This is a genomic window from Rhodanobacter sp. A1T4 (assembly GCF_014207185.1).
In the GTDB taxonomy this organism is placed as follows: Bacteria; Pseudomonadota; Gammaproteobacteria; order Xanthomonadales; family Rhodanobacteraceae; genus Rhodanobacter.
In genome coordinates this window covers 229,796-285,853 of sequence record NZ_JACHCP010000007.1, presented here as the reverse complement: position 1 = coordinate 285,853, position 56,058 = coordinate 229,796, and the positions used below count along the sequence as shown (strand labels likewise).

The 56,058-nt window shown below is 60.9% G+C and carries 57 protein-coding genes and 1 tRNA gene (2 of these 58 only partly in view); 35 read left to right on the top strand and 23 right to left on the bottom strand.

The window, feature by feature from the left end:
- The 8 genes from ampE to HDE80_RS16145 form a co-directional block, all read right to left on the bottom strand.
- Positions 1-577, bottom strand: the 5' portion of a protein-coding gene (gene ampE, locus HDE80_RS16180; RefSeq protein ID WP_184672581.1) for a regulatory signaling modulator protein AmpE. The gene continues 293 nt to the left of window position 1, outside the view; 577 of the gene's 870 nt are visible here — the first part of the coding sequence; the start codon lies at positions 575-577; its stop codon lies off the left edge, out of view.
- A 229-nt stretch (positions 578-806) separates the two neighbouring features.
- Complete coding sequence (nudC, locus tag HDE80_RS16175) at positions 807-1,781, bottom strand: NAD(+) diphosphatase (RefSeq protein ID WP_184672579.1); 975 nt, start codon at positions 1,779-1,781, stop codon at positions 807-809.
- A gap of 13 nt (positions 1,782-1,794) precedes the next feature.
- Complete coding sequence (erpA, locus tag HDE80_RS16170; protein WP_179480793.1) at positions 1,795-2,163, bottom strand: iron-sulfur cluster insertion protein ErpA; 369 nt, start codon at positions 2,161-2,163, stop codon at positions 1,795-1,797.
- A 312-nt stretch (positions 2,164-2,475) separates the two neighbouring features.
- On the bottom strand, positions 2,476-2,895 hold the full coding sequence (locus HDE80_RS16165; protein ID WP_184672577.1) for a polymer-forming cytoskeletal protein: 420 nt from the start codon (positions 2,893-2,895) through the stop codon (positions 2,476-2,478).
- Positions 2,882-3,634 (bottom strand): DUF6776 family protein, encoded by a 753-nt coding sequence (locus HDE80_RS16160; protein ID WP_184672575.1) that lies wholly within the window; start codon positions 3,632-3,634, stop codon positions 2,882-2,884. The genes HDE80_RS16165 and HDE80_RS16160 overlap by 14 nt, the downstream gene beginning before the upstream one ends.
- A gap of 117 nt (positions 3,635-3,751) precedes the next feature.
- Positions 3,752-4,222: a bacterioferritin gene (gene bfr / locus HDE80_RS16155; protein WP_184603000.1), complete on the bottom strand. Its 471-nt coding sequence runs from the start codon at positions 4,220-4,222 to the stop codon at positions 3,752-3,754.
- 167 nt (positions 4,223-4,389) lie between these two features.
- On the bottom strand, positions 4,390-4,590 hold the full coding sequence (locus HDE80_RS16150) for a (2Fe-2S)-binding protein (RefSeq protein WP_184603085.1): 201 nt from the start codon (positions 4,588-4,590) through the stop codon (positions 4,390-4,392).
- Between the two features lie 57 nt (positions 4,591-4,647).
- Complete coding sequence (locus HDE80_RS16145) at positions 4,648-5,208, bottom strand: RNA pyrophosphohydrolase (RefSeq protein ID WP_184672573.1); 561 nt, start codon at positions 5,206-5,208, stop codon at positions 4,648-4,650.
- Positions 5,209-5,387: 179 nt separating this feature from the next.
- Between HDE80_RS16145 and HDE80_RS16140 the strand changes: the two genes are divergently transcribed.
- Both HDE80_RS16140 and HDE80_RS16135 read left to right on the top strand, forming a co-directional pair.
- Positions 5,388-5,464 (top strand) — tRNA-Met (locus HDE80_RS16140).
- A 276-nt stretch (positions 5,465-5,740) separates the two neighbouring features.
- Positions 5,741-7,108 (top strand): site-specific integrase, encoded by a 1,368-nt coding sequence (locus tag HDE80_RS16135; protein ID WP_184672570.1) that lies wholly within the window; start codon positions 5,741-5,743, stop codon positions 7,106-7,108.
- A gap of 30 nt (positions 7,109-7,138) precedes the next feature.
- On the opposite strand, the gene HDE80_RS16130 is transcribed toward HDE80_RS16135, so the two are convergent.
- Entirely contained in the window at positions 7,139-7,822 is a 684-nt protein-coding gene (locus HDE80_RS16130; RefSeq protein WP_184672568.1) for a hypothetical protein, read from the bottom strand.
- Positions 7,822-9,276 (bottom strand): hypothetical protein, encoded by a 1,455-nt coding sequence (locus HDE80_RS16125; RefSeq protein WP_184672566.1) that lies wholly within the window; start codon positions 9,274-9,276, stop codon positions 7,822-7,824. Before HDE80_RS16125 ends, HDE80_RS16130 begins: the two co-directional genes overlap by 1 nt.
- An 818-nt stretch (positions 9,277-10,094) precedes the next feature.
- Between HDE80_RS16125 and HDE80_RS16120 the strand changes: the two genes are divergently transcribed.
- Both HDE80_RS16120 and HDE80_RS16115 read left to right on the top strand, forming a co-directional pair.
- Positions 10,095-14,360: an RHS repeat-associated core domain-containing protein gene (locus HDE80_RS16120; protein WP_184672563.1), complete on the top strand. Its 4,266-nt coding sequence runs from the start codon at positions 10,095-10,097 to the stop codon at positions 14,358-14,360.
- A gap of 17 nt (positions 14,361-14,377) precedes the next feature.
- A complete protein-coding gene (locus tag HDE80_RS16115; protein WP_184672555.1) occupies positions 14,378-14,875 on the top strand; it encodes a hypothetical protein in 498 nt (165 codons plus the stop codon).
- Between the two features lie 104 nt (positions 14,876-14,979).
- On the opposite strand, the gene HDE80_RS16110 is transcribed toward HDE80_RS16115, so the two are convergent.
- Complete coding sequence (locus tag HDE80_RS16110; protein WP_184672552.1) at positions 14,980-15,669, bottom strand: recombinase family protein; 690 nt, start codon at positions 15,667-15,669, stop codon at positions 14,980-14,982.
- A 273-nt stretch (positions 15,670-15,942) separates the two neighbouring features.
- Between HDE80_RS16110 and HDE80_RS16105 the strand changes: the two genes are divergently transcribed.
- The 15 genes from HDE80_RS16105 (at position 15,943) to HDE80_RS16035 (ending at position 29,085) form a co-directional block, all read left to right on the top strand.
- A complete protein-coding gene (locus HDE80_RS16105; RefSeq protein WP_255483844.1) occupies positions 15,943-16,368 on the top strand; it encodes an antitoxin Xre/MbcA/ParS toxin-binding domain-containing protein in 426 nt (141 codons plus the stop codon).
- 45 nt (positions 16,369-16,413) lie between these two features.
- Entirely contained in the window at positions 16,414-17,361 is a 948-nt protein-coding gene (locus tag HDE80_RS16100; RefSeq protein ID WP_184672550.1) for an RES family NAD+ phosphorylase, read from the top strand.
- Between the two features lie 329 nt (positions 17,362-17,690).
- Positions 17,691-18,053: a 6-carboxytetrahydropterin synthase QueD gene (gene queD / locus HDE80_RS16095; protein ID WP_184672548.1), complete on the top strand. Its 363-nt coding sequence runs from the start codon at positions 17,691-17,693 to the stop codon at positions 18,051-18,053.
- A 259-nt stretch (positions 18,054-18,312) separates the two neighbouring features.
- Positions 18,313-18,642, top strand: a complete 330-nt coding sequence (locus HDE80_RS16090) for a hypothetical protein (RefSeq protein WP_255483843.1) — start codon at positions 18,313-18,315, stop codon at positions 18,640-18,642.
- A 3-nt stretch (positions 18,643-18,645) separates the two neighbouring features.
- Positions 18,646-19,455: a F0F1 ATP synthase subunit A gene (gene atpB / locus HDE80_RS16085; RefSeq protein ID WP_184602911.1), complete on the top strand. Its 810-nt coding sequence runs from the start codon at positions 18,646-18,648 to the stop codon at positions 19,453-19,455.
- 65 nt (positions 19,456-19,520) lie between these two features.
- On the top strand, positions 19,521-19,814 hold the full coding sequence (atpE, locus tag HDE80_RS16080) for a F0F1 ATP synthase subunit C (protein WP_007807016.1): 294 nt from the start codon (positions 19,521-19,523) through the stop codon (positions 19,812-19,814).
- Positions 19,815-19,918: 104 nt separating this feature from the next.
- A complete protein-coding gene (locus HDE80_RS16075) occupies positions 19,919-20,389 on the top strand; it encodes a F0F1 ATP synthase subunit B (protein WP_184672544.1) in 471 nt (156 codons plus the stop codon).
- 3 nt (positions 20,390-20,392) lie between these two features.
- Positions 20,393-20,926, top strand: a complete 534-nt coding sequence (locus tag HDE80_RS16070) for a F0F1 ATP synthase subunit delta (protein WP_184672542.1) — start codon at positions 20,393-20,395, stop codon at positions 20,924-20,926.
- Positions 20,927-21,014: 88 nt separating this feature from the next.
- A complete protein-coding gene (gene atpA / locus HDE80_RS16065) occupies positions 21,015-22,565 on the top strand; it encodes a F0F1 ATP synthase subunit alpha (protein WP_184602905.1) in 1,551 nt (516 codons plus the stop codon).
- A gap of 74 nt (positions 22,566-22,639) precedes the next feature.
- Complete coding sequence (gene atpG / locus HDE80_RS16060; RefSeq protein WP_184602903.1) at positions 22,640-23,533, top strand: F0F1 ATP synthase subunit gamma; 894 nt, start codon at positions 22,640-22,642, stop codon at positions 23,531-23,533.
- Between the two features lie 82 nt (positions 23,534-23,615).
- Positions 23,616-25,028 carry a F0F1 ATP synthase subunit beta gene (gene atpD / locus HDE80_RS16055; protein ID WP_184602901.1) on the top strand — a complete coding sequence of 471 codons (1,413 nt, stop codon included), beginning with the start codon at positions 23,616-23,618 and terminating at the stop codon, positions 25,026-25,028.
- A gap of 53 nt (positions 25,029-25,081) precedes the next feature.
- Positions 25,082-25,507: a F0F1 ATP synthase subunit epsilon gene (locus tag HDE80_RS16050; protein WP_184602899.1), complete on the top strand. Its 426-nt coding sequence runs from the start codon at positions 25,082-25,084 to the stop codon at positions 25,505-25,507.
- Positions 25,508-25,651: 144 nt separating this feature from the next.
- Positions 25,652-26,734: a DUF748 domain-containing protein gene (locus HDE80_RS16045; RefSeq protein ID WP_184672540.1), complete on the top strand. Its 1,083-nt coding sequence runs from the start codon at positions 25,652-25,654 to the stop codon at positions 26,732-26,734.
- Between the two features lie 128 nt (positions 26,735-26,862).
- Positions 26,863-28,236 (top strand): bifunctional UDP-N-acetylglucosamine diphosphorylase/glucosamine-1-phosphate N-acetyltransferase GlmU, encoded by a 1,374-nt coding sequence (gene glmU, locus HDE80_RS16040; RefSeq protein ID WP_184672538.1) that lies wholly within the window; start codon positions 26,863-26,865, stop codon positions 28,234-28,236.
- 24 nt (positions 28,237-28,260) lie between these two features.
- On the top strand, positions 28,261-29,085 hold the full coding sequence (locus HDE80_RS16035) for a DUF4850 domain-containing protein (protein WP_184672536.1): 825 nt from the start codon (positions 28,261-28,263) through the stop codon (positions 29,083-29,085).
- On the opposite strand, the gene HDE80_RS16030 is transcribed toward HDE80_RS16035, so the two are convergent.
- Complete coding sequence (locus tag HDE80_RS16030; protein WP_184672535.1) at positions 29,076-30,068, bottom strand: pteridine-dependent deoxygenase; 993 nt, start codon at positions 30,066-30,068, stop codon at positions 29,076-29,078. The two genes, HDE80_RS16035 and HDE80_RS16030, sit on opposite strands and share 10 nt — an antisense overlap.
- Before the next feature lie 92 nt (positions 30,069-30,160).
- Between HDE80_RS16030 and HDE80_RS16025 the strand changes: the two genes are divergently transcribed.
- The 8 genes from HDE80_RS16025 to fabG are packed head-to-tail and all read left to right on the top strand — an operon-like array spanning position 30,161 to position 36,646.
- Positions 30,161-30,433 carry a phosphopantetheine-binding protein gene (locus HDE80_RS16025; RefSeq protein ID WP_184672533.1) on the top strand — a complete coding sequence of 91 codons (273 nt, stop codon included), beginning with the start codon at positions 30,161-30,163 and terminating at the stop codon, positions 30,431-30,433.
- 50 nt (positions 30,434-30,483) lie between these two features.
- Entirely contained in the window at positions 30,484-31,215 is a 732-nt protein-coding gene (locus HDE80_RS16020; RefSeq protein ID WP_255483840.1) for a xanthomonadin biosynthesis protein, read from the top strand.
- On the top strand, positions 31,215-31,586 hold the full coding sequence (locus tag HDE80_RS16015; protein ID WP_184672531.1) for a hydroxymyristoyl-ACP dehydratase: 372 nt from the start codon (positions 31,215-31,217) through the stop codon (positions 31,584-31,586). The genes HDE80_RS16020 and HDE80_RS16015 overlap by 1 nt, the downstream gene beginning before the upstream one ends.
- The gene (locus HDE80_RS16010) at positions 31,583-32,542 is read left to right on the top strand and encodes an acyltransferase (protein WP_184672529.1); all 960 of its coding nucleotides are present in this window, start codon (positions 31,583-31,585) and stop codon (positions 32,540-32,542) included. Before HDE80_RS16015 ends, HDE80_RS16010 begins: the two co-directional genes overlap by 4 nt.
- Positions 32,484-33,137 carry a LolA-related protein gene (locus HDE80_RS16005; protein ID WP_255483839.1) on the top strand — a complete coding sequence of 218 codons (654 nt, stop codon included), beginning with the start codon at positions 32,484-32,486 and terminating at the stop codon, positions 33,135-33,137. The genes HDE80_RS16010 and HDE80_RS16005 overlap by 59 nt, the downstream gene beginning before the upstream one ends.
- Before the next feature lie 2 nt (positions 33,138-33,139).
- Positions 33,140-35,479, top strand: a complete 2,340-nt coding sequence (locus HDE80_RS16000; protein WP_184672525.1) for an MMPL family transporter — start codon at positions 33,140-33,142, stop codon at positions 35,477-35,479.
- Positions 35,463-35,912 (top strand): phosphotransferase, encoded by a 450-nt coding sequence (locus tag HDE80_RS15995; protein ID WP_184672523.1) that lies wholly within the window; start codon positions 35,463-35,465, stop codon positions 35,910-35,912. Before HDE80_RS16000 ends, HDE80_RS15995 begins: the two co-directional genes overlap by 17 nt.
- On the top strand, positions 35,909-36,646 hold the full coding sequence (fabG, locus tag HDE80_RS15990) for a 3-oxoacyl-ACP reductase FabG (RefSeq protein ID WP_184672521.1): 738 nt from the start codon (positions 35,909-35,911) through the stop codon (positions 36,644-36,646). The genes HDE80_RS15995 and fabG overlap by 4 nt, the downstream gene beginning before the upstream one ends.
- Positions 36,647-36,664: 18 nt before the next feature.
- Here the strand turns inward: fabG and HDE80_RS15985 are convergent, their stop codons facing one another.
- The 4 genes from HDE80_RS15985 to HDE80_RS15970 all read right to left on the bottom strand — a co-directional run bounded on the left by HDE80_RS15985 (position 36,665) and on the right by HDE80_RS15970 (position 41,201).
- Positions 36,665-38,260 (bottom strand): tryptophan 7-halogenase, encoded by a 1,596-nt coding sequence (locus HDE80_RS15985; protein WP_184672520.1) that lies wholly within the window; start codon positions 38,258-38,260, stop codon positions 36,665-36,667.
- 147 nt (positions 38,261-38,407) lie between these two features.
- Positions 38,408-39,166, bottom strand: coding sequence for a glycosyltransferase family 2 protein (locus HDE80_RS15980; protein WP_184672518.1), 759 nt, complete (start codon positions 39,164-39,166; stop codon positions 38,408-38,410).
- Positions 39,163-39,999: a beta-ketoacyl synthase chain length factor gene (locus HDE80_RS15975; protein WP_184672516.1), complete on the bottom strand. Its 837-nt coding sequence runs from the start codon at positions 39,997-39,999 to the stop codon at positions 39,163-39,165. The genes HDE80_RS15980 and HDE80_RS15975 overlap by 4 nt, the downstream gene beginning before the upstream one ends.
- Positions 39,996-41,201 (bottom strand): beta-ketoacyl-[acyl-carrier-protein] synthase family protein, encoded by a 1,206-nt coding sequence (locus HDE80_RS15970; protein WP_184672514.1) that lies wholly within the window; start codon positions 41,199-41,201, stop codon positions 39,996-39,998. The genes HDE80_RS15975 and HDE80_RS15970 overlap by 4 nt, the downstream gene beginning before the upstream one ends.
- A gap of 236 nt (positions 41,202-41,437) precedes the next feature.
- On the opposite strand from HDE80_RS15970, the gene hemF reads away from it, so the two are divergent.
- Positions 41,438-42,340 carry an oxygen-dependent coproporphyrinogen oxidase gene (gene hemF / locus HDE80_RS15965; protein ID WP_184672512.1) on the top strand — a complete coding sequence of 301 codons (903 nt, stop codon included), beginning with the start codon at positions 41,438-41,440 and terminating at the stop codon, positions 42,338-42,340.
- Positions 42,341-42,465: 125 nt separating this feature from the next.
- On the opposite strand, the gene HDE80_RS15960 is transcribed toward hemF, so the two are convergent.
- On the bottom strand, positions 42,466-43,146 hold the full coding sequence (locus HDE80_RS15960) for a hypothetical protein (RefSeq protein ID WP_184672510.1): 681 nt from the start codon (positions 43,144-43,146) through the stop codon (positions 42,466-42,468).
- A 143-nt stretch (positions 43,147-43,289) separates the two neighbouring features.
- On the opposite strand from HDE80_RS15960, the gene gpmA reads away from it, so the two are divergent.
- The 4 genes from gpmA (at position 43,290) to HDE80_RS15940 (ending at position 45,712) form a co-directional block, all read left to right on the top strand.
- Positions 43,290-44,033: a 2,3-diphosphoglycerate-dependent phosphoglycerate mutase gene (gene gpmA, locus HDE80_RS15955; RefSeq protein ID WP_184602867.1), complete on the top strand. Its 744-nt coding sequence runs from the start codon at positions 43,290-43,292 to the stop codon at positions 44,031-44,033.
- Between the two features lie 9 nt (positions 44,034-44,042).
- Positions 44,043-44,417 carry a cupin domain-containing protein gene (locus HDE80_RS15950; protein WP_184602865.1) on the top strand — a complete coding sequence of 125 codons (375 nt, stop codon included), beginning with the start codon at positions 44,043-44,045 and terminating at the stop codon, positions 44,415-44,417.
- Positions 44,418-44,544: 127 nt separating this feature from the next.
- A complete protein-coding gene (locus tag HDE80_RS15945) occupies positions 44,545-45,108 on the top strand; it encodes a DUF1453 domain-containing protein (protein WP_184672635.1) in 564 nt (187 codons plus the stop codon).
- Positions 45,109-45,226: 118 nt separating this feature from the next.
- Entirely contained in the window at positions 45,227-45,712 is a 486-nt protein-coding gene (locus HDE80_RS15940; protein WP_345776467.1) for a transposase, read from the top strand.
- Positions 45,713-45,740: 28 nt separating this feature from the next.
- Here HDE80_RS15940 and HDE80_RS15935 read toward each other — a convergent pair whose 3' ends face one another.
- The 5 genes from HDE80_RS15935 to HDE80_RS15915 all read right to left on the bottom strand — a co-directional run bounded on the left by HDE80_RS15935 (position 45,741) and on the right by HDE80_RS15915 (position 51,754).
- Positions 45,741-46,607 carry a type 1 glutamine amidotransferase domain-containing protein gene (locus tag HDE80_RS15935; protein ID WP_184672506.1) on the bottom strand — a complete coding sequence of 289 codons (867 nt, stop codon included), beginning with the start codon at positions 46,605-46,607 and terminating at the stop codon, positions 45,741-45,743.
- Between the two features lie 16 nt (positions 46,608-46,623).
- Positions 46,624-47,925, bottom strand: coding sequence for an amidohydrolase (locus HDE80_RS15930; protein ID WP_184672504.1), 1,302 nt, complete (start codon positions 47,923-47,925; stop codon positions 46,624-46,626).
- Between the two features lie 160 nt (positions 47,926-48,085).
- A complete protein-coding gene (locus HDE80_RS15925) occupies positions 48,086-49,060 on the bottom strand; it encodes a hypothetical protein (protein ID WP_184672502.1) in 975 nt (324 codons plus the stop codon).
- A gap of 94 nt (positions 49,061-49,154) precedes the next feature.
- On the bottom strand, positions 49,155-50,468 hold the full coding sequence (locus tag HDE80_RS15920; protein WP_184672500.1) for an SGNH/GDSL hydrolase family protein: 1,314 nt from the start codon (positions 50,466-50,468) through the stop codon (positions 49,155-49,157).
- Between the two features lie 56 nt (positions 50,469-50,524).
- On the bottom strand, positions 50,525-51,754 hold the full coding sequence (locus HDE80_RS15915) for an MFS transporter (RefSeq protein WP_184672498.1): 1,230 nt from the start codon (positions 51,752-51,754) through the stop codon (positions 50,525-50,527).
- A gap of 99 nt (positions 51,755-51,853) precedes the next feature.
- On the opposite strand from HDE80_RS15915, the gene HDE80_RS15910 reads away from it, so the two are divergent.
- Positions 51,854-52,795 carry a LysR family transcriptional regulator gene (locus HDE80_RS15910; RefSeq protein WP_184672496.1) on the top strand — a complete coding sequence of 314 codons (942 nt, stop codon included), beginning with the start codon at positions 51,854-51,856 and terminating at the stop codon, positions 52,793-52,795.
- Between the two features lie 100 nt (positions 52,796-52,895).
- On the opposite strand, the gene HDE80_RS15905 is transcribed toward HDE80_RS15910, so the two are convergent.
- Positions 52,896-53,705 (bottom strand): hypothetical protein, encoded by an 810-nt coding sequence (locus HDE80_RS15905; RefSeq protein WP_184672494.1) that lies wholly within the window; start codon positions 53,703-53,705, stop codon positions 52,896-52,898.
- Positions 53,706-53,866: 161 nt separating this feature from the next.
- Between HDE80_RS15905 and HDE80_RS15900 the strand changes: the two genes are divergently transcribed.
- Together HDE80_RS15900 and HDE80_RS15895 are read left to right on the top strand one after the other, a co-directional pair.
- Entirely contained in the window at positions 53,867-55,525 is a 1,659-nt protein-coding gene (locus HDE80_RS15900) for an FAD-binding dehydrogenase (protein WP_184672492.1), read from the top strand.
- Positions 55,522-56,058, top strand: partial view of a 2-dehydropantoate 2-reductase gene (locus HDE80_RS15895; protein WP_184672490.1) — the 5' portion only. The gene runs 480 nt beyond the window's last position; only the first 537 of its 1,017 coding nucleotides appear in the window; it begins with the start codon at positions 55,522-55,524; its stop codon lies beyond the right edge, outside the window. Before HDE80_RS15900 ends, HDE80_RS15895 begins: the two co-directional genes overlap by 4 nt.

Sequence of the window (56,058 nt, the reverse complement as noted above, 5' to 3'; positions counted from 1 at the left end):
GCGCTGGCAGCCAGTCCAGCGCGTTGGCGAAATAACGGGCCGCGTTGCGGCTGCTCGCATCGAGTGCCAGCGATTCGTCGCGAGCCAGCGTCTGCGCCAATCGATAAAGCAGGGCGCCGAACGGGCCGAGCAAGAAAAACCACAGTAGCACGGCAAACCGGCGGCGCAGCGCAGCGTACGCTACAGCCTCGCCCAGTGCGGGCGCGGTCCATGCCACGCTGCCGCCGTCGTCGATGAGTTGCTGCGCTGCGGCCTCGCGACTGGCGCCATCGGGCGCGTTCAGAATCGCCTCCAGATCGCTTTCGAATTCGCGTGGGCCGAAGCAGTACAGCAGCACGATCAGCGAAAACAGCAGCCCCAGCAATTCGCCGAGCGGCGGATGATCAAACAGCCACGACAGCAGCAGGCACACGGCCAGCGGCGGTAGCAAGGCCAGTACCACGCGCCCGCTGCCGCTGGTATCGGCCAACTGCGCTAGCCAGCGTTGGAACAGGCCATCACGACGCCAGCGCGCCAGTTGCGGCATGACGTGCAGCAGGCCGAGGGCAATAAGAGCAGTGAGCAGGCGGATAGCCATAGATGCGGACTCGTGGAGAGTGTGCGCATTGTATGCGAGTGTTCGATTCCACCGCAGATGGACGGTGATGCGCGTGCCGTACGCTGTCGATGAGATGGCGCGCGTCAGTTGCTGAAGATCGCGTGATGGGCGATCGCGTCTTCCGTGGCATCGTTTGATGATGTGGTACTACGACCGACCGATAGGGCTCAGGTTCAGCACAGCTTGGCGACGGTGAGTTCGGTCGACGTCAACGTGGGTGGCTGTCAGCGACCAGCGCATCCAGATCCAGTCCTGCACGCAGCTGCAGCCAGCCGGCAAGCAGCTGGTACGAGACCGACAGCGCCATCGACGGAAGGAAGCTGCCGTCGGCAAGGCCGTCGATGATCTGCTGAGGCGTGAACCAGCGCGCTTCTTCAAGTTCACGGTCGCACAAGGTTATCTCGGGCGATGAGGCGGTGGCGATGAATCCCACCATCAGCGAGGCGGGCATCGGCCACGGTTGAGAAGAGTGATAGCGCACCTCATCGACGATCACACCGGCTTCCTCGGCTACTTCGCGTCGCACGGCGTCTTCCAGCGATTCGCCGGGCTCCACGAAACCGGCCAGCGTGGAATAGCGCCCCGGCGGCCAGCCGGCTTGGCGGCCCAGCAAGCAGGCACCCTTGTATTCCACCAGCATGATGACGGCAGCATCGGTACGCGGAAAATGCAGATGGGCGCCGTCTGGATTAGTGCAACGAGCACGATGGCCGGCGGCGATCAGTTCGAGCGAGGCGCCGCAGCGATTGCAGTAGCGCATTTCGCGCTGCCAGTGCGACAGGCCCTTGGCATAGGCGAATAGACCGGCTTCCTCGGCGGCTAGTTGCAAGCCGGCGGAGCGAAGACTCATGCGTCGAGCGTCGAGCGCTTGTTCCAGCGAGCCGATGGGGGCGGATTCGTCCAGCACCAGCATGAAATGGGGGGTCGCATTGATCAGGCCGAGAAAACTGGCCGGCGCTTCGCGGATCAGCTGTTCGCGTTCGCGGATATCCAGCCAGCGCAACGCTTCGCGATCGCGAAGCATGAACGCTTCACCGGCGGCATCCAGCAGCAGATAGCGCGCATTGGGCGCGCTTGCCTGTTCGTTGATCCACGTCGTTTCGTCACGCCGCTCAGCTGCCCGGTTGAGTATCAGGCTGAGTCCGGCAAACGTGTTTTGACGCGGAAGCATGGCCCGATCCATCAAAGCATTCCGCTCAAGTCGAAAACGAAGAGCCGCACCCGCAGGTGGTCTTGGCGTTCGGGTTGCTGATCACGAACTGCGAGCCGCTCAGGTTCTCGGCGTAATCGATCTGCGCGCCGGTAAGATATTGCAGCGACAGCGGGTCGCACAGCAGCGTCACGCCTTCGCGCTCGAGCGCAAAATCGTCTTCGGCCTGTGCCTCGTCAAAGGTAAAGCCGTACTGGAAACCCGAGCAACCGCCGCCGGTGATGTAGACACGCAGCTTCAGCGCCGGATTGCCTTCTTCGGCAATCAGCTCGTGCACCTTGTGCGCAGCGGCCGCGGTGAACAACAGCGGTTCGCCGCTGCTGCGATAGTCGGGAATGGTGAGCAGGGTTTCCATGGTCTAAGAGTCTGTCTTCATAATCTAAATACGTCGCGTTGTCCTGCAGCGGCTGGCAGGTGATAGACCGTGGCGCAGCCCATGCTTGTTGCATGAGTAAGCCGCGGGCTGCCGCATGACGGCCGCTGCAGGACAATCCGCAGGGCCGGGTCTGTTTGCCCACTGGGCGGCGTCATCACTCGGTCATGTATCGACATACATTCCCTCTTTCTTCCTTGCCCCGCGGGCAAACAGCTCCCGGCGCGGCGCATTTGGATTATGAAGACAGACTCTAATATGGGGCCGTGTCGGACACGGTACAAGCATAGCGCCTTAGGCCATCACACCCTCATCCAGCGCATTTGGCGACGGCAGCTCGCGCGGTGTGTCGTCGGCTTGACGGGCAATACGTCCGTTCACCTGGGCACCGGCGGCCATTTCCATCGTGTGATAGCGCAGGTCGCCGTCGATACGCGCGTGAGCGGCCAGCTCCAGTCGAACGCTGACATGTACATCACCGGTCACATGACCATTGATGATGGCCTGCGGCACGCGGATTTCGCCCTGCACCTGGCCGTGCTCGCTGAGGGTGAAGATCGCATCGTCTCCCTCGCCCAGCACGGCTCCTTCAATACGTCCGTCTAAGTGCAGCGCGCCGCTGAAGCGCAGATCGCCGCGTATCACCGTTCCATGTGCGATCAGGCTGGTGTCCTGACTGACCTGACTGCGTTCGTTGCGTTTACGGTTGAGCATCGTGATCCCCCTGAGCTGTGATGATATTGCCACTGAGCGCGTCTTCCCACGCAACCGTGCGCGTTATTGGAGCGTCGCCCGCGGACTGGATGCCGATATGCAGTCGCATCGGACGAAAATTGGCAGGTAGCACGATGGTGCCGTGCAACTGCTGGAAATACATCAGGCGAAACGGCAGGCCGTCTTTCTGTGTGGCGTCACCCAGCGCGGCCCAGTCCAGTTGCACCACCTTGTCGCCACGCAGACCTTCCACGCTGACGGTCACGTTGCCGGTGATTTCATCGCTACGCTTGGCATTCTGGGTGAGACTGAGCATGAGGTTCCAGCCGTGCGAGCCGGAGATGGGCTCCAGCTTCACTTCCTGCAACTTCAATCCCTGATGCTGGGTATCGCCACCGACCAGGCGGGCGTAGAAGCCTAGATTGGCGCGCAAGCCACTTATTTCTTCCTCACGCTGGGTCAGCGTGACGCGCAGTGATTTGGTGGCTACCTCGTTGACCTGCGCATCGCGCTGGACATTGGCAACCTGCTGCTTCAAATCTTCGATTTGCGCGCTCATCGCGCGCTGTTGCCGGTGATCGATCGCCGCCGGGTTCGCATGCCGGCTCAGCAAGCCGACCACCAGTCCGGTCAGTAGCAGGCTACCCAGCCAGATCAGGCCAAGCCACAGCTGACGCCGCCTGAGACCGGCGTCGTCGTGCTTCCGCACCACAAAACGCGGCGGTGGTCGTGAAGCCATGCAGGTGGTTCCGGGGAAAACTCAAGGTATAGCCCCGGTGTGATGAAAGCGTCAAGGAACGAATGCACGCTTTGACGCTTCAGGCGCGCAAGGTAAATCCCTGCGCGCGATGCGGGCTCAGCTCTTGGCTTTGTTCTGCAGATAGCGTTCCGCGCCAATGTCCTTGATCAGGCTGAACTGGGTCTCCAGCCAGTCGATGTGTTCTTCCTCGTCGTGCAGGATTTCCTTGAACATATCGCGGCTCACATAATCGGCAACACCTTCGCTGTAGCCGATTGCATCGCGCAGATCTTTCACCGCATCGATCTCCAGATCGAGATCACCCTGAATACATTCCAGCACGTTCTCGCCGATCCGCAGCTTGCCCAGATGTTGCAGATTAGGCAGCCCATCGAGGAAAAGAATGCGTTCGATCATGTGATCAGCGTGCTTCATTTCCTCGATCGATTCCTTGTACTCGTGTTCGGCCAGCTCCGTGTAGCCCCAGTCCTTGAACATGCGGTAATGCAGAAAATACTGGTTGATTGCGGTCAACTCGTTGTAGAGCACCTTGTTGAGGTACTCGATAACCTTGGCATCACCTTTCATGGGCGTCTCCGACTGGCCGTTCAAACATGCCGACACTATACAAACGCCGATCGCCAGGTGGTTGAATGGGAATGGCTATGGTTTGCTTGTGCGTTGGACGCAGGAAAGTGAGCTTTCAGGGATGCGACTGAGTTCGATCCAGAGCCGGGGTAACCGAAAAGCGCCGATCAGGCCGCGACGGCAGGCCACTGAACGAGAGTCTGATGTTCGACAGCTTTGGCAAGCGTGGCGCGAGCCATTTGCTCGCAGCATCCGCAACAGTCAGAGCAACCCGTACGCGCCTGCAATTCGCTGAAAGACTGCACGCCATCGGCCGCCTCGCGGCGGATGTCATGGTCGGTAACGGCGTTGCACAGGCAGATATACATGAGCCTATGAGAACGCGAATGCGAACGATTGTCAACAATCAGTCACTGCGGGATGCCCTATGCGGCTTCGCACCCCTTGCGCGGGCCACCAGACGATGGGTCGTCATTGTTTCGTGGCGGCAGCGTACCGAGTTGCAGGCTGCACAGGCCTTCAACCAATGGCGCAAATTGCCGCAATGCGCGCTCGTAGACTTCCCGCTTGAAATTGACCACATGCGCCGCGGGGTACCAAAAGTCGACCCATCGCCAGAGATCGAACTCCGGCTTGTCGCAGGCATCCAGTTTGAGTGCGTCCTCACCACCCACCAGCTTCAGCAGAAACCAGACCTGTTTCTGGCCAATGCAGGTAGGGCGCTGATGGTGTCGTACATAGCGATTGGGCAACCGATAACGAAGCCAGCCATGGGTGGCCGCCACCACCTCGACATGCTGCGGTGCCAACCCGGTTTCTTCTTCCAGCTCGCGGTACATCGCTTCCAGCGGTGTCTCGTCCGTCCGCATGCCACCCTGCGGGAACTGCCAGCCGTCGCGGTTGATTCGGCGCGCCCAAAACAGCTGACCATCCGCATTCAGCAGAACGATGCCTACGTTGGGGCGATAGCCATCAGTGTCGATCATCGGGCCTCCTGGTGCCGTGCCGTGCAATGTGCGCAGGCACAACCTCTCCGGTTCTGTGACTGATTCAACCACAGCGCATCAAGATGCAGCAAGCGCCGCACTTGTACCGACCGGCAGACGCCATTACACTTCCGCGCCCTGCCGAGGTCATGCTGATCCGGTATAGTGGGCAATCCCATGGCTATGTAGCTCAGCCGGTTAGAGCACAGCACTCATAATGCTGGGGTCGGTGGTTCGAGTCCACCTATAGCCACCACCGTTCCGCCAAGCGTTCATACGCCTAGCGCTCCGAGCATCTCCGCACCGTTTAGCCGAAGTGCTACAGCGAGTGCTACAGGACATGCTACAGAGACGAGGGAATTTCTTTACCTCCCGCATCGTTGTCCCTCGTGATCTTCAGGGCCTATTGGGCCGCGTGGAGATCACTAGAAGTCTGCGGACGACCGACCTGCGCGAGGCTAATCGCAAGAACTTGCTTTGGGAGCCGCATATCGGCACCCTTCTCAGCCGTTTACGAAAGCACGGCAGCTCCATGAAGCAAGGCGAACTAGAACAGTTGACGCAGCGTTACCTCGCCGCGTCCTTCGATGAGATTGAGGATCGTTTGGCGCTCGATTGGACGCCAGCTGGCCTTGAGGAGTACTCGTCGCAGCTCAATGAACTCTGCCATGACATATCCGGCGCCCTTGCGCATGCCGATACGTCATCCACGATAAGTCTTGCTCGTGAGATGGCGCCTGATGATGATGACCTCTCTCACAGGAAGCTCGCTCGAAGGCTCATTGAGGTCCGTCTAACTGCTGCTATGGCAGAGTTGCGTGCCGTTGCCGGTGAGCCGCTGAGGCGTCCAGAGGCAGCACAGAGGGCACCCGAAAGTCCTGTGGCGACCGAGACAAGTCCGAAGGTTTCGGAGATGGCGGCAATGTATGCGGAGGAGCGAATCTCTCAAGGTCGCTGGTCGCCCAAGACCGCCAAGCAGAGCGCAACCATCTTCCAGTTGATCGCTGATCTATTGGGAGACCCACCCATCGGTGAAGTCACCAAGGGGCACATTCGTCAGCTCGGTCTAGACATCACCAAGCTGCCAAGCAATATGGTCAAGAGGTATCCGGGTCTGACCGTCGCGGATGTTCTCGCCAAGACCGAAGGTGATGCCTCCGTAGTGCGGCTTGAGCCTCGCAGCGTCAACAAGAATTACCATCACGTGCGGACGCTGTTCGCCTGGGCTGCCGAGCACGATCACATCGCCCAGAGTCCCGCTGCGATCTTGCGAGAGGTGGAAGAAGGTCGCCCGCAGGACGCCAGAAAGGCCTTTGTAGATGCCGATATCACCGCACTGTTCAGCGAGATCGCCAAGAAGGCCAAGGAGCCGTATGGACTTTGGGTTCCCCGAATCATGGCGTTCACAGGATGCCGCATGGGTGAGGCTGCTCAGCTGCGCAGAGGCGACGTCCGCATCGAGCAGGGAGTGCCCATCTTCGATTTCAATGAAGAAGCGGATGAGAAGAACTTGAAGACAGATGGGAGCATGCGGCAAGTCCCAATCCATCCGCGTCTCCTTGGGCTTGGCATCATGGCGTTCGTCGCGGGCTGCCCGGATGGATTCCTCTTCCCTAAACGTGTTCGCCATACGAAGAACCCGGAGCGGTCTAATACCGACCTTTTGTCCAAACAGCTCAATCGGTGGCTCCGCGCTGCTGGTGTGACCGATCCTCGGAAGAAGGTGCAAAGCTTTCGGGGGACGTTCACGACGCGGATGAAGGAACTCGGTGTGCCGGAATACCATATCGCCGAGATCGTCGGTCACGAGAACGACAACATAACAACGGGACGTTACGGCAAGCGGAGCAACCTAGCGACGTTGCGGGAGGTTGTGGCTCGGCTTGTCCTACCGATCTGATGCCGCTCAACAGACGTGCGTCGTTCGCCTCTAATCAATACGCAGGTGTTCGCAAGCGAATGCGGTGTCCTCGCCAACGATCCGCAACACCCGTCCGCGGCTCACGGGATGCTTGTGCAGCTCAGTGACCTCGGTGCGCCCATCAACGCGATCACGCTCCCACCGTTTGTGCGTGCCACCGGCCATTCGATGGATCAGCTTGGCCACCTGCACACGCCGGTATTCGTCATGACGATCCGGCTGCGGGTCATCGCGTAGCCGTAGGTCAACCACGAGCCACGCGGCCAGCACTTCCAGCGGATCGACCTCTCGCTTCCGCAGCTGTGCCCAGATCGCTCTCGCTCGTTCCCCAGGAGACTTGCCGGGCAACCTAAAGGCCTCCACGGGCGCCCCTGCGGCGCCATATAGACGACGCACACCCGCGATAGCCAAGCGCACGCTCTGGTCGTCGCCATGCGCCCTGAGCCAAGCCAGCGCCCCCGCGCGATACGGTCGCAACTCGCCCGCACCGTAGCTGCGCTTCACGTAGCTCCCGTGGCGTCGATAAAACTCGATGTGCTTGCGGCAGTAGAGCCGATTCAGCCCCTCGCCACGGTCGGCCGTGGTGCCGTTGGTACACGGATAGACTCGGCAGCGCTCGTAGGCGTCTTGGGGATTCGTGAGGCGGTGACGCAGATCGGCCAGTCGTTGTTGGCGGCTATGTGCACTGGGCATTAGTCCGATATTCCAGCGATGGGGACTTCATGGCCCCCACTGAAGGGGAACACAAGGTGATTCATGGGTAGAGCAGGAGAAGAGTGGTTATCTCCCTCCTCTTCCTTCCCCCTAGTCCCTTGGGTATCACCTTCCTCCCTCTCCTTCATCTCACTCCTCCAGTCTCTCCCTTCGACCTCCACCACACCGATGACACCAAGCACTTCATGGAAGCTTTCCTCCATCACCCGCTTGGCCGTCTCCCGGTGAGACCATCCGACCAGCACACAGTCATGGATGGGTAAGGCCACGATGCCTAGTGACTGGAGCCTCCGCAGGGTGCGGATAAGAATCTCGCTCTCATCTCTCATGAAGCGAAGACCGCTCGCGGAGCCGAACAAGGAGACGATGGGTGCGTGATAGCGCTGGATGGCGTCGAGCACTCGCTCGAACTTCCAGCTCCTGGGCATCTCCCCGCGTGTCCCCTTCGGAAACCGACGGGGCATCGTGTCGGCGCTGAGCAGTGCGTTGACGATCTTCTTGGTTTCGCTGCGGTAGCCCTCCAGGCCCCATATGGCATAGAGGTCGCCCCGTGGCGGCTCGACGCCGATTTGGGCATATGCCATGCGTAGAGCGGATTGGGCGAAGTCCAGTGAGGCCACCGCCTGATCATCAATGATGATGCTGTCGATCCGTAGCGTGCTCTTGGCGTACTGCCAGAAGCCACCGTAAAGTCGCCCGCCAGCGTCCAGTGAGCCGTTGTTGAAGATGCGTTTGAGGGCGCGTTGCCCGACGTCGATCTTGTCGGCTTTGAAGTCGCCCAGCCACCACAGGGAGGCCCCTGCGATCCACGCATTGATCGCGGTCATCTCGTCACGCATGTGAGTGACGCGGTCGCTGTCAGGCAAAGGGAGTTTGTCGGCGATGAAGGCAACCTTGCCATTCACGAGCCGCTTGGTCTTCACCGAGCGCAGCTCCAGGGGATCACCAAGAAGCTTGGGGTCACGACTGAAGTGTTCGATGTCCAAGCCCAGCTCATCCGCACGAGCCTGAAAGGCCTCACTGGCCCGGATGGTGGACCGCACGCCCGTGTAGGGATGTGGGTCGCCCACACGTAGCTCCAGGACATCGACCGCGGGCTGCGCCAGCGACTTCACGAGGACGGCGAATTGCTCGGTCATGAAGGGGGCGCGTCGCTTGCCGTTGGACAGCGCGGCCTTCGACAGTTCCACCGTGAGCCACCCCGTGGGTTCGAGTGAGCACCGGTGAACCAGGTCGCAGATGAGGGCCGATAGGGCGCTCTCGTGGAGGGCTTGGTCGGTGGCTTTGCGCTTCTTGCGGCGGTTCTCCGCGGCGCTCAGCTTCTGCATGACCTCGGCGATGAACTGGTGCGCCTCCTCGGTGACAGGTGTGCGCGAGGGATCAAATCGCCGGTCCTTCGGCAGTACGGTTTCGGTCGTGGTCGTACGGGTCATGTCAAAACTCGACACCCCTCACAGCCTTGCGGAAGGACGGGCTAACAGGTGCGTAAGGATCACTGCCCGGACGGGCTATGGGGTGCGCACAGTAACCGTAATAACTTACGAATGCTAGGCGGTCACGCCTTCGTGCGGCTAGGGTGGTTCGTGCACGCGTCTGGACTGGCTTCATGTGTCGCGGCGCCCACGTCACATGCCGCCGCGCTGCGGATCGACTCGCTCAAAAGCGAGGGAGAAGGTCTAGGAAATACCTGAAGACTTCGTCGCCGCACGATGGCACTATCAACAGTCAACGAAGGGGGCAGCGCAGCGCAGAGGGATCGTGGGTCGGAGAGGGTTGAGCGAGCCGTCATCACACACGCGACCGGCTATAAAATCGTCTGCAAATGTCGCTCTCGCACCCTTGGCATGCGGTGCGCGAATCTTACCAACCAGTTTGCGGTACATGGGGAACCCAATGGACTTTGTTCGAAGCCTGCGGCTGGTGCTTCGTATCAGCAGCCGTAAGTGAACCTGCTCCCGTTTGGTTTAGTCACTGGTAAGAACATTTGGTTTGCATAGGGCGCTAAAAGGGAAATTCGATGAAGCATGGAATCGCAGCAATCTTGATGCTGTGCATAGGTCTTTTTGGAAGCGGCCTATCTACTTACGCAGAAGCACAATCCGCACAGCCTCCCTATCCTTTTGGAACCTATCCAAGTCGTGCAGTGGCCCTGCACGCCTGTTGGGCGAACATGCCGTTTGCTATCGAATATATGAGTACCTCATATACGCCTCCGGATACGGTTGTTAGAGAATGGTGTACTGAATTTGGCATGCCTGACAATGCCATGTTCATGGAAGTGCTTCCCACGATGATCTGGTTTCAGCCCGCGCGTAACCCCGATCAAGGAAGTGGGTATAGCCTACCAACGGGTCAATTTCCTGTTGTTTACGGGGTCACATTCAACTGCTCGAACCCCAGTCGCCCAACGAGTAGTCCTTGTGTCAGTTATAACCCGGTAAAGAATCTGGGTTGCGGCTGCTCCAAATCGCCCACCAATCCCTACATTGGCGAGCCAATCAATGTCGCCACGGGCGACACCTATGTAGAGCAAGAAGATTTCGCCCAAGGCGATCTTTCGCTGCGTCGGTATTACAACAGCGACCCCAATGTGCGCGCCGCACACAGTGGGTTGCAGTGGCTGAACACGTACGATCGAAGTCTCTTGTTCTCTGTGGCTACTACCAATACAGCCACTGACACCCCACTGTCACCCGCTGAAGTGATGGCGCAGCGTCAGGACGGGCAGGAATTGGTGTTCAACAAGGTCAACGGAGTGTGGAAGAGTGATGCCGACATCAATGATGTCCTGACAGAGGTGGATGACAGCAACGGTTACGTGCTGTCTTGGACCTTGTTTGACGCCACCACACGAAGATACGAGACGTATTCGTCCATGGGGGCGCTGCTCTCGGTCGCAGATGCCAGTCATGTCCTGCTTACCCTGACATATACCGATGGAACGCAACAGTCGCCGACAGGCTCCGCTTTGCCGGTCGGCCTGCTTTGGAGCGTCACGGATGCAAATGGCCGTACCCTCACCTTCAATTATGACGGCCAGCAGAACTTGACGCTCGTCACAGAGCCTGACGGTGGCGAGTTGCAGTATGGCTACAACACGGCTGACGACCTGATCAGCGTGACGTACCCAGGCGGCACGCAGCATCAGTATCTCTATGACGAGGCCGCCTACAGTGCGGCGGGTAGTAATCAGAACAAGCTCACCGGCATCATCGACGAGAGCAACAGCCGCTATACCACCTTCGGCTACCAGGCGGACGGCCGCGCCATCTCCACCCAGGAAGGCAACGGCGCGAGTCTGAACTCGGTTAGCTATGCCAGCAGCGGCACCGCCGCCACCGTGACCTATCCGCTCGGCCAGCAGGCCGCGGCCACGTTCATCGAGCCGCAAGGCACCGCCGTCGTAAGCGCCATGAGCGCCCGCTGTGGCGAGCAGTGCAGTCAGCAGTACCAGTCACAGACTTTGGATGCCAACGGCTATCCGGCGACGGCCACCGACTTCAATGGCAATATCACGGCCACCACCTACGACAGCAACGGTCTACTCGATCAGCAGGTCGATGCTTCCGGGACCAGCAGCCAACGCACCACCACGACCACCTGGAACACTACCCTACGCTTGCCACTCACGCGCACGGTGAGCAACGCCAGCGCTACCGTTGTCAGCAATACGCAGTGGGTCTACAACGCCACCGGCCAAGCCCTGGCTAGTTGCGACATCGATCCGACGAATAGCGCTGCATCGGGATATGCATGTGCCGCCACCGGTACCGTCCCTGCGGGCGTACGCCGCTCCACCTACACCTACTGCACTGCCGTTGATACCACCCAGTGCCCCATCGTGGGTCTATTGCTGACCGCCACCGGTCCGCGCACCGATCTAACGCAGACCACCAGCTACAGCTATTACATGACCAGCAGTGCCACGAACTGCGGTACGCCCGGTAGTGCCTGTTACCAAGCGGGCGATCTATATCAGATCACCGATGCCATCGGTCACGTCACCACCTACGCGTCCTATGACGGCGCGGGACGCGTCACGCGCATCACCGACCCCAACGGGGTCAACACCGATATGACCTACACACCGCGCGGCTGGCTGGCCTCGCGCAGCGTGGGCGGCTCGGCCACCACGTTCACGTATATGCCGTATGGCAACGTCAAAACCCTCACCGATCCCGACGGCATCGTGACGACGTTTGGCTATGACGCGGCGCATCGTCTGACCGACATCACCGACGCGCAGGGCAACGATATCCACTACACGCTGGATGCGGCCGGCCACAAAACCGCGGAGCAGATCAGCACGGCATCCGGCACCGTCGTGCACAGCCTGTCGCGCAGCTACAACGCACTGGGCCAGCTCACCGCCGTGATCGATGGCCTGAACCAGACCGTCTTCAATGCGGGCTACAGCGATAGCTACGACGCCAATGGCAACCTGACGCACAGCGCCGATGGCCTAAGCATCCAGCGCCAGCAAAGTTACGACGCGCTCAATCGTCTGGTCTCCACTCTCGACAACTATAACGGCACCGACACCGCGACGGCGAACACCACAACGACGACCAGCCAGGATGCGCTGGACCGCATCACCAACGTCACCGACCCCGCGAGTCTGGTCACCAGCTACACCCATGACGGACTCAGCAACCTCACCGCGCTGCGAAGTCCTGACAGCGGCAGTAGCACCTCGACCTTCGACGCAGCCGGCAATGCACTGACCCATACGGATGCTAAGGGCGTGGTGGCGACATCCACGTACGATGCCCTCGACCGTAAAACCAGCACCAGTTACACGGATACCACGGCCAACGTCACTTATACCTACGACGAAGCCAATAGCGTCACGGGTTGTACGGTCTCTGCACCGATCGGTCGGCCAACTCGCGTGGTGGAGAACACCGTCAGTACCACCTACTGCTACGACGCGCGCGGCAATGTCATCCAGAAGACGCAGGTGGTCTCGGGGACGACCGACAGCACCTCCTACAGCTACACCGCCGCGGATCGGCTCAGCGGCGAGATCACACCCGATGGCACGGTGATCAGCTACGCCTTCAACAGCAATGGTCGCATCAGCGGTGTCCAGGTCACACCCAGCGGCAGCACGTCCGCATCGCCCGCCGTGGTCAGCAGTGTCACCTGGCTGCCGTTCGGGCCGATCAGCGGCTACACGCTGGGCAACGGTCAGGTTGTGACGCGCACCTACGATGCTAACTACCGACTCACCGATCTGACGAGTCCCGCCTTGGCGCTGCATTTTGGCCTGGATGCGATGGGCGATATCACAGCCCTGGGCAACGCCCCCGGTGCCAATCCCGCCACCGAGAGTTATCAGTACGACCCGCTGTATCACCTCATCAGTGTCACCAACAGCAGCGGTGTACTGGAGAGCTATACCTACAATCCAACCGGCGACCGGCTGAGCAAGACCGCTTCCGGTCTAGCGACCGGCACGTACAGCTACACCAGCGGCACGCATCAGCTGGCCAGCATCGGCAGCGCTCCCCGCGCCAACGATGCCAACGGCAACACGACCGGTAGCGTGATAGGCGGCCAGACCTACGGTTTTGCTTACGACTCACGTCAACGCATCGCACTCGCCCAGGCCAACGGGGCCACGGTCGGAACTTACCTCTACAACGCCCTCGGACAGCGGGTGTACACGTCGGCCACCAGTCTGCGCTTCGACTACGACCAAGCCGGACACGTCCTCGCTAACTATGGTGCGAGTAGTCGCGACTACATCTGGCTGGATGATCTGCCGGTGGCCACCGTGGACAGCACCATCAATGGAAGCGCGATGAGCAGCACGGTTAATTACGTCATTGCTGACCAACTCGATACGCCCAGAGCGGTGATCAACAGCGCGGGCACACTGATCTGGTCGTGGGCCTATGCGGGTAACCCCTTCGGAGAGCAACAGCCGACATCGACGGGATACACGCTCAACCTACGCTACCCCGGACAGTGGTATGACGCCGAAACGGGAACGGCAGACAACGGCTATCGGACCTTTGAGTCTTACCTGGGGCGCTATGCGCAGACTGATCCGACCGGCTTCAATGGCGGTATCAGCACGTATGCCTATGTCGGCAATAATCCGTTTAGCTTTGTCGATCCCAGCGGTCTTGCCAGACATAAGCCAGATAGTCTTTATTGCCAGAACTTGGCAAATAAAATCAAAAATGTTTCGGGCGCCTTGGACAACAGGTGGCAAGAACTTGATTCAGACAAGGATACCTTAGAGGAATATAAGGGGCCTGGAGAATCTCTTTTTTCGACCCGCAGAGGACATAGGACATTAATTAATAAATACGACCGTAATTTACGGGATCTTCAAGATAAATACGACGATGAGTGTGGACCACCTCCACCGCCGACGATGTGTCCTGCTTTAAGCCCCAACGAATCGCCAGAGCCTAGCAATGTGCCGAAAGTCACCCCGCTAGACGAGGCGCTACTTTTGCTCTTAGGCGCTGGCGCGTGGCTGATTGCGAACCCACAAACGTAAGTATTAGGAAGTTGATAATGAATAATATCCGGCTTGCTTTGTATGAAAATAAAACTACTGGCGCAAAGAAGTTTCTCGAGAGGCAGGCGTCTTTATATGAAGATGAGACGCTAGCACACGCATTGGTGCCAAACGAATGTGTTGCATTAATTGTCGAAATAGTGTCTGTTAAAGAGTTATTTTCTAAGCCAGGAATAGAGATTTTTTTGGTGAAGACATATTCTGATATGGATCGTTTAACAGAAGAGCAAAAAAAAGAAATATTAGATGCTGCGTATTCTCATTTTCATGAGTACGAATTCGTAGAATTTTGTTGGGTTCTATGTGATCTTATCGCTCGATGCTATAGCCGCGCTGAGGCCATGCATTTTTTTCGTAAAGTATTTGATACAGCGTCAGCCCAAGGAAAGAAGGGTGTTGCGCTTGGTCTGGATATTATTTATCGCACATCGCAGCGCGATCCGAATTTAAAGAACGAAATAAGCAAAATTCTGAAAGTCGAAGCGAGTGATTGATAGTGCATGGAGGAAAATTGATGAGCACATCATCGCGTCGCGTCATTGCCACGCGTCGGCTCACTTACGCATACAGGAAAGATTCGACGAGAAGGGCCATAGAATCACTCGTGCGCAGTTGGGTTACCGAGACGGTTCAATAGGTTCCTCACAGAAGATTTGTGCCAGCGGCCGCCTCGCGGGGTCAGCATCCCGCGCTCGTTGAGCGCTTCGGCCACTGCGCCAAGACTTGTCATGCCTTCTGACGCAAGAGAGTTGATGACTGGCTGAAGGTTCTTGGCGTGACTATCCGCAGCGACGCGAATAGCCGCCACTCCTGCCGCATTGCCTTTGTCCGCACGCTTGAGCGCAGCGGCTCCATTAGGGTTCCCCAGACGCACCCCACGGGCCTTGGCGGCAGCTAGGGCCTCCGTGGTGCGACGAGAGATCGCCTCACGTTCCTGCTGAGCCACTAGGGCCATGATGCCCACCGTGAGGTCATTCGCGTCCGGCATGTCGGCTGCAATGAAACGCACGCCGCTGTCACGGAGCGTGAGCAGGAAGGCGGCATTGCGGGAGAGTCGATCTAGCTTGGCGATCACCAGCGTCGCCCCGGTCACCTTCGCGAGATGCAGGGCTTTCAGCAACTCAGGCCGACTGTTGAGCTTGCCGCTCTCGACCTCGGTGAAGGTTTCGATGACCTTGCCGCTCCGCTGGACCGCATAGGCCTCGATGGCGGCGCGCTGAGCCTCTAGTCCTAGCCCGCTGATGCCTTGTTGCCGTGTGGATACCCGCAGGTAGCTGACGATTTTCATGGAGTGCCTGATGGGTACAAGATGGTCTAACGCTCGTTACGCCATTCTGTACTATATCGGATAGACAATCAACGAACGGTCGAATAAACCGAGGATGCCATGCCTTGATGTCCGAAAACCTGGCATCCAGGCCGGCCAAGGTGGGCGATGGCTAGCGAGAAATGATTTGACACGTTCTAACGACCGTGTGTAAAACGTGGTTTAAGTGTGGTTGAAATCTGTGTGTAACTCTCCAAGTAGGTATAGACTCGCTGACCCATGGAGAACAATGTGATGTCCACAGCAGCCCTTTTCAGCAATCTCCCTCAGGGTGATCCCCTCGGTTTCGGGATGGGCGCGCAGTTCCATCCGGAAAAGGTAAGAGATTTCCTCCAACTCAAGAAGGAGGAGGTTTCGCGCCTAGCTGATGTGTCGATCAATTCGGTGCGATTCGACGCCGCGATACCAGCCGCCGTCCTTGAGCACTTCGAGGAAATCGCCGTTACCTGCAACATGGTCGCGGAAGCGTTTGGTGGCGACGCGGATAAGACCGCCCTGTGGTTCAGGACCAAGAATCCGATGCTGGGTGATGTCTCGCCCCGGGACATGATCCGCCTGCGCCGCTTCGATCGCCTGCGCCGCTTCATCATTGGAGCCATGATGGACAGGACGTCGATGGTGCAACAAAAGGAGCTCTATTCTTCCGAGGTCTCTCGTTGAGTGTCTAAGTACCGCAGACCTCAGGCGCCGCCTCTGCACCCTCCGATGGGGCTCATCACCACTACCGATCGGGTTCCCGGCCTTCTGGAGTTGGATCGCTTCTCCGAAGCAGATCTCGATCGATGGAACACTCTGTCCAAAGACCTCGATGAACTCAACGCTATCCTGTACTCAGGTGTCGAACCCCAACGACAGAGGTATCACGCCGACCTGATCGGAGCCCTCCAATCAGTGCCGCACACCCCAATGGATTTCGCCGGCTGGGTGCGCATGGTGACGTTGCGTTACGCGGACGGCCCGCTCTCGACCGCTGGCAGCCTGAAAGGCTTTGGTGGCCGGTTCAATATCGGTGCGGACGTCGACAATGCGATTCGCTCGCCGTGGCCAGCCCTGTATATCGCCTCCAATCAAGAAACCGCCTACAGAGAAAAATTTGGCATGGCCAAGGACGATCGTATCGACGGATTGAGCGCGGAGGAGTTGACGCTCACGCCCGGCGGCAGTTACACGGCCGTCCGCCTTGACGGTCACTTGGAGTTGGTGTTCGATCTGGCTCAGGAGGGAGCCTTGGAGCCGGTTTGCAAGGTGTTGCGCAAGATCAACCTGCCCGTGGAAGCCGTCAAACTGCAAAAGCGACTCAAGATACCCGGCCCTCCCGCCACTATGATTCGAACTGCGGCTCGCTTGATTCATGAGGTTCTGGTCGTTAACTGGCGTGTCTTGCCTGCCCAGTTCGGAAATCCGGCAGTTAGCCAGATTCTGGCGGGATTGATTATTGACGCGGGCTACGAGGCGATCCGCTACCCGTCAACGAAGAGCGACGGCGAATGCGTAGCGGTATTCCCGCACCGGCTGGCGAGCGATGCGACATTTGTAGAGCTAGCTGACGAAGCGCCAGCGAGTGTGCGTCATACACGTCTTCACCTGGGTACCGTCGATGAACTCTGTGGCTGGGAAGTGCTGCCGAGCCATATGCGACCGGCGCGCGCCTAGATGCCGGCAGCGCTCTCAGCCCAGGTATTCGAGTCCACTGCTAACTCTCGAAACTTAAGAGGGGCGGAGGGGGATTCCGCGCGTTCAGGCGTGATTGATGCCCTAACGGAAATTTGTGCCGCCAAATTTCCCCGAGGCGCTCCCGAGTCACGACAAGTGCTACAGCAAGTGCTACAGAGGCTGCTACAATCTCAATAATCCGAACCGTGGGAAGCCGCGGGGATGCTCAGTTCTATGGTTGGATGGTGGCTATGCTTCCCCTCCACCTATAGCCACCATTTCAGGCGTGTATTGCTCCGCCAACCCACTCCGGCACGCGGGCGTTTGCGATGCAGATCTTCAAGGTATTTCAGCTGGAGGCAGCGCATAAGCTGCCGAATGTGCCGGCAGGACATAAGTGCGCGCGTCTGCATGGCCATTCGTTTCGCATTGAAATTCACGTGGCGGGCGAGCCGGATCCTGCGATGGGATGGGTCATGGATTTCGCCGACCTCAAGACGGCGTTCGCTCCGCTTTACGATCAGTTGGATCACCATTATCTCAACGACATCGAGGGGCTAGAGAATCCCACCAGCGAAATGCTCGCCCGCTGGATCTGGCAGCGACTGGAACCGCGTCTAGCGGGATTGGACAAGGTCGTCGTGCATGAAACCTGCACCTCGGGCGCGACCTGCAGCCGGGCCAGTTTTTGAGTCGACATCCTGACGTAAAAATATGACCTTCATGGTGCCGAACTGAGTCGCGGCAGTAGCTGAAGTGTGCCGCACTGCAGCGCAAAATCTTCACGTTACAAGTCTCGATGCGAGAGTTGCGCGGTTGTCGTCTAGCAGGAGCGGCTGATATACTTTTCGGGATTGGGATCGTGGCCCGTAGCTGTAGCGGTGCCGCCTGGTGTAAACCGTGCGGGGACCTTACTTGCTAAATAGTCTTGCCTCCGGTCGACGTCTAGCCTTGCGCACCGTATTGCTGCAGCTTGCTGTAGCCGTGTTGGCCGGCCTTGTTTTTTTGACGCTGGGGCGTCGTGAAGCGATGTCAGCCGCTATGAGTGCGACATTCGTGGCGCTCGGCACCATGCTGTTCTCGATGCGATTTTTTAGCGGATTGAACGGTGCGGGTATGGCTTTCAGCCGGTTGATCGCGGGCGTGATTCTGAAATGGTTCGTGATCGTCGGGGGGCTGTTTTTGATCCTGGCTAAATTCAAGCTGCCACCGCTCGCCGCCATTACGGGGTTGGTGGCTGCCCTCGCGGTTTACTTATTTGCATTCAGATTCAAGGGTTGAGACATGGCAGGCGAGCCGCAGGGCGGACTAACCGAATACATTCAGCACCACTTGACGCATCTCATCCCGATGAATGTCGAAAAGGGTGCGTTTTGGGCGGTGCATATCGATTCGGTCAGTGTCTCGCTGGCGCTTGGTGTGGTGTTCTGCCTGCTGTTCTGGCTGAAGGCACGCAAGGCGACGGCTGGTGTGCCGGGCCGCGGGCAGGCGTTCGTCGAGATCGTGCTCGAGTTTGTTGACGGTCAGGTCAAGGACGTCTTCCACGGAGATCGCCGCGTACTGGGGCCACTCGCGCTGACCGTGTTTGTCTGGGTACTGCTGATGAACGCGATGGATCTGCTGCCGGTGGATCTGTTGCCGCTGATCACGGAAAAGTTCGGTCTCGGCCACTTCCGCTCCGTGCCGACGGCTGACATCAACATGACGTTCGCGATGTCGCTGACCGTCTTTGTGCTGATCATCTTCTACAGCTTCAAGGCCAAGGGTTTTGGCGGCTACATGCACGAGCTGTTTACCGCGCCGTTTGGCGCGAATCCGCTGCTGTGGATCCCCAATTTTCTGCTCAACGTCGTCGAACTGCTTTCCAAGCCCGTCAGCTTGGCGATGCGACTGTTTGGCAACATGTATGCGGGCGAGCTCGTGTTCATGCTGATCGCCGGATTGTTCAGCGCCGGCAGCTGGGTGCTTTATGGCATGGGCATCATTGGTTACACCGTGTGGGGCATTTTCCACATTCTGATCATCGGCATTCAGGCGTTTATTTTCATGGTGCTGACGATCGTGTACATCTCGATGGCGCACGATCACCATTGATTGCAGTTTCCGCATCACTCATTTAATCAAATAATTTTTCAGCTTCAATTTGCCAGGAGACCACCGTGGAACATCTCGTTCAATTTGCACAAATCCAGGGCTTCACCGCCATTGCTCTCGGCCTGATCATCGGTTTTGGTGCGCTCGGCGCCTGTATCGGTATCGGCATCATGGGCTCGAAGTTTCTCGAAGCTGCTGCACGTCAGCCGGAGCTGGTTCCGCTGCTGCAGGGTCGCATGTTCCTGCTGGCTGGTCTGATCGACGCGGCGTTCCTGATCGGCGTGGCGCTGGCGATGTACTTCGCCGTGGCGAACCCGCTCCTGGGCAAGGTTCTGTCGGCTGCAGGCGCAGGCCAGTAAGTTTCATGTTCCTGGCGCGCCGCGTTTGCGGTGTCGCCGTGTATCCGGCGCGGGTGTATTGATATCCGTACCGGTTTCATTCCGTATCTACAGGTAACGCAGCGATGGATTTCAACGCGACCTTGATTGGCGAAATGCTTTCGTTCGCCATCTTGATCTGGTTCTGTGTCCACTTCATCTGGCCGCATCTCACAAAGGCTATTGAGGATCGGCAGGTCAAGATTGCCGAAGGTCTCAATGCGGCTGAGCGTGCGCATGCTGAATTGCGTGAGGCTGACACCAAGGTTGCCGCTGAAATCAAGGTAGCCCGCCAGCAGGCGACCGAGATCATCGACAAGGCCCAGCAGCAGGCCAATCAGATCATCGAAAAGGCTCGCGCCGAAGCGGTGGTCGAAATCAACCGGCTGAAGGCTTCCGCGCAGGACGATATCGCCTCGATGGCGCAGCGTGCGCGTGATCAGCTGCGTGAGCAGGTGGGTGCATTGGCCGTGCAGGGCGCCAGCAAGATCGTGCAGCGCGAGGTCGATGCATCGACGCACAAGGCGTTGCTCGACCAGCTCGCGGCCGAGATCTGATCGATGACCCAGGCAATCACCCTTGCCCGTCCCTACGCTCGGGCTGCTTTTGAAGTAGCGCACGCGGCTGGGTCGCTGGATAGCTGGTCGCAGTCGCTGGCGTTCGCGGCGGCGGTTTCGGCGGATGCCCGCGTGGTCGATCTCGACAATGATCCCCGGGTCAAGCCCGAGCAGATCGTGGCACTGCATTTGCCCAATGGCGCCTCTGCTGATGCGCCGTTTGCACAGTTTCTGGCCGAGCTGGTCGAAAACCGTCGGGTCACGTTGTTGCCTGAAGTGGCCGGACTGTTTGAAGCCTACAAGCGCGAATCCGAGTCGCAGTTGCTGGTCAAGGTGACCAGCGCGATGGCGCTGGATGCCTCTCAGTCCGAGCAGCTGAAGGTGTCGCTCAAGCGCCGCTTCAAGCGCGAGATTGAACTCGAGACCGAGGTCGATGCGTCGCTGCTGGCTGGTGTGGTGATCGATACCGGTAGTGAAGTGATTGACGGTTCCGCCCGCGGACGTCTGGCCCGTATGGCCAGCGCGTTGGCAGTTTAAGTTTTACGCGAAGTCCTTTTCGCGGAAGAGTAAAAGCCGGCCATCCGTGGCCGGACTCTTGAGAAAACAAAATTTCAGGATAACGACCATGTCCAGCACCACTTTGAATCCGTCTGAAATCAGCGAGCTGATCAAGACCCGCATCGAGCAGTTCAAGCTCGGCGCCGAAGCACGCAACGAAGGCACGATCATCAGCGTGTCCGACGGCATCGTGCGCATCCACGGCCTGGCCGATGTGATGCAGGGCGAAATGATCGAGCTGCCGGGCAATTCGTTTGCGCTGGCGCTGAACTTGGAGCGCGATTCCGTCGGCGCCGTGGTGCTTGGTGAATACCAGCATCTGCGCGAGGGCGACACCGCCAAGACCACCGGGCGCATTCTCGAAGTGCCGGTCGGCCCGGAGCTGCTCGGCCGCGTCGTCGACGCGCTGGGTAACCCGATCGACGGCAAGGGTCCGCTCGGTGCCAAGCTCAACGCGGCGATCGAAAAGGTGGCGCCGGGCGTGATCTGGCGCAAGTCGGTCGACCAGCCGCTGCAGACTGGCTACAAATCGGTCGACGCGATGATTCCGGTTGGCCGCGGTCAGCGTGAGCTGATCATCGGCGACCGCCAGACCGGCAAGACCGCGCTGGCGATCGACGCGATCATCGCGCAGAAGGATTCCGGCGTTAAGTGCATCTACGTCGCCATCGGCCAGAAGCGTTCGTCGATCGCCAACGTGGTGCGCAAGCTGGAGTCGCATGGCGCGCTGGCCTACACCATCGTCGTGGTTGCTTCGGCCTCCGAGTCGGCGGCGCTGCAGTATGTGGCACCGTATTCTGGCTGCGCGATGGGTGAGTATTTCCGCGATCGCGGCGAAGACGCGCTGATCGTGTATGACGATTTGTCCAAGCAGGCCGTGGCCTATCGCCAGATCTCGCTGCTGCTGAAGCGCCCACCGGGTCGCGAAGCGTATCCGGGCGACGTGTTCTATCTCCATTCGCGTCTGCTCGAGCGCGCATCGCGCGTGTCCGAGGAGTACGTCGAGAAGTTCACCAACGGCGAAGTGAAGGGTAAGACCGGTTCGCTGACCGCGCTGCCGATCATCGAGACCCAGGGCGGCGACGTGTCGGCGTTCGTGCCGACCAATGTGATCTCGATCACCGACGGCCAGATCTTCCTGGAAACCGACCTGTTCAACGCCGGCATCCGTCCGGCCGTGAACGCCGGTATCTCGGTGTCCCGCGTCGGCGGTGCCGCGCAGACCAAGATCGTCAAGAAGCTGTCCGGCGGCGTGAAGCTGGCACTGGCACAGTACCGTGAGCTGGCCGCGTTCGCGCAGTTCGCCTCGGATCTGGACCCGGCCACGCGCGCGCAGCTGGATCGCGGTCAGCGCGTGACCGAGCTGATGAAGCAGGGCCAGTATTCGCCGCTGTCGATCGCCGAGCTGGCGCTGTCGGTGTACGCGGCCGAGAAGGGCTACCTCGATGACCTGGCGGTCAACAAGGTGCTCCCATTCGAGAAGGGTCTGCACGCTTTCATGCATCAGAACCACGAAGAGCTGATGACCAAGATCGTCGCCACCGGTGACTGGAACAACGAGATCGAAGCCGTCTTCAAGTCGTCGGTGGACGAATACAAGAAGACCGGTAGCTGGTAAGCAGAAATCGGAAACAGGATGCGGCGCCGAGTCGCCATCCGGTCCCACGAGCGAGCAGAACGAGCGGATAGAGCATGGCAAGCGGACGCGAAATCAAAACCAAGATCAAGAGCACGCAGAACATGCGCAAGGTCACGCGCGCGCTCGAAATGGTCTCGGCGGCGAAAATACGCCGCGCGCAGGACATGATGAAGGCCTCGCGCCCGTATGCCCGTTCGATGCGCAAGGTGATTGCGCATGTAGCCCAGGCCAGCACCGATTTCAGCCATCCGTTCCTGACCCAGCGCGAGAACATTGCGCGCGTGGGATACATCGTGGTTTCGACCGATCGCGGCCTGTGCGGTGGCCTCAATTCCAACCTGTTCCGCCGACTGCTGCCGGCGATTGCCGAATGGCACAAGCAGGGCGTGGAAGTGGACGTGGTTGCCGTTGGCCAGAAAGCGATTTCGTTCTTTCGTCGTATCAAGGGTGTCAACCTGATCGGCAGCGTCAGCCATCTCGGCGAAAAGCCCAAGCTCGAGCAGTTGATCGGCGTGATCAAGGTGATGATGGACGTCTATACGTCCAATGGCCTGGATCGGGTATTTCTCGCCTATAACGACTTCGTCAACACCATGACGCAGAAGCCCACCATCGATGCGTTGCTGCCACTGCCGGCTGTGGCGGCGGAGATGGAAAACACCGATGGCGTGAAGCTCGAGCAGACAAACGAGTGGGACTACATCTACGAGCCCGACGCACAGACTGTGCTGGAGCATGTGCTGGCTCGTTACGTCGAGTCGCTGGTGTACCAGGCCGCGCTGGAGAATCTGGCCAGCGAACACGCGGCGCGCATGGTTGCCATGAAGAGCGCATCGGACAACGCGAACAAGGTAATCGACGAGTTGACGCTGATCTACAACAAGGCGCGTCAGGCCGCGATCACCCAGGAAATTTCGGAAATTGTGGGCGGCGCAGCGGCGGTTTAACCAGCCGCCGCGATAACTAAATAATTGGCGACGCGTAGCGGCGCCGCAACAGAAACTTGAAAGATCCATCCGGAGCAGGTTCATGAGCCAAGGCAAAGTAGTTCAGATCATCGGTGCGGTTGTCGACGTGGAGTTTGCCCGTCACGAAGTGCCGCAGGTCTATGACGCACTGAAAATCGACGGTACCGAGATCACGCTGGAAGTGCAGCAGCAGCTCGGCGACGGCATCGTGCGCTGCATCGCGCTCGGTTCCACCGACGGCCTGCGCCGCAACCTCGTTGCGCGCAACACCGGTGAAGGCATCAAGGTGCCGGTTGGCAAGGCCACGCTCGGTCGCATCATGGACGTGCTGGGCAACCCGATCGACGAAGCTGGCCCAATCGGCGAGCAGGATCAGTGGGTGATCCACCGCGAGGCGCCGAGCTACGACGACCAGGCGGCCGCCAACGACCTGCTGGAAACCGGTATCAAGGTGATCGACTTGATCTGCCCGTTCGCCAAGGGCGGTAAGGTCGGCCTGTTCGGTGGCGCCGGCGTGGGCAAGACGGTCAACATGATGGAGCTGATCAACAACATCGCCAAGGCGCACGAAGGCCTGTCGGTGTTCGCTGGCGTCGGTGAGCGTACCCGCGAGGGCAACGACTTCTACCACGAAATGAAAGACTCGAATGTGCTCGACAAGGTCGCAATGGTCTACGGCCAGATGAACGAGCCGCCGGGCAACCGCCTGCGCGTGGCGCTCACCGGCCTCACCATGGCCGAGTACTTCCGCGACGAGAAGGACGCCAACGGCAAAGGCCGTGACGTGCTGTTCTTCGTCGACAACATCTATCGCTACACGCTGGCCGGTACCGAAGTGTCCGCACTGCTCGGCCGTATGCCGTCGGCCGTGGGTTACCAGCCGACACTGGCCGAGGAAATGGGCGTGCTGCAGGAGCGCATCACTTCGACCAAGACCGGCTCGATCACCTCGATCCAGGCCGTGTACGTGCCCGCGGATGACTACACCGATCCGTCGCCGGCTACCACCTTCGTGCATCTGGACTCGACCGTTGCGCTGTCGCGCGAAATCGCCAGCCTGGGTATCTACCCGGCCGTCGATCCGCTGGCTTCGACCAGCCGTCAGCTCGATCCGCTGGTAATCGGCGTCGAGCACTACGAAGTGGCCCGCAAGGTGCAGGGCACGTTGCAGCGCTACAAGGAACTGAAGGACATCATCGCGATTCTCGGCATGGACGAGTTGAGCGAAGAAGACAAACAGTCCGTCACGCGTGCGCGCAAGATCGAACGCTTCTTCTCGCAGCCGTTCCACGTGGCTGAAGTGTTCACCGGTTCGCCGGGCAAGTACGTGCCGCTGAAGGAAACCATCCGCGGCTTCAAGATGATCGTCGACGGCGACGTGGATCACCTGCCCGAGCAGGCCTTCTACATGGTCGGTGGCATCGACGAGGCAATCAAGAAAGCCGAAGACATGGGCGCCAAGAAGGCGGCCTGATTTCGCGGGGCGGCTTCATGCCGCCCACCGCTCTTGCATTCGGAACCTGAGTCATGACCAATACCATTCGCGTCGACATCGTCAGTGCCGAAGCCGAGATCTTCTCCGGCGACGCGACGATGGTCATTGCCACCGGCGAGCTGGGCGAGCTGGGCATTACGCCCCGCCATGCGCCGCTGATCACCCGCCTCAAGCCCGGTCATGTCGACGTGGTGCTGGACGGCGGTGAGCGTCAGCAGTTCTACGTCTCTGGCGGCATTCTGGAAGTGCAGCCGCAGGTGATCACCGTGCTGGCCGATACGGCGGCCCGCGCGTCGGATCTGGACGAAGCCGCAGCGCAGCGCGCCAAGAAGGAAGCCGAAGACGCCCTCGCGCATCGCACCGAAGCGGTCGATATTGCCGAGGCCCAGGCCAAGCTGGCTGAGGCGATGGCGCAGCTGCAGGCGCTGGAGCGTTTGCGCAAGAATCTCAAGCACTGAGTTCGTGACTGTTTCGTGGAAATAAGAAACGCCGGCCTTGTGCCGGCGTTTTGCCATGCGTGCGTCTCTTCACCATCGGTCCTTGCCAGCACACGGACATTCGCACGACTAGAATGCAGTGACTCGCACTGCGGACCGATCACCATGAAGCTCCATTACCGCCGCCACCTGGCCGTGCTGCTGATCGTTATCGTGCTGCTGTTGGTCGTGCGGGCCGTGCTGCCGTACGCGGTGCGTCACTATCTCAACACCCGCATGGACAAGATGGGCGACTACCACGGCCAGATCGCCGATATCGATCTGCACCTCTGGCGCGGCAGTTACACGATCAACCAGCTGAGCATTGTCAAGGACACCGGCAAATTGCCAGCGCCGCTGTTGGATGCCCCCCGCACCGATATCTCGCTGAGTTGGAGTGCGCTCACTCATGGCGTCTTTCGCGGCAAGGTGACCTTTACCCAGCCGACAATCAATTTCTTCGATGGAGGCAGCCAGGGCGACAGCCAGACCGGCAAGGGCGTCGACTGGCGCGATCAGCTCAAGCTGCTGGCGCCGATGCGGCTGGACGAGATCAGTGTCATCAACGGTGCGGTCACTTTTCAGAGCTTCGTGTCGAACCCGCGTGTCGATCTGAAGATGACCGACGTTAACGGCACGGTTACCAACCTCACCAATATTCAGCGCCGCAATGGCAACCGCGTCGCGGAGCTCCACGCTACCGCGAAGATCTTCGGCGGCGCGCCGTTCGAAACTCAGGCGACGTTCGACCCGTTGCAGCAACTTGGCGATTTCTCCTACGAACTACGCGCTACCAATATCCAGCTGGTGAAGGCCAATGATCTGGCGCGGGCTTATGCCGGCCTCGATTTTGCTGGTGGCACCGGAGATTTCACGATGGAGCTGCAGGCCAAGGATGGGCGTCTGGACGGCTACGCCAAGCCGCTGTTCCATAACCTGCAAATATTCAGCTGGAAGCAAGATGTAGAGCAGGAAAAGAAAAGCCCGCTCAAGATCGCCTACGAGGCTGTCGCCCAAGGTGTGGTTTCGGTGTTCAAGAATCAGGAGAAAGACCAGTTCGGCACCCGCGTGCCGATCTCCGGGCGCATTGGCGACAAGCACACCGAGCCATCGCAGGCGATTCTGGGCATTCTGCACAATGCGTTCGTCCAGGCGTATACGCCGCAGCTGGAAAAGCTGAAACCGACCAGCGATGCACCGAAAGAGTAGTGAGAGCAGATCTTGATCAATGCCGCGGCTGATCCAGCCAATACTGGTGGTCAAAAGCAAGAGCAACGCGCCGCGGAAGACCGACTATATTCTTCGCGGTCCATAACCCTGAATAACGTGGTGCTGTTATGCCAGAGCAAACCTTGCACGTAATCATCCTTGCTGCCGGCGAAGGCAAGCGGATGAAATCCAGGCATGCCAAAGTAATGATGCCGCTGGCAGGTCGGCCACTACTGGCGCATGTGCTAGTTGCTGCGCGCGCGTTGCAGCCGGTAGCTATTCACGTCGTTTATGGGCATGCCGGTGAAGAGGTACGGACGGCATTCGCTGATCAGGCAGACCTGCACTGGGTGTTGCAGGCCGAGCGGTTGGGCACCGGCCACGCGGTCGAGCAGGCGCTGAAGCGGATTCCTGATGGTTCGCAGGTGCTGGTGCTCTATGGCGATGTACCGTTGATCCGCACCCAAACGCTGCAGCTACTGGTGCAAGCTAGCGGTGTGCTGCGCCTGCTCACGACGCGTCTCGATAATCCGCATGGCTACGGTCGCGTCCTTTGCGATGCTGCAGGACAGGTCCTCGAAGTCATCGAAGAGAAAGATGCCAGCGATGGCCAGCGCGCGGTTGACCTGGTCAATACCGGCATTCTCGCCGCCGAGTCGATGGCGCTGCGTAGCTGGATCGCCCGGCTCGATCGCAACAACGCTCAGGGCGAGTACTACCTCACCGATATTTTTGGTATGGCTGCGCATGAAAACCGTGCTGCACAGAGCATCGAGTGCGCCGATCCGGTCGAGGCGGCCGGTGCCAACGATCCATGGCAACTCAGCGAACTCGAGACGCACTTCCGTCTTCGTGCGGCTCGCGCCTTGGCGCTCGATGGGGTGCGTCTGGCCGATCCGACACGCGTTGATGTGCGCGGTACGGTTACTGCTGGCTGTGACGTCGAGCTTGATATCAACGTCATCCTTGAGGGCAACGTGGTGCTAGGTGATGACGTGCGCGTCGGTGCATTCAGCCGGCTGAAAGACGTGCAGCTCGCCGCCGGTACCGTGGTACATCCGCATTGCGATATCGAGGGTGTAGTCACCCATGGTCCGTGCATCATCGGCCCGTTCGCTCGCCTGCGTCCCGGCACCGAACTGGCCAGCGGCGTGCATGTCGGCAATTTCGTCGAGGTCAAGAAAACCACGATCGGCGAAAACAGCAAGGCCAACCACCTCAGCTATCTCGGCGACAGCATCATCGGTCGTGGCGTCAACATCGGTGCCGGCACCATCACCTGCAACTACGACGGCATCAACAAGTCGATTACCCGCATTGAAGATGGCGCCTTCATCGGCTCCAACAGCGCACTGGTCGCGCCGGTGACCATCGGCGCCCAGGCCACCATCGGCGCGGGTTCTGTTATCACCCACGATGCGCCCGAAGGCGAGCTAACTCTGACACGCGGGAAGCAAAGCACACTGCGTGGCTGGAAGCGGCCAACGAAAAAATCGAAATGAGCAACCTATCCCTAGGATCGTTTGATGTACTCGATAAAGACTCTTGCGTATTCGATGCGATGGGTGACGCTCGCCGTATGGCTGATGCTGATGACGCCTATTTTGCTGGCTGCCGATGCCACACCCACGTTGAACGGGCCACCAACCCACTACAATTCGGTCGAGGGAAAAGACTTCCGGCTGACACCTGCGCATCCGAAGGATGCCGCCGGTAAACGTGTGACCGACCTGCCCGCTACGCGCATCGACGTTTTTGATGGCTTTGGCGAGTGGGAACAAACCGCCGATGCGGCCTTGCTGATTTTCGACCAGGCCATACCCGCTGCCCTGCGCAGCCAAGTGCAGTTGTTTCATGCCAATGCTACCGGCTGGCTGCTGGTTCCGCGGGGATGGCGGGTACGTCGCGCTGCCGTCGGCGTGGATGGCACGCTGGCTTTCAGTTTCATCGCCGCGAATGGTGTCGCGAATGGCTGGATGACGTTGTACGAGATTCCGGCATGCCGGGGCTGCATGTATGGCGCGGCGGACGGCTTGTTTCCGGACGCACACAAAAAATTGGATGCGCTGATCAGCAACACAACGCCCGAGCGCGTGCTGATACCCAAACCCGATGTTTTCAACCGTCCCGACTCTTGCACAGCGAACCTCGGCTACAGCTGGCCGCACTCGCCGCCGATCCGTGCCTTTGTGGTGTTCGACGAAGCGGTCGATGACGACCCATACTTCAGCGAGCTGGATCTGGCGCTTCCCGCCAGTCAGTCGAAGTTGGCGAATTTTCTACTGAGCGGTTATCGAACGCGCCAAGGCATTTGCGGCACCGGCCATCATGGCCTCACAGTTCAGGAATAGCGCCATCCATCAATCTCCACTAGCAGCTCGCGGCGGCAGATATCGCCGTGCAGCAGCAGCACCGGTACGCCGGGCAGACGGCGGCGGAAGAAGTCGCGTACGCGTGGGGCGTCGATGGTGTGGCGCACGTAGGCTTTGAGCGGCGAGTGGGTGTCGAAGCCGGCGGGCATGTCAGCGCTGGCGAGCAGGGCTTCGAGGTTCAACAGGGTTTCGTCGAGCTGCGCATCCAGATCGTCGTTATGCGCCGATGCGTGGCCGACCACTGCCGCTGTGCCGGAGATCGCCAGCACATCCTGCGCGGGCAAACTCATGGCGCGGGCGAAGCTCGGTGGCGTGCGGCCGTACTGACGCGGATAGCGCCAGGCACTGACCTGACGAGGATTTTCCACGCGTGCGCCGGGCTGATCGCAGGCCAGCAGATAGACTTGCAGTCGGTGTGCCGGACCGTGATGGCCGATCGCGCTGGCCGCAGGGAAACCCTCGGCGAAAAACGCGCCCATACCGGCGGCGCGACCGTCGCAGAATTGCTTGTAGCGCTCGGCATCGCCCGCGCCCTGATTGATCGCGTCCAGGTAATTCCAGATGCGCAACACGTGCTGCTCGCTACGCTGCTGGATGAACTGGCGCAGTTGCGCATAGGCGCTGGATGCAGCGCTTTCGGGGCCGCCGTGTTCGCGTTCGTCGAGCTCGATCGCGGCGAACAGCCAGCCGCCGCCGGCTGACCAGCGCAGGGCGCCTTCAGTGCCGCAGTTCACCGGTGCATCGACCTGCCAGATCTCTAGCGGAGCGGGCGCATCAAAGCACTCCAGGGCGACTTGCAGCATGCGCGGATCATTTACGGTCTGACTACCGGCGCCAAAGCTGAGCAAGGCCAGCGTGCCGGCTTCCTTCAGCGTCGAGGCGATATCGCCAACGCGATACGACACGCGCGGCGCGCGGCGCATAAGCGGGCCAAACTGAGGCTTTTCACATCCCTGAACCATGTGGCGCAACCGAGAGCATTAAGGTCGCTATGTTACACTCCGCGACCACTGCCACCGGGGGGAGGCAATGAATCACGACGACGGAATCGAGCATGGCAGAGCAGACAGCGGCGGAACACGAATTGGCCACATTGGTCGTGGAATGCCTGAATCTCGATACCGTCACGCCGGATCAAATCGACCCCGATGCGCCGTTGTTCGGTGGTGATCTCGGCCTGGATTCCATCGATGCGCTGGAAATCGCGCTGGCCGTGTCCAAGCGCTATGGATTCCAGTTGCGTTCGGACAATCCCGACAACCGGCAGATCTTCACCAGCCTGCGCACACTGTCGGCGCATGTCGAGCAGAATCGCATCGCAGCATAACGACACCCGTTGCGCGTCTGCCTGCGTGGCCATTCATCGCGGTATCCGGCATGACGTATTCGCTTCCGCCCTGTGAGCAGCCCTCGTCCGCCGTTGTCATGCGGCGCTACCTGCTGCCGCTTTTACTGGCGTACCCGGTGCTGGCGATTGTCGGCGATGTAACGCACCGACAAATTTTTCCGCTGATCGCGCTGTTGTTGCTGGCGACGGCATTCATGCTGCCGTGGCTGCTGACACGGCGCCTCGGCGCCTGGCTTTTGTGGCTGACTGTGTTGGCGGCGCTGGTGTCGTCGTCGCTGTTCGGATTCGCCGACCTGCTGCTGGAAAGTGTGCCGATTCTGGTCAGTGCGCTGCTGGCGATCGGTTTTGGGCGCACGCTCGGCACGCCAGAGCCGCTGGTGGCGCGTTTCATCGTGGTGCTGGAAGGCCCCGAGCGGCTGGCGCAACCTGGGGTGGCGCGCTATGCCAGGGAGATCACCTGGAGTTGGACGCTGTTGCTGGCGGCCCAGGCGCTGCTGCTGGCCGTGCTGTTGTTGTGTGCCGAGCACGCGGGCGTGCTGGCGCGCCTGGGTTTTACTTCGCCACTGGCGGTGCCGGATCGCTGGGCCGCGATGTGGCTGCACGTCGGCGGTTATCTGGTGCTGGCCGTCGCCTTCGTGCTGGAATATGGCTATCGGCGCTGGCGTTTGCGGCATCTCAGCCATCCGGGCCTTCACGACATGCTGCTTAAGCTCGTGTTGCACTGGCCGGAACTGATGCGTGGCAAAGGTGCGATATCGTGATGAGTACCGATGTGATTAAGGCGGACGTAATAAAAACGGGCGCCATCAACGATGCGTTCGAACATGATTTCTGTATCGGTGCCGATCACCCTTCGCTGCCCGGACACTTCCCTGGTCATCCGCTGGTACCGGGCGTGATCCTGTTGGAGCAGGTGGCGATCGCCTTGCGCGCATGGCGCGGGCAGCACTTGATCCGTGTGCTGGAAGCGAAATTCATGGCACCGCTGCTGCCGGCCGAACAGGCGCTTGTGCGTCTGACAGTGGTTGCCGCAAACGGGGCGACTGAAAAGGCTTCCGCTGCGCGCATCCGCTTCGAGTTTTTTCGTGACGACACGCTACTGGCGCGCGGCACGGTCGAGGGCGCGGCGTGAGCACGAACGAACACTGGCAGAACCGGCCCGAGGGCGGCAGCTTTTTCGGCATGTGGGTCGTCCGCACCATCGCACTGCACGGCGGTCGTGGACTGGCGCGCGCGTGCCTTTATCCGATCACGCTGTATTTCTATTTGCGTCGCAAGCCCGAGCGGGTCGCTTCGCAGCAATATCTGCAGCGCGTATTCGGCAAGCCGGCCACAGCGCGACAGGTGTTCCGGCACATGCACAGTTACGCGGCGACCAGTTTGGACCGGATCTTTCTGCTGGCGCGTGGCGAGAAGCAATTCCAGATCGAAACGCAGGGACTGGAACTGCTTGACGAGAGCATCGCGCGCGGCCAAGGCGTACTGCTATTTGGCTCGCATCAGGGAAGCTTCGAGGCTTTGCGTACGGTCGGTGTGCGACGTCCTGACATGTCGGTACGCGTGGTGCTGGACAAGCAGAAAACCCCGGCGATGACCAAGTTGCTTGAGGACCTGGCGCCGGACATTGGCGCTAAGGTGATCGACGCTTCGCAGGATGGCACCAGCATCGCGCTGGCCATGGCAGAGGCCTGCCAGGGCGGCGCGATGGTGGCGATGCTGGCCGATCGCGGTCGTGGCCACGAGGTACTTCGGTACGCTGATTTTCTGGGCTCGCCAGCACCGTTTCCGATCAGCCCCTGGCTGCTGGCGCATACCCTGCAGGTGCCGGTGGTACTGTGCTTTGGCCTGTATCTGGGCGGCAACCGCTACCGTGTAGTGTTCGAGGCGATGGCCGACCGGGTGGAGATTCCGCGCAAGGAGCGCGGCCCCGCCCTGGACGCGTTGATCTCCCGCTATGCCCAACGCCTGGAACATTACGTCCATGTCGCTCCCTACAACTGGTTCAACTTCTATGATTTCTGGCAGCAAGATGTTCGCGCTACTGCTGTGCATGATGTTGCTGCCGTGGGCGAACGCGTCCAGGTGTGAAACCACGGCGGCGGTCGCCACGTCGTCCGCCACGTCGGAACCGTTGATCGCTGCACTGGGCCAGCCCGCACCCGCGCGCACGGCGTTCGCCGAAGCGCGATTCCTGAAAGTGCTGGACAAGCCGCTGGTGGTCTCTGGCGAGCTGGCCTGGTTGGGTGGTGACCAGTTGCAGCGACGCGTCGATCATCCCAATCCTGAAACCGCCAGCATTGCCAACGGCGAAGTGACCCTGCAGCGCGCTGGCAAGGCCGCGCGCACGTTTTCGCTGTCGCACGCACCGCAGCTGCAGGTGTTGCTGGACAGTTTCGTGGCCTTGCTCAGTGGGGACGGTAGCCGCTTGCAGCAGGCCTTCAACATTAGCCAGACCGGCGAAGCCAGCGGCGCGTGGACGCTCACGTTGCTGCCGCGCGATGCGAAGGTGGCCAAGGCTGTCGCCAGCATCGTGGTCGACGGCTACGGCAAGCAGTCGCGCTGCATGCAGATGCAGGAAGCCGACGGCGATCTGGCCATCGACCTGCTGGGTTCGCTCGTGGAGAAAATGCCCGCGCAGCCGACCCGCGAATCGCTGCAGGCGCTGTGCCAGGGCGCGCACTGAACATGGGGCTGCGCGGTCGCGTCACGCTGCTGGTGCTCTGGCTGCTGGTGCTGGCCGGGCTGGGCTGGATGGTCAGCCAGCGACTGAAGGTGAGCACCGACCTGCGCAGCTTCATGCCGGCGCCGACCACGCCCGATCAGCGTCTGTTGATGGAGCAGGTCGGGGAGGGCCCGGGCTCGCGCCTGCTGTTGCTGGCGATATCCGGCCGCTCCGATGCCCAACTCGCGGCGCTCAGTCAGGGACTGGTGGCGGCGCTGAAGGCGGACAAACGCTATAGCCAGGTGCTCAACGGCGGCTTTGATCTAGACGCGCTCGATCCGAAGTTGTTGCCGTATCGCTACCTGCTGTCGCCGACGCTGGATACCCAGCCGCTGGATGAGGCGTACCTCACCGATCAGCTGCAGCAGCGACTGGATGATCTCTCTTCGCCTGGCGCCAGCTTGCTAAAGAATCTGCTGCCGCGCGATCCCACGCTGGAAGTGCTGAAGCTGGCCGAACGCTGGGCTCCGCCGAAATCGCCGGAGTTGCGCGAAGGCGTGTGGTTCTCGCCACAGCACGAGGCGCTGCTGGTGGTGCAGACCGCCGCGGCTGGTTTCGATCCCGAGGCGCAGGCGCGAACCATCGGCGGCATCGAGCAGGCGTTTCATGCGTTGCCGGGCAGCGCTGGTGCCCATCTGGATCTCAGCGGGCCCGGCTATTTCAGCATGGTGATCGGCGCGCAGACCCAACATCAGGCGGAGTGGATCGGACGCATCTCCACCGTCGGTTTCATTGTGCTGCTGCTGTTGGCGTATCGCAGCATCAGTTCGCTGTTGCTTGGCGCGCTGCCGATCGCCAGCGCGGCACTGGCCGGCATTGCCGCGCTGACCCTCGCGTTTCCCGACGTGCACGGCATCACGCTGGCGTTCGGCTTTACCCTGCTCGGCGTGGCGCAGGAGTACCCGATCCGCGTGCTCAGCCACCGCCGCGCGGGTGAGGATGCGGTGCAGAGCGTGCGTGCGCTGTGGCCGCTGCTGCTGACCGCGATCGCCTCGGCCTGCATCGCATATCTGGCGTTCTACGCCTCCGGCGTGAACGGGCTAAAACAGCTGGCGGTGTTTACCATCGTCGGCCTGCTGGTCGCCGGTTTCAGTACGCGCTACCTGCTGCCGCACCTGCTACCGCGCAAGGTGCGCGACGTGGCCGATCTGCCCTGGCTGGTCCGGGCCCGCGACGTGGTCGATCGTCTGCCGCGACCGCGCTGGATTCCCCTGGTGGTCGCGTTGGCGATCGTGCTGATGCTGGCCTTCGCCCCCGGACCGTTCTGGCAGAACAATCTCGCGGCACTGACCCCGCTACCACAGGATATGTTGCTGCACGACGCGCGCCTGCGTGAGGCGCTGGGCGCGCCGGACGTGCGCTATTTGCTCGTGTTGCAGGCGCCGACCGAGCAGGGCGTACTGGCGCTGTCCGAAGCGCTGCAGCCGATGGTCGATGCGCTAGTCGCGAAGCATGCCGTGGATGGTCTGGAACTGCCGTCGCGCTACCTGCCCAGTGTCGCCGTGCAACGCGCGCGGCAGCAGAAACTGCCGGACGATGATGCGCTGAAAAAAGCGTTGACGGATGCGCTGCAGGGCATGCCGTTCCAGCCGAACCTGTTCCAGCCGTTTCTCGATGACGTCGCCACTGTGCGCCGTTTGCCGCCACTGACGCCCGCGCTGTACGCGCAGTCCCCGTTGGGCCAGCGTCTGGCTTCCATGCTGGTTCAAAGGGATGGCCACTGGCTTGGCCTGGGCACGATCAGCGGCTTGCACGATGTGGCCGCTGTGCAGGCCCTGGGTGATCAGAGTGGCGGCACGGTACGCCTGCTCGACCTGAAGGCGGCCTCCGAATCACTGGTGGTCGACTACCGCACTTGGATCCTGCAGGCGCTGTTGGCGGCAGCGGTGCTGCTGATTTGCACGATCAGCTTTGCCCTGCGCAGTCTGCGACGCGCCTGGCACGTGCTGGCGCCGATGACGCTGGCCACCTTGCTGGTGCTGGCGGTGGAGCGCGTGGCCGGCATCGAGATCTCGCTGTTTCATCTCGTGGCGCTGATCCTCGCCGGCGGCCTGGGCCTGCATTACGCGCTGTTCTTCGAGCGCGATACCGGCGACCCGGCCGAACAGCGGCGTACCCTGCATGCCACTCTCGTCTGCGTGCTGTCCGCGCTGCTGGTGTTCGGCATGCTGGCGTGGGCGACGATTCCGGTGCTGCGCGCGATCGGACTCACGGTGAGTCTCGGTGTAGCCTTTCATTTCTGCCTGTCCATCCTGATGGCGCCGCATAGGCCTTTTCAAAATCCGCATGCTTCCAAAGACTGACTGGGCTGCACTGATCCCCCATGCTGGCAGCATGTGTCTGCTGGATAGCGTGCTTGCGTGGGACGAGCGCACCATCCACGCGATTAGCGAAAGCCAAGCCCGTGCAGACAATCCTTTGCGCAGCGCGCAAGGTTTGCACGCGGTGCACCTGGCCGAGTACGGCGCGCAGGCGATGGCTGTGCACGGAGCGCTGCTGGCGCGTGCTAGTGGGGCGCAGACGGCCCGGCCCGGTCGACTGGTCAGCTTGCGTGACGTGCAATTGTTTGTTGAATATGTTGATCACTACGATGGCCATCTGGACGTCCATGCCGAATGCCTGCAGGCCAGCGAGGCCAGTGCGCAATACCTCTTCCGTGTCGAGCATCGCGGCCAGCTGCTGGCCAGCGGTCGCGCGGCCGTCATTCATCCCGAATCCCGAGAGCGCATGCCATGACCACAACTCCTGCCTTGCGTCGCGCCTTGGTCACCGGTGGCAGCGGCGAGCTCGGTAGCGCGATCTGCCACGCGCTGGCTGCCGGTGGCTATCACGTGATCGTGCACGGCCATCAGAGCCTGCAGCGTGCGCAAGAGGTGACGGCGGAAATTATCGAAGCCGGCGGCAGTGCGGAGTCCGATGCCTTTGATGTGACCGATGCCGGCGTGACCCGCGCCGCATTGGATGCGCTGCTGGCCGAGGGCACCATCCACGCCGTGATCAACAACGCCGGGATCCACGACGACGCGCCGATGGCCGGCATGTCCGACGAGCAGTGGCATCGGGTGATCGACGTGTCGCTGCACGGGTTTTTCCATGTCACCCAGCCGCTACTGCTGCCGATGGCGCGTGCGCGCTTCGGTCGCATCGTGTCGGTGAGCTCGGTGGCGGCGCAGGTCGGCAATCGCGGGCAGACCAATTACGCGGCGGCCAAGGCGGCCCTGCACGGCGCCACCAAATCGCTGGCTCGCGAGATGGCCTCGCGCGGCATCACCGCCAACGTGGTGGCGCCCGGCATCATCGAAGGCCGCATGATCGGCGAGGACTTCCCGCCTGAGCGCATCCGCGAAATGGTGCCCGCGCAGCGCGCCGGCAAGCCGGAGGACGTCGCCGCGCTGGTGGCGTTCCTGTGCAGCGATGCGGCGGGCTACATCAACGGCCAGGTGATCGGCGTCAACGGCGGCATGGCCTGAGTTCCGACGGATAGTTGTTCACGCCGCTGCAAACAGCGTCGGCCGCAGGCGCGCACGAGCCAGGTCACGCATATCGCCACGCAGCGAATCGCCGCCGTCGGCCACGGCGCGCTCGACGATGCTGGCGGCCAGGCCATCGAGCAGGTCGACGTTTTCACGCAGACGCGTGCGCAAGGCTGCATCACTCAGCTGATCGTGCAACGTGGCATTCATCTCGGCAAACCATGGCAGCATGCCCTGATCGAGCATGCCGCGCGGATTGCGGCCCTGCGACAGCACATGCCAGCGTCCGAAGAACTGCTGCATGCGCTCGTTGAGTGCCTGTGCCGTTTCCAGTTCACGCGCCATGTCCGCAAACAGCGCGGCATCGCCGAGGCGCTGTTGGAACACCAGCTGACACAGCACACCCCAGTAATAAGCGTAGTCCCAGATCACCTTGATCGGCAGCACTTCGGCATTGCCGAATAGCGGGTATTGATGGCGATAGAGGGTGAGTGTGCTTTCGTAAAACGAGAAGAACAGCCGCTCGTACAGTCGTGCATACGGGGCCAGCGGCTGGCCGGCGCGGTCCAGCGCCACCAGTCGGCAGATATACGTATTGGCGATCGCGATGAAGTCGGTGCCCGGCGAATAGAACGGATCGAGAAACGGCCCTGCCTCGCCGGTCAGCGCCCAGCGGTCCGCGCTGAACATGCGCGCGCAGCCGTAGGAGTAGTGACGGAAAAAAGCGAAGTCGAGCAGCTTGTCGTGGCGCTTGCCGACTTCACGTGCGATGGCTGGTTGATGGGTGCCGAGCCAATCCTGTGCGCGGGCGAAGGTGTTCATCGTGTCGATCGGATGCATCGCCGCATCGGTGACGATGCCGACCGAATGCGCACCCGATGCCAGCGGAATCAGCCACGTCCAGTAGCCCGGGCCGCACAGATGGTTGGTTGAGCGCCAGCGTTCTGCCGGCGTGCAGCGGCTCTGCCAGTCGCCATCACTGCACCAGCCATCGATCGCCAGCCGGTCGTCGATGCGAAACCACACGGCGTTGGCGTGGTGGCCGTTATCGCGGGTGAGGTCGAGCTTGCGGCGGATCAGTCCGGCACGACCGGAAGCATCCAGTAGCCAGCGTGTGGTGAGCGCGTACTGCTCGGCACCAGCATCGGTATAACGCACGCTGTGTGCATCGCCGTGGCTGCTCATATCAAAACCCTGCACGGTGACATCGTCGCGAAAATCGATGCCGCGCCGGCGCGCTTCGTCGCCGAGAAAATTCTCGAAGATGCCGCGATCGATCTGGTAGCTCGACGTGGGCAACACCCTGCGCACGCCCAGCTCGGTCACGTTCTCCAGATCGCTGCGGCCATCGGAGAAAAAGAAACGGAAGCCGAATTTGCGGATGTGCTCGGTTTCCAGGTGCTCGCGCAGGCCGAGTGTCTCGGCCAGATAGTGCGCGGCGATTTCCACCGTCGATTCGCCGACTTTGTGCGCGGCCAGTGGCAGCGGATGCGCGTGGCGCTCAAGTACCACGATATCCATATCGGGAAACTCGCTGCGCAGCTGCAGCGCCAGGCATAGTCCGGCGAGGCCGCCACCGAGAATCACTGCATCATGCGTCGTGTTTATCATGCAGACTCCGTGCCGCCAACCAAGCCTTGATTGTGTATCCCTCGATACTCGCACGTAGCGAGTGACGAGGCGGTCAGTGCGAAGGCATCGTGCCATGCATCATTCCGCTGCACAGCATGGGGTGAAACGGACGGTGATCCCGCAACGTCAGCTTGCGTTGGTGTCCTGGACAATCAGGGGTCGCGCGCGCGAACGGCGGTAGCTGGCAATCATGTTGCCGTAATGGAACACGCAGCCGATGGTGTAGGTGGTGATGCGGGTGACATCGCGCACCGGACTGAAGTGGCTGCGTCGGAATGTGTCGTGGTAACGGGAAGCGATGGGTACCGCGACGACGCCGAGTTTTTTCTCGCGCGAGGCGGCAATCAAAATGGCCGCCTCGAACACGAAATGTTCGGCCGACAGATTCACCAACTCCATTGCTGTACGCGGATACCAGCGCTGGCCACTTTGCGTGTCGGCCACCGGTTGCGCGCAGGCCCAGGAAATGCCCCAGTCAGCCACTGCATTGGCACGGCGGCGAGATTTGGGTTGCTGCGCACGATCGAGCAGGCGCGCGCCGATCACGATGTGCTCCGGATAACCAGCGGCGGCTGCGACGATGCGTGGAATGTCTTCGGCTACGTGCTGGCCGTCGCCGTCCATTGTCAGCACCGCGTCGAAACCCTGCCGCAGCGCCTCGCGAAAGCCGTGGCGCAGCGCTTCGCCTTTGCCGCATCGCTGCGCATGGCGCAGCAGGGTCACCGGCAGGCTGGCGACGATCTCGGGCGTGCGGTCATCCGAGCCGTCGTCGATCACGATCACGGCCGCACCCAGCGCCAGTACGGATTCGATTACCGATTGGATCGCCTCTTCCTCGTTGAGGCACGGGATCAGCACGCACCAGCGCGTGGCGTTGGCGGTCAAGCGACATGCTCCACGTTGCGGTGATGCACGTCGAGGCCCGGCATGGCGACCTGCTGCAGCTCAATATGCAGTCCCAGCGTAGCGGCGGCATCGACCTGGCAACGACCATGACCACGCGCCAGCAGGGCCAGCAGCAGCAGCGCGTCTGCCGAAGCATTGGCATCGCGCCAGCCGGCCAGCGGCTCGGGCAAAGTTTCGACCGAACCGCTTGGCGCAAGCGTGATGTCCAGCGAGGCCAGCGTCGTCCCGCTGACCGCGGGTGCCAAAACCAGCGCGCAGCCGAACGACTGCGTGCAGCCGGTTTCTTCCACCAGTGGATACGCGCCGGCGATATCGCTGCACACGAGCAACACCGGGCATTGGTCAGCCAGCGCCTGGCTTATCGCTTCCAGCAGGCCGGCACCGAAACTCATGCGATGCGCGCACACCGCGGTTGACGGTTCATGGCAGCCGGTAGCGATGGTCCAGTAGCCAGCCGGCGCGTTGTGCACCGAGTTGTGGAAACGGATCGGTGACAGCTCGGTCGGCGCGCTTGCCAGCGTGGCGCACATGTAATCGGTGATCGCCTGATCGCCGTGCGACGAGGAAAACACGCAGGCCAGTGACGCCGGTGCGCGACCACTCATCGCCACCGCTTGGCCGGCCACCTCGACCGCCAGCAGCACACTTTCCGGCGCGCGCCGGCGTTCGTTCGGCGGCAGCGTGGTGGCAGCGGGCTTCGACAGCGGTGGTTCGAGCGTGTCGCCGACCAGCAGCGACTGCAGCGCAGCGTAGTTGCCAAGATGCTTCGACCACAGGCCGATGCCTTCAATATGGATGCGCAGCGGGCTCATGCGGAGAATCCAGCGCGGGCGAAAGCGAGGCATGCATTGTTGCCGCCAAAGCCGAACGAGTTGCTGAGCGCTACATCAACGCGTTGATGCTCGTTTTTCCAGGCGAACTGCGGGCCGCAGCCCGGATCGGGCATGCTGCCGCCGAGGTTGCCGGGGATCAGGCCATGCTTGATGGCCTGCAGCGCGATAGTGGCCTCGATGATGCCTGCCGCGCCCAGCGTGTGACCGGTGAAACCCTTGGTGGAACTGCTGCGTGTATGCGCGTGAAACGCGCGACTGACCAGCGCGGCTTCCACCTCATCATTCTTCGTGCTGGCGGTGCCGTGCAGGTTGATGTAATCGACCTGCAATGCGTCCAGCCCCGCGCGCGCCAGCGTGTCGCGCAACGCCAGCTCAGCGCCGAGGCCTTCGGGGTGGGGTGTGGACATGTGGTGAGCATCGCTCGCTTCGCCATAGCCGAGCAGACGTGGCGCATCGGGCGCCGCATCGACGCGCTCCAGCAGCGCGAAGCCGGCCGCTTCGCCGATCGAGATGCCGTTGCGCGCGGCGTCGAACGGGCGACACGGCTGCGACGACACCAGCTCCAGCGCGTTGAAGCCGAACAGCACGCTGTCGCACAGGGTATCCACGCCACCGACGACGGCTGCGTCCACCAGTCCGAGACGGATCATCCGTTCGGCGCTGGCAAATACCTTGGCGCTGGACGAGCAGGCGGTGGAAATGGTCAGGCACGGGCCTTCCAGTGCCAGCACGGCAGTAACGAAAGCCGCCAGCGAATGCGGCGCATGGATCGCCGGGCGCAGCATATCGTCGGGGAAGCCGCCGTCGGCATCGAGCCGGCGATAGGCCGTTTCCGTTTCACCAATGCTGGCGGTGGAGGTGCCCAGCATCAGTGCGATACGCCTGGCGCCGTAGCGCTCGCGCGCCTCGCGCACGCGATCGAGGAAACCGTCCTGATTCAGGCCTAGCCACGCCAGCCGGTTGTTGCGGCATTCCCATACGGCATGCTCGGCTGGCAACCGTGTGTTTTCCACGCCATCCACGCGGCCGATCCAGCACTGCAGCGGCGCACTGCTGAAATCGTTCGGACGCAGGCCGCTGCGCGCGTGACGCAGCGCATCGAGCTGGGCGGCAAGGCCGTGTCCGATGGCCGAGGTGGCGGTATACGCGGTGACCGCGAGAGGAGTCATGGGATCGGACATCGCGAGAGCCTAATGGTCGGTTCGGGGATTGCCTAGCCCGTCATGGGTTTGGAGACGGGTTGGCGAGAATGGTGGGCCTCGCGGCATGAAGGTCGTGGGAATGTCAGTCAGTAGCTTATCGGTGCTGTGTGCTCCGATTCAGCGGTGACGCAAGTCAAGGTACGCGGCATCACGGCGCATCGCCGCCGGTGATTTGCCTTGCTAAGCTCGCTGCTGTTGAAGAATCGAGTAGCGAGATGAGCGAGCAAGCCGAACGTGCCGAAACCTTCCTGCGTGGATTGCAGGACCGCATCTGCGCTGGGGTCGAGCAGATTGACGGCCGTGGCCGCTTCGTCGAGGACGCCTGGGTGCGCGAAGGCGGCGGTGGTGGCCGCACGCGGGTGCTGACCGATGGTGACGTATTCGAGCAGGCTGGCGTCAATTTCTCCTACACCCAGGGCAAGTCGCTGCCGCCGGCTGCAACGGCGCGCAAGCCCGAACTCACCGGTGCCTCATATGTGGCGGCCAGCGTGTCGCTGGTGCTACATCCGCGCAATCCGCATGTACCAACCACGCATGCCAACGTGCGCTACTTCGAGGCGAACAAGCCGGACATGGAGCCGGTGTGGTGGTTTGGTGGCGGCTTCGACCTTACGCCGTTCTATCCGCATGACGAAGACGTACGCCATTGGCATACGGTCGCCAACGACTTGTGCACACCGTTCGGTTCGGACGTCTATTCGCGCTATAAAAAATGGTGCGACGAATATTTCTATCTCAAGCATCGCGATGAGACCCGGGGTGTCGGGGGCCTGTTTTACGATGACCTGAATGAAGGCGGCTTCGAGCGCTGCTTCGCTTTCACTCAGGCGGTAGGCGAAGGATTTCTGAACGCCTACCTACCGATCGTCGAACGCCGCAAAGCCATGCCGTACGGCGAGCGCGAGCGTGAGTTCCAGCTGTACCGGCGTGGCCGCTATGTAGAGTTCAACCTGGTCTACGACCGTGGCACGCTGTTTGGTCTGCAGTCGGGTGGGCGGACCGAATCGATCCTGATGAGCCTGCCGCCGCGGGTTCGCTTTGAATATGCCTACGAGCCCGAGGCCGGCAGTGCCGAAGCACAGCTGGCGGCTTATCTGAAGCCGCGCGATTGGGTTTGAGGGGATGAGGGGCGAGTCCCCAAAAGGGGATAAATAGCGAGGGCGTAAAACGAAGGCACTGCGGCGAACCGCAGTTCACATGCTTTTATCCGCCGTCCCTAATCCCCGCGCCTTGTCCCTGACTTTTACGGCGTCGCCCCGCTGAACCTCACCACCGTGGCGCCTTTCACCGGCCCGATCTGCGCGCTGTCGCTGACCTTCAGCACCACCTCACGACGAAAATCCAGCGTGCCCTGCACCACCGCGTGCGGGCCGATCACGATCAGCGGATCGCGGCTGCTGCCCCAGTGGAACCAGCCATCATTGGGCTTCTCGACCAGGATGCCGCCTTCGACGTGCGAGTTGGCGCCGATGGTGATGTCGCCGTTGACTGTGCCGATGCCGCCGGCCACGTGCGCAGCGTCCAGCGCGATCGCACCGTTGACGTTGCTGAGCTTGCCGGTAACCTCGGCGCCCTGCGCAAGACGCAGGCTGCCGTTGACGGCGGTGACTTCGCCGCCAACACGGCTGCTAGTGCCCATTGTCACTGCGCCATTGACGGTTTCAAGCTCGTTGGCCTGTGCCTTGTCGCCCAGATCGACCGAGCCGTTGACCGTGCTGGCCTTCTGCACTGTGGCGCCGTCGCCGACATGGACCGAGCCGTTGATCGAACTGACATTGCCCGCCTGCTGGCCGGCATCGACCTTGACCGAACCGTTGACCTTGTCGACATCGTTGTCGCTGGCCCATGCCGACGAGGGCAAGGCAGCAAGAGGCAGCACCAGCGTGAGCGCGGCGGTGATGAAAATCGTCGGAATTCGACGCATGACAGTCTCCGTGAGTGGTTGGTGCAGCTAGGATGCACCCGCGCCGCCGCGGGTTTACCATGACCTGTGGCAGGGGACGGTATTTGACGCTGCCGGCCGGTGGCCGCACCATGCCGGCCTTGTCCCACGTTGATGATCGCCTTATGCACAAGCTCGTACTGATCCGCCACGGCCAATCGCAGTGGAACCTCGACAACCGCTTCAGCGGTTGGGCCGACATCGACCTCACGCCGCAGGGCAACGCCGAGGCGATCGCTGCTGGCGAGCTGCTGAAATCGTCCGGCTATACGTTCGACGTGGCGCACACCTCGGTGCTGAAGCGTGCGGTGCGCACGCTGTGGGGCGTGCAGGACGCGCTGGAGCAGATGTGGATCCCGGTACTCACCGACTGGCGCCTCAACGAACGCCACTACGGCGGCCTCACCGGCCTCAACAAGGCGGAGACGGCGGCCAAGTACGGTGAAGACCAGGTCAAGATCTGGCGCCGCAGCTACGACATTCCGCCACCGCCGCTGGAGCGCAGCGCCAACGAATCCGTTGACGATCCGCGTTACGCCACGCTCGATCCGAAAGACATTCCCGACACCGAATGCCTCAAGGACACCGTTGCCCGCGTGTTGCCGTACTGGCACGAAACGCTGGCGCCGGCGATCCGCGCCGGTCAGCGCGTGCTGGTGGTGGCTCACGGCAATTCGCTGCGCGCGCTGGTGAAGTACCTCGACAACATTTCCGACGAGGCCATCGTCGAGTTGAATATCCCCAACGGTATTCCGCTGGTCTACGAGTTCGACGAACACCTCAAGCCGCTGCGCCATTACTACCTCGGCGATGCCGCCGAGATCGAGGCCAAGATGGCCGCCGTGGCCAATCAGGGCAAAGCCAAATAAGGATCATCCGTGACCAAGGTCAGTTCACCGAAAGCCGTCGCAGCGTCGCTGACCGACTACTGGTCGCCGCGCATCGTCGGCGAAGTGGACGATGCCTTCATCAAGGTTGCCAAGGTGCTGGGCACGCTGTGCTGGCATAGTCATGACGACGAGGACGAGCTGTTTCTTGTCCTCAAGGGTCACCTGCGTATCGAGCTGGAAAACGCCGAAGCCGTTGAACTCGACGAAGGCGAGATGTTCGTCGTGCCGAAAGGCGTGCGGCATAACCCCGTGGCTGCGGACGAGTGCCACATCCTGCTGATCGAGCGTAAATCGACCCTGCATACCGGCACTGTTGTCACCGACAAGACGCGCTCGCTGGCAGAGCAGCTCGGCAGCGTATAGTTCGTCATCTTGGATAGGTGACAACGGATGAGATGACAGCAGTCATATGCGATGACTGTGTCCGGTCAGTCGCCAGTGCCGCGCCGCTCGATTAAGCTGTGCCTGTATCCACCACCTTGCGATGACGATGCCTCCCCATCTGTCCCAATATTTCATCATGGTGCCGCTGCTGGCGTGGGTGGTATGGCGGCGCGTCAGCCGCTCGTTCGGACGTCAGCCAATCAAGCGCAAGACGATGATTGCGCGCATCGCGATCTTTGCGGTACTTGGCGCGCTGCTGGCGCTGAGCGGCCTGCACAAGATCGAACTCGCCGAAGGCCTGCTCGGCGGCATGATTCTCGGCGCCGCACTGGGCATCCTCGGTGTACGCCTCACCCGCTTCGAAGTCGACCCGGTACGTGGCGACTGCTATGTGCCCAATCCTTGGATCGGTGCGTTTCTCACCGTGCTGCTGCTCGGCCGGCTGGCCTACCGCTTCATCGTGGTGCTGCCGCAGGTGCAGCAGGCACACGCCGCGGCGCAGGGCGCCCCTGACGCGAGTGCGCAGGCCTGGTCGTCCGGCTATACCTCCAGCCCGCTCACCATGTTGGTGATCGGCCTGCTGATCGGCTACTACATCGTCTATTTCACCGGCCTGCTGATTCATCATCGACGTTTTCAGCAGGCGCACCCGAGCACGACGGTCGCGTAAATCGCAACTTCGCCGTGTAGGTTGCGGGTGAGCGAAGCGAACCCCAACGTTCAACGTCAAGGATGACGTCATGCAATACAGAAGAGCCAAAGCCGGCGGCGGTACTTACTTTTTCACCGTGAATCTGGCTGATCGCTCGAGAGCACTGCTTGTCGAGCATATCGACAAGCTTCGCCAAGCGGTAAGGACCGTCAAGCGGAGACACGCATTCGATATTGTTGCTTGGGTCGTTTTGCCCGAACACATGCATGCGATATGGACGCTGCCACCCGATGACCATGACTTTTCCACACGCTGGATGCTTATCAAGGCCGCTTTCTCGCGAACCATTCCGCTTGGCGAAACCATCGGTGCGTCACGTTTGGGCAAGGGCGAGCGAGGCATCTGGCAGCGGCGTTTCTGGGAACATCAGATCAGGGACGACAATGATCTCGCTCGACATATTGATTACGTGCATATCAATCCGGTGAAACACGGTCATGCTGCGAGAGCCAGCGATTGGCCATTTTCATCGATCCATCGATATATCCGCGAAGGAACGATTGGCACGGATTGGGCGTGTGGCGAGAATGCGGCGGAAATTGGCGGTGAACGGAATGGATGATGTTGGGGTTCGCTTCGCTCACCCCAACCTACGCTCGCGTTTCTCCTAGCATCGCCGAAAATTCCCTGGCAAAGCGATGCACATCACCGGGCCAGCGCGCCGACACGTAATTGCCATCGCGCACCACGAAGGCCGGTGAATCATCCTTGACGCTGTCGCGCGCGATGCCGCTGGTCTTGCGGGCATAGTCTTTGGCGTCGCGCGGCACGTCCTTGAAATCGGCCGGATCGGCCAACGCACGTGTCACTTCCTGTTGCACCGACATGTAGCCGCTCGGTTGATCCGCGCTCTCGTTATAGGTGCGGTAATAGTATGGGTCCCAGAAGCGGGTGACCCGCGCCGTGGCCCACGCCTTTTTCTCGAACGCCCAAGTCAGCGTGGTGGTGCGTTTGCCGAACAGCACCGACTTGCCGTTCACCTTCGAGCGACTACGCGCGGCCAGCAGCACGCCGTGACAGATCGCTGCGACCGGTTTGCCGGCATCAAAGAACGCCGCGACGATCCCCTGTAACAGCGGACTTTCCAGGTATTCGCGCATGCCACGCGCGCGATGGCCGCCGGGTAGCAGCAGTCCGGCGTAATCTGCCGCATCGAGTTCGTCCCAACGCAGCGGCGCGCAAAACGCGGTGTCTTTCAGCATCGCGGCATAGGCCTTTCGTGCATCGCCATTCGCGCGCAGGATCAGCCCGACCACCCGTAGTTGCCGCAGCCCTGGCAGCCAACCCCACGGGTCGAGTCCGACCCCGCTGAGCATCATTTCGTCTGCGCTGGCCGGATGGCCATCAGGTGTGGCGAACACGATCTCATGCCCATCATTGCGCAGGATCTGCCAGCTCACCGCGACCTCGGAAGGATCGGCATCGCGGCTTGGCAGCGGGATAAGAATTTTAGCCATGAGGAGATAGATGCTCTTATGCGGTTGGTCCGTTGAGATAATCCAGGCTCGCCTGCAGCATCGATTCCATCCCGATCGTCAGTGCACCTTCGTCGAGGAAGAATTTCGGCGAATGGTTGGACGGCGCCTTCGAGGCGTCCTGTCCTTTCGGCGTGGCGCCGACGAAGAAGTACACGCTCGGCACGGCCTCGGCGAAGTAGGCGAAATCTTCCGAGGCCATCCACGGTTTGGCTTCGATCGCATGTTCGCTGCCGATGGCCTTGCCGATGCTGACCCGCACGCGCGCGGCGAGGGCAGGGTCATTGACCAGTATCGGGTTGCTGTCGCCGACCGGGATCTGCTCTTCCACTGTCGCGCCGTTGGCGGCGGCGATATGCTCGGCAGTGTTCTTCAGATCATCCACCGCCTGTTGCCGCATGCCGGCGTCGAAGGTACGCAGCGTGCCCTGCAGTTCCACCTGGTCGGGCACGATGTTGTAGCGCGAGCCGCCCTCGACGATGCCGAAGCTGAGCACCGCGGGTAGCGTGCTGATATCCAGGCGGCGGCTGACGATGGTTTGTGCGGCAGTGATGATCTCGGCCGAGGTCACAATCGGGTCGATGCCATTCCAGGGCATCGCGCCGTGCGTCTGCTTACCGTGGACCACCATGCGGAACCAGTCCGAGCCGGCCATGGTTGGCCCCGGCCGCACCGACACCGTGCCGACGTTGAGCGAAGAGACCACATGCATGCCGAACATCGCATCGGGTTTAAAATCGCGGAACAGCCCCTCTTTCAGCATCAGCGCGGCGCCGCCTTCCTCGCCGACCGGCGCGCCTTCCTCGGCGGGCTGGAACACGAACAGCACCGAACCGTGCAGAGTCTTCTTCATGCCGCTGAGCGCCTGCGCCATGCCGAGCAGCATTGCGGTGTGTGCGTCGTGGCCGCAGGCATGCATCACACCGGTCGGCTTGCCGCGGTATTCGCCCGTCGCCTTCGAGGCGAACGGCAAGCCTGTCGGCTCGGTCACCGGCAGCGCATCCATATCGGCGCGAATTGCCAGTCGCGGGCCGGGCAGGTCGCCCTTGAGCAAACCGACCACGCCGGTGTGTGCGATACCGGTATGTACTTCCAGCCCCAGCTTTTTCAGCTCTGCCGCCACCAGGGCCGACGTGCGCACCTCGCGGTTGCTCAGCTCGGGATGCTGATGGATATCGCGCCGCCACGCCGTAACCTGCGGCAACTCTATTTGCGCCATGGCCTGCACGCTGGGGGTATCGGTGGCGTGCAAGGACGTGATGGCGGCGGCAAGCGTCAGGGCGAAAGCAGTACGGCGCATGGGCATCTCCAAGGTAGGGATGATCGATGCTAGCGCGTGTGCGCGGTGCGTTGACGCTTTTTTGGCGAGTGATTCGTCGGAAAGTGATGTAGCTGCTTGCGTCGGGCGGTGACTCATTAAGCGCTTTGGGCCGCGACCGGCCAAAGAAGACACTGGCACCCTATCTGCCTGTTGGGAAAAGGAGGGAGCGAAATATAACGGTCCGATTCGATTCCACCGTCCCGGTGGCCTGCAGCCATCGTTCCTTGGCGATAATCGGCGTGCATGGGCCAAAAGTGCAGATGCGAATCTCGCGGCCCATCGCTTCCTGTCGCAGCGAATCGAGCACAGCGCGCATGATCGTGCCGGTGAAAGGCGTATACAGATAAAACACCGTGCCACTGGAGAGATCCGCGACCTGTGCATCCTGCTGAATAAAGGTCACCTGCGTCAGGTTCAACGCTCGGGCGCTCCGTTGCGCGCAGTTGACATAGGCTGCCTCGAGTTCAATCCCGATGCTGCGCGTACCTGAACAGATGGAAGCGAGCAACGGGACATGCCCCATGCCCGAGCCAAGATCAACCAGTACATCCCGTTCGGTGAGTGCGGCGCGCTCGATCAGATCTAAGATATGGCGCGCCGGAGTGGGTTGATAAAACACCATCTCTGGCGGCAGCTCAGCTACTCCGGTGCAGGGCTCTTCGAACTCTAAAACTCCGCTGATCAGTTCATCAAGATAGTCATAGCGTTCACCGCTTGCCCGAGAGGCATGATGGCCATCTTCAGCGGACGCGATCACCCATTGCAACAGCGATTCCGTCCCGGCACCCCGCTGGATGTCGCGACGGATGGTGCGGTAGATCGTGTAGTTGACTGCCTCCAGCCTGGCATAGATCGCCTCAGCTCGATGATGGAGTTCCGCCTCCTGAGAGGATTCAGCATCGCGGACTTGAGCCTGTCCATTCGGGAGATGGGCCTCGAGGCAGTCAAGCGCCTCGAGGCGTTGACGCAGCCGGCCCGGTTCGTCGAGCGAGCAATCCTGCTCCAGCTCCTCGATCAAGGTTTGCAACACACTCACCAACGTTCTGAAATTCCCTTCGTCCAGCTCCAAGTCCTCCAAATGAACGTGTGCATCGGCGCTTGGAATTTGCTTCATGAGGCAAACTTCTCATCACATTGGCATAGGCTTGAATCAGCTGCAGTCAAGTTGAATTCAGCGTGTAATCGATGCTTGGCTTTTCTCGACGATCTTATCGATTATTGAAAAGTGTATCCGAGTCGATCGCCGCCGCCATTGCCTTATTGCCGACATCGCCAGGGTGCAGGTGGTCGCCGGAATCATAGGCAGCCAGCAGGCGCGTTGGATGCGTGGGGTCGCGCAATAATTTGTCGAAGTCGACGACGGTATCGAATTCACCGCTCTCGCGTATCCAGCGATTGACGGCTTGCCGTACCTGCTCTTTCTCGGCGGAGTAATAGCCAGCCATGAGTGTGTCTTTCAGCGCGCCCTCGAATGGCGTCAGCGTCGCCCCGATGATTCGCATGTTTCGCGCATGCGCGCGGGCGATCAGCTGTCGATAACCGGCGATCAACTGCTGGGCGGTCGCGGGCATGTCGTTCGGAGCAAACGCCATGTGATTCCAGCTGATATCGTTGATGCCCAGCAGCACGATCACTGATTCGATATTCGGCTGACTCAGCACATCGCGATCGAAGCGAGCCAGCGCATTGACACCCATCTTGTCCTGCAAAAGGCGTGCGCCGGAAATGCCGGCGTTGAGCACTGCAACGTGATTGTCGACAAGTCGCGCAGCTAGAAAATCGGGCCAGCGCGCATTGCTATCCATGCTGGCACCGGCGCCGTCGGTGATCGAATCACCCAGCGCAACGACGGTTCGTGTTTTCGATGGCGCATCAACCTGAATCGCGCTGAGGAATACGCGGGTCGTCATGGTTGCATCGGGCTTGATGGAATCTTTGGCTGTCTGGTTGCCGCTGACGATGTAAGCCGTTTGCCGCCCGTCCCAGTGAAAAGTGGAAGGCGAGACAGGTTCTGGAAAATAGAGACTGACCGATACGTTCTGTAGTGCTGCCACTTTCAGATCAATCGGATCGCTGAGCACCGGTGCGCCTGGCGGAATGCTGATCGAGCCTTGGCCGCCAAACGTTATCGACCGATCCGTTCCATCCACAATACCGGCATCCTTTCCGGTCAATGCAATGTGGGCCGAGCCGATAACCAAGGGTGTCGAGCCGTAGTCATTCGACAGCTGGATGCGCACGCTGTGCCCTCCCACGCTGACGCGCGCGGCCTGTCTCACCGTCTGATTCCAGAAATTGAAAGGCACATTGGTGGGTAACGGAAAATCACCCTTCCACAGTGGCTGCGGGCTGGCGATCCAGGTCGTGATCCATTGGGGTTTGTCGAATCCTGAAGGCGCTGCAGCACGCGCTGAAGCGGCGAAGCAACCCACCACGATAAGTAAAAGCAGCGTAGTAAATCGATGACTCGATCCAGTTATGCGGAGGCAGGATTTTGCCGACGGTAGAGTGCCGAGACGCATGACGATCTCCTGAAGTGGCTGGGTGGATACTTGTGTTGCCTGATTTGATTCAGGATTTAAGCGGACGCACAAACAGCGGATGTTCGGGATTCAACACGTCTGACCGAATCCAGCCGCACACTCACCAGTGCCACCACCAGGCCCGATATCGTCACCAGCGCGGCAACCCATGTCACAGCAGTCATGCCGGGACCGTGCGTGATCACCACACCGCCCAGCCATGCGCCGATCGCGTTGCCCAGATTGAATGCGGCGATGTTGAAGCTCGAGGCCAGGCTCTGTCCGCTGCCAGCGGCCTTTTGCAACACGCGCAATTGCAGCGGTGCGACGGTGGCGAAGGCCGCGATGCCGAGCAGACCGGTAAACACGATCATCGCCGGCTTGCTGTGCAGCGCGAACGTCATTGCGCCAAGCACAATGGCCAGTGCGATCAGCGACCCGAGCAGCGTCGGCGTGAGCTTGCGATCGGCCAGGCGGCCACCCAGCAGGTTGCCGACCACCAGCCCACCGCCGAACACCAGAAGGATCGGTGAGACCGAGCTGTCGGCGAAACCGGTGACGCCGGTGACGCCGGTGAGGATCGCCTGGATGTAAGTAAATACCGTGAACACGCCGGCGAAGCCCAGCACAGTCATCAGCAACCCGAGCAGCACCTGCAGCTTGGCGATCCCCCGCAGCTCTTCAAGAAACAGCGCCGGCGCAGTGTCGCTGCGATCTGACGGTACCAGCAGCGCGATGATCGCGGTGGCGACCACACCGATCGCGGTCACTGCCCAGAACGTGGCGCGCCAGCCGTAGGCGTGCCCCAGCCATGCGCCGGCCGGTACGCCCAGCAAGGTGGCTACGGTGAGGCCGGTGAACATGATCGATATGGCCGAAGCCTTGCGATCTTCGGCCACCAAACCGGTCGCCACCACGGCGCCGACACCGAAGAAGGTGCCGTGGGCCAGCGAGGTAATGACGCGCGCGATCATCAGCACCGTGTAATTTGGTGCGAGCGCACTGGCCAGGTTGCCAACGGTGAAAATCAGCATCAGTGCAACCAGCGCTGTCTTACGGTGCAGTCGACTGGTCGCCGCGGTCAGTAACGGCGCGCCGACGAACACACCCAACGCGTAGCCGGTGATCAGCAAGCCGGCCGCGGCGATGCTGACGTGTAGATCGGCAGCGACCTGCAACAGCAGGCCCATGATCACGAATTCGGTGGTGCCGATGCCGAACGCGCCAGCTGTCAGCGCGTAGAGCGCGAGCGGCGTGCGGGGTTTGGAGAGGGATGGGGCAAACATGATGACGCTCCAAAACAGGAATGGCGTCAGCGTAGAGCTTTGCATTTAGCAATAAAACAGACAAAATGTGGAATCATTTTCAATGAATGATTGATAGTCATGGACCGCATCGGTGACCTGAGTCTGTTCATGCGCGTGCTCGATCTGGGCACCATCAGCGCGGCGGCGCGAAGCCTCGGTTTATCCGTGGCCGTGGCCAGTCAGCGCCTGAAGCGACTCGAGCGCGAGCTTGGTGTCGTGCTGCTGCATCGGACCACACGCCAGCTGCATGCCACGCCGGAAGGTCTGGCGCTCGCCGCACAGGGTCGCGTGCTGGTGGAAGATCTCGAAGCGCTGACCAGCGGCCTGCGCCAAGCCGCAAACGAAGTGTCAGGCACGTTGCGCGTCACCATGCCTGCCTCCTTCGGCCGTCAGTACGTGTCGCCGTTGCTGCCGGAATTTCTGACCCGTCATCCGCGCATCAAGTTGAGCGTGAACCTCAGCGACGAGCTGCTGGATTTGGTCGGCGCGGGCTTCGACCTCGGTATCCGCGTGGGCGCGCTTGGCGATTCCGGTCTGGTCGCGCGCCAACTGGCCACCAACCGGCGTGTACTGTGCGCCTCGCCTGCCTATCTGCAGCGGCACGGGCATCCGCGCAAACCGAAGGACTTGGCCGAGCATGCCTGCCTGTTATTGACGGGCACGTCGGGACAGCAGGACCTATGGCGTTTCGGTGATGGCAAGGGCGGCGAAATTTTGCAGCGCGTGCACAGCCGCTTCGAAAGCAACACCGGCGAACTGCTGCGCGATGCGGCCGTGGCTGGCCTGGGCATTGCCATTCATTCGTTCTGGCATGTTTGCGACGAGCTACGCACCGGTCGCCTGGAGGTGGTGATGCCGAAATACCCGATCACCACCACCGGCATCCACGCCGTCATGCCGCAACGACGCATGGTGCCTCCACGCGTACGCGCCTTCGTCGATTTTCTGGCTGAGCGCTTTGGCAAAAATCCGCCGTGGGAGCGCGGTATCGAAAAACGTAGCAAGGTTGAGCGCCGTTGATTTTCAACGAGCGTCTATGCGTCAGGTTTACGTTGATCAACGCGTTCTGCGTCACCTCAACCCTCTCAAGGTAGCAGTAGCCGCGTTGCAAACGTCAGCGCTACTGAGCCGGCAACTGATGTCGTGTCCAATTCCCAATGGCATACCTCGATGACAGGTACACCACACACAACGGGAAAAGCAGGTATCGCGAAGTAATTGAGAGGATTTGCGAAATCAATCCATAGGAGCCCGAGATGCCATCGGCGCCGTAGAACGAGAAGTACCAGAATGAGGTGAAGGCAATCAACAGGGCAAGATTGCCTTCAACGTCACCAGCAACAGCTTGGTAGACCTTCGGAAACATTCTGCAGAAGAAGTGGTAAGTAATGTAGCCCGAAACGAGCATTACAAATGGAAATAATCCCGAGGTGGAGATACCCAGGCCTTGCGCCGCGATGGCGATATCGGCGTGCGTGGTAATCGCCCGTATGGGGACATAGCCCCAGACATTGGCCGCGCACATCAGGGATAGCCAATAGAAAAAGGCCAATACGAATCGGCGCGACTTGATGAAACTGGTCGAAGTCAGCCCGTACAGGATGAAGTACAGCAAACCATTTCCCATGAAAGGACCCGCAAGCGCAATCAGTGCGGCGCTGTGCCCATTACCACTGGCGAGGAGGGGCGAATAATCCACATTGTCCGAAACATCTCCCAGAAAGATGATGTTGTAGGCCGTGGCAGGTCCATAGTCGATGCCGAATGGCTGTTTCATCCACCCTAGCGACCAGGCCGTCAGTGAATGGCTGTATTCGTGAGTCAGATAAGCCACGGCATGTGCGATAAGCACAAAGACAAAAGTCACTAAGGCAAATGCCAGATTTTTCACTGTGACGTGACTGCTACCCGGGTTAGCGCTGGAATTCATGGGTTTGTATCCGTATGAAAAGTCGGCGAGGGTGTGAAGATCAACGGCTTTCATTGGCGAGCAGACTTGCCAGTTTTAGCTCTGCCATTTTGTCGCATTGCGCATAGCCACGACAGTCGGTCCGCGCTAAGTTGATTGCTCGGAACAACACCGGAGCACGCATGAGCGAAAGCACTGATGTGATTGTGATTGGCGCAGGGCTGGCCGGACTCGTGGCGGCCACGGAGTTGACCGACGCGGGCAAGCGCGTACTGGTGCTGGAGCAGGAGCCCGAGCAGAGTCTGGGCGGGCAGGCGTTCTGGTCGTTCGGCGGCTTGTTCTTCGTCGACTCGCCTGAGCAGCGGCGGATGGGCGTGCGCGACTCGCACGCGCTGGCGCTGACCGACTGGATGGGTAGCGCGGGTTTCGATCGCGCCGAAGATCGCTGGCCACGCCGCTGGGCCGAAGCTTATGTGGATTTCGCCAGCGGCGAAAAACGAGCCTGGCTGCATGCGATGGGCATGCGCTGGTTTCCGGTGGTCGGCTGGGCAGAGCGCGGTGGCTACGGCGCGATCGGCCACGGCAATTCGGTGCCGCGCTTTCATGTCACCTGGGGCACCGGCCACGGCGTGATCGAACCGTTCGTGCGGCGCGCGCGCGAAGCCGAGGCGAAGGGACTGCTGCGCTTCGCGTTCCGTCATCGCGTTGACGAACTCATCGTCGACAACGGCACTGTGGTCGGCGCACGCGGCAGCGTGCTGGCCACCGATACCGTGGAGCGCGGCAAGCCCAGCTCGCGCGAAACGATCGGCCAGTTCGAACATCGGGCGCAGGCGGTGATCATCTGTTCCGGTGGCATCGGTGGCAATCACGAATTGGTGCGCCGCTATTGGCCCGAGCGTATGGGGGCGCCGCCGGCGAAGATGATCTGCGGGGTTCCGGCTCATGTCGACGGCCGCATGCTGGATATCGGCGCCGCCGCCGGTGCCAGCCTGATCAATCGCGACCGCATGTGGCATTACGTCGAGGGCATCGAGAACTGGAACCCGATCTGGCCGATGCATGCGATCCGCATTCTGCCCGGCCCATCCTCGCTATGGTTCGATGCCACCGGCCAGCGCCTGCCCGGTCCGTTGTGGCCTGGCTTCGACACCCTGGGCACGCTGGAACACTTGCGCCGTACCGGTTACGACTACAGCTGGTTCATCCTCGACCAGGCGATCATCAAGCGCGAATTCGCGCTGTCCGGCTCCGAGCAAAATCCTGATCTGACCAGCAAGAGCTGGCGGCAGGTGGCCAAACGCGCGATCGGCAAAAGCGCACCGGCGCCGGTGGAAGCGTTCAAGCAGCACGGCCGCGATTTTATCGTGCGCGACAACCTGGAAGAACTGGTCGCTGGCATGAACGCGTTGGCAGGTAATAACCTGCTCGATCTTGCGCACATCCGCCGCGAGATCGAAGCACGCGACCTGCAATTCGATAACCCCTTCAGCAAAGACAGCCAGGTCATGGCGATCCACAACGCGCGCCGTTATCGTGGCGACAAGCTGACGCGTGTAGCCAAGCCCCATCGCATGCTCGATCCAGCGAACGGCCCGTTGATCGCGGTGCGACTGAACATCCTCACCCGCAAGAGCCTCGGTGGTTTCGAAACCGACCTCGATGCACGCGTGCTGGCGCCGGATGGCCAGCCATTGTCCGGTCTCTACGCTGCCGGCGAAGCCGCCGGTTTCGGTGGCGGTGGACTGCACGGTTATCGTGCACTGGAAGGCAGCTTCCTCGGCGGCTGTCTGTTCTCCGGGCGCATCGCTGGTCGCGCCGCGGCAAAGGCCTGCGCATGATCGCTTCGACAGGGCGCGCCGTCATCTATGGCGCCGGTAGTATCGGCTGCTATATCGGTGGACGTCTGGACGGCCAAACATCGGTTCGTTATATCGGCCGCGAAGGCATGCTGAATAGCTTGCGCAAGCACGGACTTACGGTGAGCGACTATCGCGGTCACCAGCAGCGGATAGAGCCGGCTGTACTCGATCTGCATACGGAAGCATCGGCTGCAGCGGATGCTTCCCTGGTGCTGGTCTGTGTCAAATCAGCGGCTACGGCCGAAGCCGCGCAGCAACTTGCTGATGTCATCAAACCTGGCACGCTCGTCATCAGTCTGCAGAACGGATTGCACAATGCGGAAACGTTGGCCGTAGCGTTGCCGCTGTGTACGGTGCTGGCCGGCATGGTGCCGTTCAACGTGGTACGGCGTTCACCCGGCGCGTTTCATCAGGCTTCGTCCGGTCAATTGATGGTGCAGTCCGATACAAAGCTCGGCGCGTGGCTGGTCGCATTCGCCAACGCCGGCCTGCCCCTGCAGCTGCACCAGGAC

Excerpts from the sequence above, each read along its gene's own strand:
- nudC (WP_184672579.1), bottom strand. The coding sequence starts at position 1,781 with ATGGATCGGGCCATGCTTCCGCGTCAAAACACGTTTGCCGGACTCAGC.
- erpA (WP_179480793.1), bottom strand. The coding sequence starts at position 2,163 with ATGGAAACCCTGCTCACCATTCCCGACTATCGCAGCAGCGGCGAACCG.
- HDE80_RS16165 (WP_184672577.1), bottom strand. The coding sequence starts at position 2,895 with ATGCTCAACCGTAAACGCAACGAACGCAGTCAGGTCAGTCAGGACACC.
- HDE80_RS16160 (WP_184672575.1), bottom strand. The coding sequence starts at position 3,634 with ATGGCTTCACGACCACCGCCGCGTTTTGTGGTGCGGAAGCACGACGAC.
- bfr (WP_184603000.1), bottom strand. The coding sequence starts at position 4,222 with ATGAAAGGTGATGCCAAGGTTATCGAGTACCTCAACAAGGTGCTCTAC.
- HDE80_RS16150 (WP_184603085.1), bottom strand. The coding sequence starts at position 4,590 with ATGTATATCTGCCTGTGCAACGCCGTTACCGACCATGACATCCGCCGC.
- HDE80_RS16145 (WP_184672573.1), bottom strand. The coding sequence starts at position 5,208 with ATGATCGACACTGATGGCTATCGCCCCAACGTAGGCATCGTTCTGCTG.
- HDE80_RS16135 (WP_184672570.1), top strand. The coding sequence starts at position 5,741 with ATGAAGCAAGGCGAACTAGAACAGTTGACGCAGCGTTACCTCGCCGCG.
- HDE80_RS16130 (WP_184672568.1), bottom strand. The coding sequence starts at position 7,822 with ATGCCCAGTGCACATAGCCGCCAACAACGACTGGCCGATCTGCGTCAC.
- HDE80_RS16125 (WP_184672566.1), bottom strand. The coding sequence starts at position 9,276 with ATGACCCGTACGACCACGACCGAAACCGTACTGCCGAAGGACCGGCGA.
- HDE80_RS16120 (WP_184672563.1), top strand. The coding sequence starts at position 10,095 with ATGCCTGACAATGCCATGTTCATGGAAGTGCTTCCCACGATGATCTGG.
- HDE80_RS16115 (WP_184672555.1), top strand. The coding sequence starts at position 14,378 with ATGAATAATATCCGGCTTGCTTTGTATGAAAATAAAACTACTGGCGCA.
- HDE80_RS16110 (WP_184672552.1), bottom strand. The coding sequence starts at position 15,669 with ATGAAAATCGTCAGCTACCTGCGGGTATCCACACGGCAACAAGGCATC.
- HDE80_RS16105 (WP_255483844.1), top strand. The coding sequence starts at position 15,943 with ATGTCCACAGCAGCCCTTTTCAGCAATCTCCCTCAGGGTGATCCCCTC.
- HDE80_RS16100 (WP_184672550.1), top strand. The coding sequence starts at position 16,414 with ATGGGGCTCATCACCACTACCGATCGGGTTCCCGGCCTTCTGGAGTTG.
- queD (WP_184672548.1), top strand. The coding sequence starts at position 17,691 with ATGCAGATCTTCAAGGTATTTCAGCTGGAGGCAGCGCATAAGCTGCCG.
- atpB (WP_184602911.1), top strand. The coding sequence starts at position 18,646 with ATGGCAGGCGAGCCGCAGGGCGGACTAACCGAATACATTCAGCACCAC.
- HDE80_RS16075 (WP_184672544.1), top strand. The coding sequence starts at position 19,919 with ATGGATTTCAACGCGACCTTGATTGGCGAAATGCTTTCGTTCGCCATC.
- HDE80_RS16070 (WP_184672542.1), top strand. The coding sequence starts at position 20,393 with ATGACCCAGGCAATCACCCTTGCCCGTCCCTACGCTCGGGCTGCTTTT.
- atpA (WP_184602905.1), top strand. The coding sequence starts at position 21,015 with ATGTCCAGCACCACTTTGAATCCGTCTGAAATCAGCGAGCTGATCAAG.
- atpG (WP_184602903.1), top strand. The coding sequence starts at position 22,640 with ATGGCAAGCGGACGCGAAATCAAAACCAAGATCAAGAGCACGCAGAAC.
- atpD (WP_184602901.1), top strand. The coding sequence starts at position 23,616 with ATGAGCCAAGGCAAAGTAGTTCAGATCATCGGTGCGGTTGTCGACGTG.
- HDE80_RS16050 (WP_184602899.1), top strand. The coding sequence starts at position 25,082 with ATGACCAATACCATTCGCGTCGACATCGTCAGTGCCGAAGCCGAGATC.
- HDE80_RS16045 (WP_184672540.1), top strand. The coding sequence starts at position 25,652 with ATGAAGCTCCATTACCGCCGCCACCTGGCCGTGCTGCTGATCGTTATC.
- glmU (WP_184672538.1), top strand. The coding sequence starts at position 26,863 with ATGCCAGAGCAAACCTTGCACGTAATCATCCTTGCTGCCGGCGAAGGC.
- HDE80_RS16035 (WP_184672536.1), top strand. The coding sequence starts at position 28,261 with ATGTACTCGATAAAGACTCTTGCGTATTCGATGCGATGGGTGACGCTC.
- HDE80_RS16030 (WP_184672535.1), bottom strand. The coding sequence starts at position 30,068 with ATGGTTCAGGGATGTGAAAAGCCTCAGTTTGGCCCGCTTATGCGCCGC.
- HDE80_RS16025 (WP_184672533.1), top strand. The coding sequence starts at position 30,161 with ATGGCAGAGCAGACAGCGGCGGAACACGAATTGGCCACATTGGTCGTG.
- HDE80_RS16020 (WP_255483840.1), top strand. The coding sequence starts at position 30,484 with ATGACGTATTCGCTTCCGCCCTGTGAGCAGCCCTCGTCCGCCGTTGTC.
- HDE80_RS16015 (WP_184672531.1), top strand. The coding sequence starts at position 31,215 with ATGAGTACCGATGTGATTAAGGCGGACGTAATAAAAACGGGCGCCATC.
- HDE80_RS16005 (WP_255483839.1), top strand. The coding sequence starts at position 32,484 with ATGTTCGCGCTACTGCTGTGCATGATGTTGCTGCCGTGGGCGAACGCG.
- HDE80_RS16000 (WP_184672525.1), top strand. The coding sequence starts at position 33,140 with ATGGGGCTGCGCGGTCGCGTCACGCTGCTGGTGCTCTGGCTGCTGGTG.
- HDE80_RS15995 (WP_184672523.1), top strand. The coding sequence starts at position 35,463 with ATGCTTCCAAAGACTGACTGGGCTGCACTGATCCCCCATGCTGGCAGC.
- fabG (WP_184672521.1), top strand. The coding sequence starts at position 35,909 with ATGACCACAACTCCTGCCTTGCGTCGCGCCTTGGTCACCGGTGGCAGC.
- HDE80_RS15985 (WP_184672520.1), bottom strand. The coding sequence starts at position 38,260 with ATGATAAACACGACGCATGATGCAGTGATTCTCGGTGGCGGCCTCGCC.
- HDE80_RS15975 (WP_184672516.1), bottom strand. The coding sequence starts at position 39,999 with ATGAGCCCGCTGCGCATCCATATTGAAGGCATCGGCCTGTGGTCGAAG.
- HDE80_RS15970 (WP_184672514.1), bottom strand. The coding sequence starts at position 41,201 with ATGTCCGATCCCATGACTCCTCTCGCGGTCACCGCGTATACCGCCACC.
- hemF (WP_184672512.1), top strand. The coding sequence starts at position 41,438 with ATGAGCGAGCAAGCCGAACGTGCCGAAACCTTCCTGCGTGGATTGCAG.
- HDE80_RS15960 (WP_184672510.1), bottom strand. The coding sequence starts at position 43,146 with ATGCGTCGAATTCCGACGATTTTCATCACCGCCGCGCTCACGCTGGTG.
- gpmA (WP_184602867.1), top strand. The coding sequence starts at position 43,290 with ATGCACAAGCTCGTACTGATCCGCCACGGCCAATCGCAGTGGAACCTC.
- HDE80_RS15945 (WP_184672635.1), top strand. The coding sequence starts at position 44,545 with ATGCCTCCCCATCTGTCCCAATATTTCATCATGGTGCCGCTGCTGGCG.
- HDE80_RS15935 (WP_184672506.1), bottom strand. The coding sequence starts at position 46,607 with ATGGCTAAAATTCTTATCCCGCTGCCAAGCCGCGATGCCGATCCTTCC.
- HDE80_RS15930 (WP_184672504.1), bottom strand. The coding sequence starts at position 47,925 with ATGCGCCGTACTGCTTTCGCCCTGACGCTTGCCGCCGCCATCACGTCC.
- HDE80_RS15925 (WP_184672502.1), bottom strand. The coding sequence starts at position 49,060 with ATGAAGCAAATTCCAAGCGCCGATGCACACGTTCATTTGGAGGACTTG.
- HDE80_RS15920 (WP_184672500.1), bottom strand. The coding sequence starts at position 50,468 with ATGCGTCTCGGCACTCTACCGTCGGCAAAATCCTGCCTCCGCATAACT.
- HDE80_RS15915 (WP_184672498.1), bottom strand. The coding sequence starts at position 51,754 with ATGTTTGCCCCATCCCTCTCCAAACCCCGCACGCCGCTCGCGCTCTAC.
- HDE80_RS15910 (WP_184672496.1), top strand. The coding sequence starts at position 51,854 with ATGGACCGCATCGGTGACCTGAGTCTGTTCATGCGCGTGCTCGATCTG.
- HDE80_RS15905 (WP_184672494.1), bottom strand. The coding sequence starts at position 53,705 with ATGAATTCCAGCGCTAACCCGGGTAGCAGTCACGTCACAGTGAAAAAT.
- HDE80_RS15900 (WP_184672492.1), top strand. The coding sequence starts at position 53,867 with ATGAGCGAAAGCACTGATGTGATTGTGATTGGCGCAGGGCTGGCCGGA.